Here is a 53146-nt window from a genome sequence, read left to right as displayed (position 1 = left end):
AAAAACAAACCAGTTTGGACTGCTTAAGTTCATCGAACTCTCAAAGCTCTCGTATAAAGGAAGGTTTCCACCTGCTGGTAATACGGTAATATAAGCAGGGACGTTTGAAGTATTACTGTTAGTTCCGTCAGTTGCCTGAAGCTGAACAGCATATGTTCCCGGTGTGTTGTAAGTGACTGTTGGGTTTTGCTGACTTGATGAAGCGGGAGACCCACCGGTAAATGTCCAGGTCCAGCCTGTTGCCGCATTGTAAGATTCGTCTGTAAATGTAATGGATTCACCGGCACAGATTACCGTTCTGGAAGTACTGAATTTTGCAGTACATAAAGTCGGTGTGGTATTGATTCCCGTAGCAGCGTGATTTGAAACTGTAATTAATTGATTTCGGCCGGCTGTTGAACTGGGTCATTACAGGTATTCGAGCTAAGTGAACAAGATGTAACTCCAATGCACATAGGAGTGTCCTGAACACCATCGTCATCTGAACAGCTGGCAGCATTTCCAGGGTTATTATTCGGTCCCCAAACATGTTCTAAGTTCAACCAGTGACCAACCTCATGAGTTAATGAACGGCTTGAATTTACAGAGGACGTTCCTATAGAACCGGTATAAGTACTTAAGATAAAAATGCCGTTATAATACATGTTCGAAGCAGAGGCTGTTGCGTTAGTCATAGGGTTATACGTATAACCGGCAGCTCCGCCGATATCAGCAGCAACATAAATATTTAAGTACTTTGTATGAGGCCATACTCCCTGGTAAATATCATTTCCGTTAATCACCGCGTTTACCTGTTGAAGTCCTCCGGGATTGCTCCATCCCTGATCCGGGGGAGCTACGGTGAGTGCAGTGCTTGTTCTCGTAATACCAGCAAAACATGCCCCATTGGGAGCTTTTTTAGCCAATTCGAATTCGATTTCAACATCAGTAGGCATTCCCTGGAAAGGAGTTTGAACATTGTTAGCATCTGTATTTAACTTTCTGTAATCCCTGTTAAGGATTGCAACAGCATCTGCTACCTGTTCCTTGGAAATGTTTTCGGTACCATTGTTATGGATAATATGGAATACCACCGGGATCTTATAAACAGTAGCCTTGGTTGTATTATTGTCTCCCTTGGATTTTGCATGATTTTGCATCTCCGCTTGAGCTCCATCAATCATTGCAGCCATCTTAGGGTCTTTTCTAAGTTCTGCCAGTTTCTTGTGGGTAGTACAGTATTCAACGTGCTCGCCTTCTCGCATGTTGCTTTTATCCAAAATGCGTTCGGGCATTTGAGCAAAACTCCCCATGGAAATAAGTGAGATTGCTAAGAGAGAGTAAAATTGTTTTTTCATTTTATTAATTCTAGCTTGTTTTATAACAATGATTTAAATGATGAGGGAAAGTTGGAAAGAGAATATAGTTCAATCCACGAAATTTACTGACTTTTTGAATGGGGTGTATCAGAAATTGCTTTAAGTGTCAGAATTGTTGATTAAACAGAAACTAATGGAAAAAATTAAAGGTTGAGAAATCACTTCCTCAACCCTCAATTTTTCTAAATCAGATTATTTCTTTACGAAATGGAAAGTTCTTTCTTGTCCGGAACGCGACATTTTAATCAAGTAAGTTCCCGCAGACAGATCCGAAGTTTCGATCAGCACCAGGTTTGATCCTTCGTGTGCATTGACCGGAAGCGTTTTGATCAGCTTTCCTGACAGATCTGTTATGGCAAATTCCAACTGCATATTCCCTGTTTGAGAACTAAAGCTGATTTGCAGCTCATTTTCAGCAGGATTAGGAAATAAATTAATGTTTTGGAATGATTCTAAATCAGTGATACCTAAAACAATATCGTCTGAAGGTGCTCCGGCGTATATATTAATGTCGTCAATATAAATGTTGTTTCCACCCCCTGCGGTAAACTGGAACTTAAATCTGAAGTTCTCATTCCAATATGCACTGGTAACGTTAGTCATATGGACGGTTACCCAATCAGCTGGGGTCGGTGTCCATTGCGATGTAGCAAGGTTGGCGCCTGACATGGTTGCAGCAGTCAGTGTTTTGCGCACATCCCACACTTCTCCGCAATCTTTTGATAAAAAGACTTTAAACAAATCTGTATTGGTAGACGTTCTTTTTCTGTAAGCATATCTGAAGGATAATGTTGCATTCGTTGAAGATGTGATTCCCGAAAGATCGATTGATCGCGATTCCAATTCATCAATTTGATTCACTGCTTGCCCGTAGTTCTCCAGTTTGGCAGAGTTCGTGCCTGTTCGACCTACAGTTGTAGTAACAGCCCACTGATTTCCACCTCCGTTGCGAACAAACCAAAGCGGATTTGTGAAACTGGTAAACGTCTCAAAGCTTTCATAGTAAGGCAGTCCGGTTGGTGCCGGCAATACGGTGATGTAATCAACAATGTTTGCTGTATTTGAATTAGCTCCGTCTGTAGCCTCAAGTTGTACGGCGTAAGTTCCGGGTGTGTTGTACGTTACTGTTGGATTTTGAGCTATTGAAGTTGCAGGAGAACCTCCGGCAAATGTCCAGTTCCATCCGGATACGGCATTGAAGGATTCATCTGTAAATTGAATGCTTTCTCCCTGGCAGATAACTCTTCTTGGAGCACTGAATTTTGCAGTACAAAGTATAGGAGCAGTATTTGCACCTACGGCAGTTAAATTGGATGCTGAAACCATGTTCGCTCTTCCGGTTGAAGCAATTGTAAGTGCAGTTCTCATTCGGTCTACCTGACCTGCAGTAAACATTTTTGAGCAGTAAGAATAATCCATGTAATTCTCCACATTATCAACCTGGTCAAATCCCCAGTAAGCATTATCACTGCTGCAGGTATTTGAATTCAGCATGCATGAAGTTGAACCAATACATGCCGGTGTGTCGGATACACCATCCGAGCCGCAGCTTACACCGGGATTATTTGTTCCGCCCCAAACATGGGATAAGTTTAACCAGTGTCCGACTTCATGTGTCAATGTCCGGCTTGTGTAAGTAGAGGATGTACCGATATCGCCTACGTAAGTGCTGAGTACCCAGATTCCATTGTACATGGAAGTAGCTGTCCCGCTCCATGGATTCGTAGTATAGCCGGCTGCACCGCCGATGTCCTGGCAGATAAAGATGTTCAGGTACTTATTACCCGGCCACTGATTGTTGTAAACGTCATTCCCGGCGATAATAGCATTTACCTGAGCTTGTCCGTCTTCTCCGTTGCTGGTTGCTGTGCTTTGTGTTCTGGTAATTCCAGAAAAACACGCTCCGTTTGGTGCCTTTGTTGCAAGTACGAATTTAATGTCCGCTTTGCTGCGAATACTTTGAAAGGGTGGCTGAACTGAAATGGTATCCGGATTTAACATGGCATAATCCCTGTTTAGGATTGCTAAAGCCGACATGATTTGATCTTTGGAGATATTCTCGGCTCCGCCGTTATGTAATACATGGAATACTACCGGGATAGTATATTCAAGTGCCTTTGTTGAATTGTTACCTTTTTTCGCATGAAGTGCATTGTCAAATTCCTGTTGTTCCTTGGCAAATTGCTTTGCATGTTCCGGATTTGAAAGCAGTGCATTCATTTTTTTATGGGTGATACAGTATTCGACATGTTCACCGTCACGCATGTTTTCTTTGTCCGGTTTACGCTCCTGATGTTGCGAAAAGACAGAATTAGAAGCGCATAAGGTTAGGGTTAAAAGAGTAGAGAGTCGCTTTTTCATTATCTAAAGTTCTAGCTAGTTTTATTATAAGTATCGTAATTTGAGTGCAACAAGTTACAATATTTGTTTAAGAAATGAATCCTTCTTTAAAAACTTTACAACGATATGAATAACAATTATTTAAAATTAACTTCACAATTGAATATCGCGAAGAGAATAAATGACCTGCTCTAAGGGAGTTTCGTGAATTAGTTTGTATAACTTCTTTGCAACCAGTTCCGGAGAATAAAGTTGATTCGAATGTTTGTATTCTCTAAAACGTTCCACTTCTGAAAATGAATCCGCGCTGGTTTCCCGGATCATTACCTGCATATCTGTGTCCACAACTCCCGGTGCTACCGAAAGACAGTGAAATTTTTCTCTTCCTAGTTGCTGTTCCTCAAGTTGAATGGTCTGACAAAAAAGATCCACAGCTGCTTTAGAGGCACAATATGCTGCCCAGGATGCTATTGGGTTTTTCCCCGCCCCTGAACTGATGAAAATTGATTTGAAAATCCGGGTTTTTGGAATGTAATTGAGTAATCTTTGCAGGATAGCAGCTCCTGCGAACAAGTTGACCTGCATCACGCGGGCAAGTTCTACGGATTCTAATTTTTCAAAATAATCAACTCTTCCTAAAATTCCGGCATTATGGATAAAAATGACCGGTTCTTCGTTGAGCTGTGGGAAAGAGATCCGATCGACCGATTCGGGATTATTTAAATCACAAATAATTGGTGAATAATTTGGGTGGGAGATTGTGTGATTTCTCCCGATGCCGATTACTAGTTCGCCAAGAGATAAATAATTCTCTGCGATCGCCTTTCCGATTCCCCTCGATGTTCCTGTTATAATGACCATATTTATATGATTCGAAATGATGAATGCAAAATGCAAAACTCAATTGAAAATTGAAAAGAGGAATAGTATAAAACTTTTCAATTATTTGGGTCTTTAAATAAAAAAAGCGCTTCATCTAAAATCAGAAGAAACGCTCTTAAAATTATACTATTTTGAATTTAAGCCAAAGCTTGTTCTAAATCTGCGATCAGATCATCTACGTGCTCCACACCAACGCTCAGGCGAAGTAAATTGTCTACAACACCTGCTTTTTCGCGCTCTTCTTTCGGAATTGAAGCATGGGTCATCGTTGCAGGATGATTGATCAGTGATTCAACACCTCCCAAAGATTCCGCCAATGAGAATACTTTGAATGATGAAGCCACTTTATAAGTGTTTTCCACACTCTTGTCTTTCAGAACGATTGAAATCATTCCGCCAAAATCCCGCATTTGTTTTTTTGCAATTTCATGATTCGGATGTTCCGGGAAACCTGGCCAATATACTTTTTCTATCGCCGGATGGTTTTTAAGGAAGTGTGCAATTTGCTTTCCGTTTTCACAATGACGCTGCATACGTAAATGCAATGTTTTAATTCCTCTCAATACCAAAAAAGAATCCATTGGCCCCGGATTTGCTCCCGAGCTGTTTAAAATAAAATAGATTTGCTCGTGAAGGGAATCGTCATTTGTAATCAAGGCTCCCATTACTACATCGGAATGACCACCTAAGTATTTGGTAACGGAATGCATCACGATATCTGCTCCCAGGTCTAGGGGATTTTGCAAATAGGGTGAAGCAAATGTATTGTCAGCTACCATGAGGATATTGTTGGCTTTTGCTATGGCAGAAACCGCGGCAATATCAATGATTTGCATTGTTGGATTTGTTGGTGTTTCAGCCCAGATCAGTTTGGTGTTTGCGTTGATGTATTGTTTTACATTCTCTGCATTTGTCAAATTGATGAAATGAAACTTGATTCCGAATTTCTCATAGATCTTTGTGAATAAACGGTAGCTTCCGCCGTACAGGTCATCTCCGGTAATGACTTCGTCTCCCGGTTTTAACAATTTAAGTACCGCATCAGTAGCAGCAACACCACTGCTGAAACAAACACAGTGTTTCCCGTTTTCCAAAGCAGCAATGTTTGCCTGAAGTGCTTCACGTGTGGGGTTTTTTCCTCTGGCATATCCGTATCCTTTATTTACTCCGGGAGCTTCCTGAACGTAAGTAGAGGTTTGAAAAATAGGAGTCATGATTGCCCCTGTTGTAGGATCGGGTTGTACGCCGGCATGAATAGCTTTGGTACCGAATTTCATATCTTTTTCTTTCATAGAAATTGGATTCACTTTTAAAGAATTACAAAGTTAATAGTTCAGCTAAGAAATCAGCTGAATTGAAGGAAATGATTTTTTGGATTCGAAGAGTTTTTGGAAGGAGTCCGGAATGATGTCGCCCTTAGTACAAAGAAACCGGAGCAGAATTTTAGGATATGAGTCTTGTACATTGAAAATGTCAAGTTCCTTCCTTTTCACTATTTTCGCTAAGCAATTCAATGAGTTACTCACAGACAAATATCAGCGATTTTATTCATGCCCTATCGGACATGCCCAAAACGGATATGCTGGTAAACCTAATGGAAGCTGAGGATTCATTGATTCGCCTGGATGAACTTCCAAAGGATAAATTCAAGGTGAAGCCTGAAGGGAACTGGAAACCTGTTTGGCAGAATGCTGCGAAGTTCCGCCTCGAGTCTGATGTAAATTCCTTGTGCCTGGTCTTCGGAACAGTTACTTCAACACTTCAAAACGGGACATTAAAATCTCCTTTATTGATCGTGCCGCTGAACTGGGAGTATTCCCGGGTCAGCAATACGCTTCAAATGGAATTGGATGAAGAAGCCATTGAAATTAATCCGTATATCAAATTCCTTTATTCTGAACTGAATAATGAATCACTCGATACAATTCCTGCCGATATGGATTTGCAGGAAAAGTTGGATTGGGTCATCGGACAATTCGAAAAGTTAAATTTAGAGACGATATTCTCCTGTGAAATCTTTATCGGGAACTTCCATTATCACCGTTTTCATATGCTGAGAGAATTGGAGGGTATTGAAAAGTCCGAAAGAAAAAATATTCTTGTTCAGCAACTGCTGGGAAATGATTTTGAAGAACCGGAAAAAATGGAGTTGTCACCCGATCTGATTTATCCTGCCGATGCAGATCAAAAGCGGGTTTTCACGGTTTTGAGTAAGAAGAATGTACTGCTACAAGGTCCTCCCGGAACTGGTAAATCGCAAGTTTTAATCAATATTTTGGGTAAATCGTTAAAAGGCGAGTTAAAAACATTGGTGGTTTCTGAAAAACGGGTGGCTTTGGATGTTTTGGTTAAAAAGCTTTCCGAATTGAATTTGGATCCTTTCGCATTTGTGGTGCATAGTCAAACGAAATCAAAGGATTTATTGGCCCGGTTAAAAAATACTTGGCAGGTATTGGAAGGCACCGATGTTCCTCCGGGGAAAAACCTCAGACTTTCGGAACAACTGAATGCCAACCTGCAATTACTCCTTGACCGCTTAAATACACCCGATTATTTTGCGGGGGTTTCATATAAACAATTACAGGACTTGCTTCAGGAAACTCCGCTTACCAGTGAACGTTTCTCGAGCTTGGCTCCAGGCCTTGATGAATGGCTGAAAAATAAAGCGCTTATCCGAAAATTGGATCTTCGGCTCAATGGTTTTTCAAAACTGAAAGGATTAAAACCTGCTTTTTTTGAGCAATGGAACGGAGATCAGCTGATCAAAACCTGCCTGAAAAGTTTATATTCCTTGCAGGCTAAATTGGACGGCTTGGTTTCATTTGGGGATTTGGAAAAATTGATTGCTGTTTTGGGACGATGCCAATTGGTTGAAAATGAAAATTACAAAGCATACAGCCAACTGATTTTGAAACCCAGGGAATGGAAGAAGTTTCAAAAACAGGTCCAGTTGCTAAAGGAATTACAGGATCGAATGGTGCTGATTGAAAAGGAGAACCAAATTTGGAAACAGCTTCCTTCCAAAAGTCAGTTGGAATCGTGGGAACAGGCCGCTAGTTGGATTCAGCTTCGAAAACGCAAAAAAGCTATTGGAAGGTTGTTGAATGATCCTTCGGTCTTGCCGGAAATTGCACTTGCAAACTGGAAAAATTATTTGGAGGAAGCGGATAAAGTCCGGCAGCTGGAATCTTATTTCAATGAGTTAGGTTTGGATACTGACAGATATGCTCTGGAAATGGGACTGCATTATGCTGCAGGTCTGGAAAGAGAAAGCGGTTCTCTGCTGAGTGAAATTGCGGCCTGGAGCAGTGAAGAACGCCTGACGATTATTGCGTGCGGTTCGGAATTAAATCACTTAAAGTCATCCCTGGTCCGTTATTTCGAACTAAAGAACGAGGTCGTTCTATCTGAATTTTTGACTCAAAAGCAATCCGAATTTATTGAATTAAGTGCCGTTTATGAAGATCTTAAACAAATCCCGCGTTTCTTTTTCGGATTATTGGATGAGGTCAATTCCTGGGAAGCTTTGCAATCGCTGATCTTGTTTAGTTCGTTAAAGAAAATTGAATCGCTTAATCCGGAGATCGTGAAGTTCTCGGGAGCTTCGCTTCATGAACGTTTGGATGAACTGATCCGGACAGAGGATCAGGAGTTTGCTGATTTTGCTGATTCACTTCGTTTTCAGATCCGGAAGCGGTTTACGGAGTTGGAAGAATTGCTGAGGACTCCAAGCCAAAAACTTTCGGCAGTTCAGAAGGAATTCAAAGCCCGTTTAAAAAAAGGAAAAGCTCTCTTGGTAAGAGAATTTGCGAAGTCCAGGAATCATATCACTATCCGGAATTTGATTGCCAGTGATGCAAAAGAATGGGTTCAGCTGCTTATACCAATTTGGTTGGCAACACCCAATCAGGTAGCAGATCATTTTCCCTTGGAAATGGAGTTGTTTGATTTGGTTCTATTTGATGAGGCCAGCCAGCTTCCGCTTCCAAATGCGCTGGGTTCTTTATTCCGTTCCAAAAGGGCACTGGTGGCAGGAGATGAGCAGCAAATGGCTCCATCCAATTACTTCGGGAAAAATTTTGGTTTTCACGATTTGCTGCACCAGGCTTCGTTTTATTTTGAGCGGGTTCCCTTACACCATCATTACCGGTCTGAACACATCGAACTGATCAGGTTTTCAAATAAGCATTTTTACAAGGACGAATTGATTGTTTATCCTTCCCCGCAGCAAAAGAAAGTCTTGTTTCACCACTACGTTGAAAGTGGGGTTTTTGATGAGCGAAGAAATCAACCGGAGGCGGAATCACTTGCTGGTTTTTTGGAAAGTTTCAGTAATTGGGATCAGAAAACGGTGGGAATTGTTGCTTTCTCCGAAGAACAGCTAAAGGCAATTTGGAAAGAATGTTCACCAAGAGTGCAAAATCTGATTACGCTCAAACAAGATGAGAACACACTTTTCTTTAAGGCCCTGGAAAATGTGCAGGGTGATGAAGCAGATGTTTTGATCATCGGTTTGGGTTATGCGCGAAATCCGGAGGGGTCGTTTCAAATGCGCTTCGGACCTTTGAACCAAAGTAACGGGCATAAGCGACTGAATGTATTATTGACAAGAGCAAAACAGGAAATGCACTTCTTTACTTCCGTTAAAGCCGCGGATTTTGAATTGTCGGATAACGAATCAGTGAATTTGCTAAGAAGATTTTTGCAGGAATTGGAAACTGTTCAGGAGTCGGGTAACGAATTCCTTTTTCCTTATGGCCTGGAAGTTGAATCCATGGAGAAGAACCATGTTCGTTTTAAAAACACGTATGCACAAATTCCAAACGGGCAGGATCTGGTGACCTTTCACCGGGTTATGAAGCAGCGCGGATGGGAACTGGGGTATTAGTTTCGATATACCAATCCCTTGAGGTCTCTTTTAACCAGGTATTGTCTCGGATAAATCAATGAGGCTGACAGTTAAATTATTAGGAGTTGTTTTTATTCGCTTTTCTTGTCTTTTTTTGTACATTGACAACTTAAAAAACTGAAAATGAAAAGGCTACTCTCCTCTTTTTTATTCCTTACGGTCTTAAACTGCGGTTTCGGACAAAGCGAATTAGTTTCCATTCAAAGGTATTTGCAGGAACATGCAAGTCAATGGAATTTAAAATCTGCTGATTTTTCAAATCTTGAATTTGTTTCGAAAGCTTCATCAAAATCTGCGAATACCAAACATTTGAAAATCCGTCAAACAAAGAACGGGATTCCCCTTATTGACGGGTTTGGAATCGTAACCATTAAAAACAATCAGGTAATTCACGTTACAACAAATTTTGTTTCGATAACAGAACCGGCAAATCAATCGGCATTGAGTGCTGAAGAAGCAGTAAATGCTGCTCTGAAGCATTTAAATATTCCGGCTGTTGATATGAAACAGCTGAGTAAGAGCGAGAACACCTTTCTTTTTGCCAAAGGGGGAATTTCAAAAGAAAACATTCCGGTAAAATTGGTTCTTGGTGAATACAAGGGACAATTAATGTATTTATGGGATTTAAGTATTTATCCGCTCGCATCGGAACATTGGTGGTCGATGAGATTAAATGCGGAGACCGGTGAAGTGGTTTTTCAGAATGACTGGATTTCACATTGTACTGTAGAGCATTGCGCGGATGAAAGTCATCAGTCTGCTCAAACGATGATGGCTCCGCCCCCGCCTCCGGGAGCAGATCAATATATGGTTTACGCATTGCCGAATATCAGTCCCGCACACGGAAACAGGGTGTTGGCAACGAATCCTTCGGATGCTGTTTATTCTCCTTTTGGGTGGCACGATACGGACGGAATTACCGGTGACGAATACACGATCACAAGAGGGAATAATGTCTACGCTTCCGATGATATTGATAATGACGATATACCAGGTTATTCACCTGATGGCGGAGCAAGCCTTGATTTTAATTTTGCATACGACTCATTGCTCGGTGTGCAGGGAAACCTGGATGCAGTAATTACCAACCTGTTCTATATGAACAATATGATGCACGACATTTGGGCACATTATGGTTTTGATGAGGAAAGCGGAAACTTCCAGGAAACAAATTATTCCGGATCGGCATTGGGCCAGGACCAGGTAATGGCTGATGCGCAGGACGGAAGTGGAACCAATAATGCAAATTTCGGAACACCACCCGATGGATTTAATCCGCGGATGCAGATGTACTTATGGACAGAAAGCAATGTTCCGGATTTATTGACGATTAATGCTCCCGCTGCAATTGATGGAGCTTATTCCTGTTCTACTGCTGGTTTCGGACCACCGGTTCCAATGACACCATTAACAGAAGATCTTGTTTTGGTGATCGACGATGGAGCAGATACAACCGATGGGTGTGGAATGATTACAAATGGAGCAGCACTTGCAGGTAAGATTGCATTGGTACGCAGAGGCAACTGTACCTTTGCTGAAAAAGTGGAAGCTTGTGAGCTTTTTGGAGCAGTTGCTGTAATTGTTATGAATAATTCGGGAACAAGCACTCAGGCCATGGGAGGAAACTCCTTTACCGCTATTCCTTCTATTATGGTTTCAAAACCAAACGGAGATTTATTCGTGAATCAAATGGTATTGGGAAATACTGTAAACGGAACAATTGTAAATCCGGGTGATCTGACAGCTACCGATTCGGATTTTGACAATATGATTATTGCACACGAATACGGTCATGGAATTTCCAATCGCCTGGTTGGCGGAGGTGATAACACGGATTGCTTATACAATGCCGAGCAAATGGGCGAGGGTTGGTCTGATTGGTTCGGGTTGATGATTACACAGGTTGCTTCAGACCAGGCTGCCGACGGAAGAGGTGTTGGAACATACGTAACGAATGAACCTAACAACGGTGGTGGAATTCGACCTGCACGCTATTCGGCGGATTTTGCTATCAATGATTATACTTACGGGAATACCAATAGTAATTCCTTAAGCCAGCCTCATGGGATTGGTTTCGTTTGGGCATCTATGCTGTGGGATTTGAATTGGGCATTGATCGATGAATATGGCTTTGATCCGAATATCAAAACCGGAACAGGGGGAAATAACATTGCAATGAGCCTGGTGATCGAAGGTTTGAAATTAACGGCTTGTGCACCCGGATTTGTAGATGGACGCGATGGGATTTTAGCAGCTGATGAGGTACTTTACGGTGGAGCAAACAAGTGTTTGATCTGGGAAGTGTTTGCACGCAGAGGTTTGGGATATTCTGCCAGCCAGGGAAGTTCGGACGACCGCTCAGATCAGATTGAAGCATTCGATATCAATCCAAATTGTTCTTCAGGACTCGGGTTGAATGAAAATAAAACAACACAAATTCAAGTGTATCCAAATCCAAGTAATGGGAAATTGACCGTAAAAAATTCAGATTCAGAGATTCAGCGAATTGAATTGGCAGATTTGAGCGGTAAAGCAGTTTATGTGAAAACGGTTAATAACCAATCCGAAGTGGTTTTGGATATCAGCAGTTTGAAAAAGGGATTGTACCTGATGAAAGTTCAAACGCAAAACGGTTTCAAAACTGTTCGGGTAGAGAGATTCTGACAGTTATTCCAAAAAATAGGGGCGTTTCATAGAAAAACAGAAACGCCCCATTTAGGTAGGGTAATGAATTATGCTATTGGTTAATCATCGAATGGATCCTTTTCATCTGCGGATAATGATTTCAAACGTTCGAATGCTTTTTTGATACGGTTAAAGTTTGCAGAATCTGTATTCGAAAAATAGATGGTGATTTCGTTGCTATAACTTGTCTCATTTTTGAGCGTACCGTATTTTTGAACATCAATGTATTGGTCTACATAAGTTCCGAAGACATTATAATATCCATGTCCCCATTCTTTGACTGAGTACTCTCCCTGAATGAATTCACTTGTTTTACAAACATTTGAGTTAAAGATAATTCTTAACCCTCCGACAATAAGCGAATCATTATTTAATGGAACAATACTACTGATTTGGTTCAAATTGAATTCACTGGTATACTGTTCGTCATTTCTAAAATAATCACGACGTAATGTATAGGTTACTTTGTTATTCTCATCAATGGTAATCTCATTTTTTTTGATTGTAATGTAACCTTTGTAATAGGTGGCATTCACACATTCATTCAGTTTTTTGCGGATATAGACTTCTGTTTCTTCTTTGCTCAACTGGCTTTTTTTATCTTCTCCGCTTGGCTTGGCAAACAGATCGTCATCTTGTTTGCACATCGTTTTTAAATGCCTGAACGCGCGGGCAACTTTCTGTGCATCCGCGTCTGTTGCAAAGGTGATTCCGTAACCCTCAGAAACATTCAGTCCGCTGAAGTGGACCAGGAATTTATATGCCCTGATCCCATCAGGATAGTCTACTTTTTCTACTAAATCGAAAATATTAAAAATGATATTGAAGCCACCGTCAAAAACCTTTTGATCGGTTATCAATTCGATCTTTCCATTCTGTTCGATCTTGATATCCTTCAGATAATACCCCTTCGATCTGCTGTAAGCATCAAGAGCTCCGGGATACATCATTCTTCCTTTGGTGTTTTGAATAATGTAACTGACAGTTTCTTCGTACGTTGGCGATTGCGCATAAATGGTGTGTGAAATCACCAAAATAAAGCAAAGTAAAATCTTATTCATCAAGTTAAAATTCCAGTCAAGAGTAAAAATCAAAATTACCCCAGTCTATAATCAAAAAAAATACTCCTTTAGGAGTATTTTAGATCAGACCGGCAAGCATTGCTTCTTTGATTACCTGACCGGTATTTTTGACGTTTAATTTCTTATAAATATTGCTTCTGTGTTTTTTGACTGTTTTAGGGCTTATGAACAGAAGTTCTGCTATCCGGGAGCTGTCCATCCCTGATCCGATTAATTTCACAATTTCGATTTCCCGCCTGCTAAGTCCGGTAGTAGGCTGTTTGATACTCCTGTTCATGAATGAAGGTTCATTTTCGAGACCGATCAGTGAATATGTGAAATTGTTAGTTGAATTGATATGATCAATGCGTGTGTGGATATTTAAAGACTTTCCGAATCCGCCGTTTTTGTCCAGGGTCAGCAAAATAGCTTGGTGGTTTAATAAGGCATAGGTCCCGTCAGCCATTCTGCTTCGAAAGGAATAGTTTATCTTATAACGGAGCAATTGATCGGGCTTCAGATTGGTGTAATAAAATTCTGCAACAGCGGCCTCCGTTTTTTGAACATATGAAATGTCATCAGGATGAATGGTGGCAAGGATATCCCCAAAAGTAACGGTATCGGGATTCAAGCCGTGAATATCCTGGATAGATTGACTGACTTGTGACAACGACATATCATAAAAATCGATGATATAATAATAAAACGGACCCAAGCTGATTATTTTGGATGTAATATCTTCAAACTTCAATAAGGGAAACTCTGTATTTTCAACAGCCCTTTTTTGAGTCTTATCCCATACATCCTGTAGATGCTTTAATTCGTTTTGTCCCATCTTAAAAGTCAATACCTAGTGTGCATCCAGCCAATTGTCAGCCAATTCCATTTCCACTTCCATCGGAACAGATAAGGAAACTGCATTTTCCATCGCTTCTTTCACCAGGGCTTTCATGATTTCCTGTTCGTCTTTATGTACATCGAATACCAATTCATCGTGCACCTGCAGGATCATCTTGGATTGAACCTTTGCTTCCTTCATTGCTTTACTCACTGCTACCATTGCCAGTTTTACAATATCGGCAGCCGAACCCTGGATAGGTGCATTGACCGCATTTCGTTCTGCAAATCCTCTTACGACAGCATTTGCCGAATTGATATCCGGCAAGTAGCGACGGCGTTGCATGATCGTCTCCACATACCCGTTCTCTCGTGCATCTTTTACTGCTTTATCCATGTAGGTTTTGATCGTAGAATACTGCGCAAAGTAAGCATCGATGATCTGTTTTGCTTCCGTTCTGCTAATTCCAAGGTTTTGGGATAAGCCAAATGCCGACTGTCCGTAAATGATTCCGAAGTTTACTGCTTTTGCAGCACTCCGCTGATCTTTCGTTACTTCTTCCAAGTCAACATGGAATACTTTTGCAGCTGTTGCCCGGTGAATATCCAATTTGTCTTTAAAAGCCTGGATCATGTTGGTGTCGTTTGCCAAAGCAGCAATGATCCGCAATTCAATTTGAGAATAATCGGCCGACATCAATTGGAAATCTTCCGAACGCGCAATAAATGCTCTCCTGATTTCTTTCCCGCGTTCACTGCGAATTGGAATGTTCTGAAGATTCGGATTATTGGAGCTCAATCGACCGGTTGCGGTGATCGTTTGCATATAACTTGTATGTACCCGTCCGTCAACAGGATCTTTCATAGTCGGAAGCGGATCTACGTAAGTGGACTTGAGCTTCTTCATTTGACGGTAATCCAAAATACATGGGATAATCTCGTGATCGTTCTTATGTTGCTGTAAAATGTCTTCGGATGTGGCGTACTGACCTGTTTTGGTTTTTTTCGCCTTGGAAGAAATCTTCATATGCTCAAATAGAACATCGCCCAGTTGCTTCGGGGAATCGACATTGAAATCCATTCCGGCCAATTCTTTGATCCGGATTTCCAAAGCCGCTGTTTCTTCTGCCAATTGCTTGGAATAAGCTTCCAAATGCGGAATGTCAATTGCCACACCTTCTTCTTCCATTTCTGCAAGAACGGATACCAGGGGCATTTCCATCTCGTAGAACAATTTTTTCAAATGATCCTTTTCGATCTGTGGGCCGAACAATTGTTTTAATTGGAAGGTAATGTCGGCGTCTTCACAGGCGTAATCGCTGATCGCTTCCGGCGGAAGATCTCCCATGTTTCCCTGTCCTTTTCCTTTTTTTCCAATCAATGTTTCTATGCTGATCGGCGTGTAATTCAGGTAATATTCTGCCAGGAAATCCATTCCCTGTTTGGATTCGGGCTGAATGAGATAATGAGCGATCATGGTATCGAACAAAGGTCCGTCAAACCGAACTCCGTAACGATGCAATACCTGGATGTCATATTTCATGTTGTGAGCGATCTTTTCGATCGTTGTACTCTCAAAAAAGGGTTTGAATTCGTCTACGATTGCCTGTGCTTCTTCACGGTCTTTCGGAACTGCAACATAATAGGCTTCACGTTCTTTGTATGAGAAGGACATTCCGACAAGGTCGGCATGAAGCGCGTTGATATCGGTTGTTTCCGTATCAAAACATACGGATTTTTCGTTCAATAATTTAGTCAGTAAAGCTTTACGTTCTTCTGGCAAAGTAACTAAATGATAAGAAGGCTTTTCTGTTGCAATGGTCTTTACGCCACTTGTTGGCTGGGCTTGCTGAACGTCGACAAGGCTTTGTGTTCCGAATAGATCCAGTTGACCGTTCTGATCAACTCCAGCCGATGTAACAACGATTTCTTCACCCGTTATCCGCTTGGCCAAATTCCGGAATTCGAGTTCCGTAAAAATTTCTAAGATCAGTTCCTTATTTGGTTCCTCATATACCAGTTCCTTCGGATTAAATTCAACCGGTGCATCCAAAATGATCGTTGCAAGGATTTTGGAAACAATTCCCTGTTCCTTGAAATTGATCATGTTCTCTTTCATTTTTCCTTTGAGATCTTCCACGTTTTCAAAAACGCCTTCCATTGACCCGTAATCGGCGATCAGTTTTTTGGCTGTTTTTTCTCCGACTCCCGGAATTCCCGGAATGTTATCGGCAGCATCTCCCCACAATCCAAGTATATCGATTACCTGTAGCGGGTTTTGTACTTCAAACTTCTCACAGACTTCTTTTACACCCATAATGCTTGCGGGATCTCCACCACGTCCGGGTTTGTAAATGAAGATATTCTCACTTACCAATTGACCGAAATCTTTATCAGGAGTCATCATGTAGGTGATGAAGCCTTCTTTTTCAGCCATTTTTGCCATAGTACCGATCAGGTCATCAGCCTCGTATCCGTCTACAACGTACATCGGAATGCGGAATGCTTCAATAATTCGTTTGATCGGTTCAATCATATTCCGGATGTCTTCCGGCATTTCCTCACGATGCGCTTTGTAGGCAGCAAAATCGACATTTCTGTTGGTTGCTCCTCCCGGAGGATCAAAAACGACTGCTATATGGGTTGGTTTTTCTTTGTTGAGAATATCAATCAGAACATTGGTAAAACCAAAGGCCGCAGAAGTATTTTGTCCTTTTGAATTCACTCTTGGATTTTTTGCAAAGGCAAAATAAGCCCTGTAAATCAAGGCGAAAGCATCTAAGAGGAATAATTTTTTATCTGACTCCGGAGTAAGCATAATTTGTAAGAATTGTGAATTGCAAGTTTAACTCAAATTCGGGAAATTTCGGGAATGTTTTGAAGTGAAATCTAGTTCCCCCTTCGAAGGGGGAGCTTTTAACCGCTCTTCCGAAGAAGAAAAATAATAATCAGACTAAATTTTCGAAGCAAGATTTTATTGTTTAACGGAGAATCCTAGTTTCCCCCTTTGGAGTGGGAAAAAGAGGAGGAGCTATAAGATTTCTCCGTTGTATATCCATCAACAATCGAAATTGTATAACTATTCGGGATCGCCTGGATTTGACAAGTTGTATGAACGAAATTTGTAAGGTGGTCAGAGCCTTTAAATTATTTGTTGCTTACGGAATTGTTTTTCTGGTCGGTTACCTGGGAACTGGTATTACGTTGCATTATGTAAAACCTGGAGTGCGGATATTGCCCCAATTTGTTGAGAACATCCTGGATGGAGGTGCAGTTTGGAAAGTTCAGTACCCGGAAGAATCGGATATTTCGATGTTTGATCAGAAGATCTATAATGCTGAATCACACGATCCTGAAGAGGAAATTTTATTTACGGATGATTATAATTCCCGCAATGGGATTTTTTGTTTCAGGGGAAATGCACAGCGCAATGCTCCAACCCGTGGACTGTTAAAAGGGCAGCCTCACGATATTCGCCTGGATTGGGAGTTCACAACAGGTTACGATGGACGTACAACAGCATACGGTTCTTGGGGTGGCGGTTCGGGCTGGACAGGTCAACCCCTGGTTGTGAAATGGCCCCGGGAAATTGCTGAAAGACTTTATGGGATCGAAGATGTTTACTTAAAGCGATCAAATTTCAGGGAAGTGATTGTTGGAAGTCTGTGCGGGGATATTTATTTTATCGACTGGAAAACCGGGAAAGCCACTAGGCCGCATGTGAGCATTGAAAATCCGATCAAAGGAACTGTTTCGGTTGATCCACGAATGAATGGCTTGCTTTATGTGGGACAGGGAATTCAAAATGGAGAACGTTTTGGTTCTTATATTTTCAACATGTTTACGGGTCAGGAGATTTTCTTTCGGAATGGATTGGATCCGAAGGCCCGCAGAAGCTGGGGAGCATTTGACAGTAATTCCCTGGTCGATGCTAAAACAGGCTATTGGATTCACCCGGCTGAAAACGGACAGATTTACAAAACAAAGATTTCAGACCCGGAAATCATTCCATCTCCTTTTATCTTTAATTATCATATTCAGAAACATCCGGATTTGGGGATCGAATCCAGTTTTGGAGCGTGGAACAACCTGGGCTGGTTTGGTGACAATGGCGGAAATGTGTTCTGTATGAATTTGATGACCATGCGCCCGGTTTGGTATCTTGATAATTATGATGACACGGATGCATCGATGGTCGTTGATTTGCAGGAGGACAATCATCCCTTTTTATATATTGGAAATGAAGTGGATAAACAGGGGGAAAACGGAACGGCACATATTCGCAAAATTGATGGACTTAGCGGAAAAGAAATGTGGGATGTAAGGCGCAAGTCCACCAACACGAAACTGAATGGAAGAGTTAATTCCGGAGGTGTTTTGGCCTCTGTTTTACCCGGTAAGAAGAAAGCTGCTCATTTGGTTTATGGTATTTTCTCACGGGTGAACGGAAGTTTGGCCGGAGAATTCGTCGCAATTGATAAGCGTACCGGAAAAGTGAAATTCTCGATTCCGATGGATTACTACAGCTGGGCTTCACCAATTGATTTATATGATAAAGAAGGGAATTGCACTGTCTTTTTCACGGATGTATATGGAACGATCTATTTGATTGACGGTTTAACCGGTAGAATCATTGTGAAACGAAAAACCGACTGTGTCTGGGAATCTTCACCTGTTGCCTGGGGAAACCGCATCGTGGTCGGAAGCAGGGGAAAGAAAATTGTGAGTTTTGTGATAGACTAAAAGACATAAGACGAAAGACGAAAGACGAAAGACAGAAATTTGCCTTAAGTCTAATGTCTTTGGTCTATAGTCTTACCGTTACTTTCTAAAACTTTAGCATTTCCATTGAAACTTGTGAGAAACTAAAAATGTATCTTTGTTTTCAATGGAAAATTCAAATCGCCCGCTCATTTTTGTTACCAACGATGACAGCCTTCACGCAAAAGGAATAGCCTCATTAGTCGCTGTTGCCCGGGAGTTCGGAGATGTTGTCGTAATAGCTCCCGACAAACCTCAATCCGGAATGGGACATGCAATTACGATTTCTCACCCGCTGAGATTGCTTCGTTCGGATATTTTTGAAGGAATAGAATCGTATTCGTGCAGCGGAACACCGGTAGACTGCGTGAAATTGGCAGTTTATGAAGTGTTGCACCGCAAACCGGACCTAATCTTGTCAGGAATCAACCACGGATTAAATTCTTCTACAAATGTGCTGTATTCAGGCACCATGTCTGCAGCAGTTGAGGGAGCGATGGAACACATTCCGAGTATTGGTTTTTCGTACGGTGATTTTGACCTGGATGCAGATTTTTCTGCCCCGATGGCTGTGGCAAAAGAAATTATTCCGAAGGTATTGAGTAACGGATTGAAACAAGGGGTTTGTTTAAATGTAAACATCCCGAAAGGCCCGGCTGAAGCATTAAAGGGAACGGAAGTTTGCAGACAGGCATATGCCTTTTGGGAAGACCGTTTTGATAAGCGCATAGATCAGTTCGGAAGACCTTATTACTGGCTTACCGGAACGTTCGATTCAAGGGAAGATGCAACAGATACGGACCTGTATTTCCTGGATCAGGGTTTTGCAACGATTGTACCGACCCAATTTGATTTAACAGCTCACGAAACGATTGCGGGCTTAAAAAAAGTATTCTAATGAAAAGAAAATTTACCTGGAACTCACGAGTTACCGTAGGAATGTTAATCGGTTTATTATCTCCGATGATCATTGTGCCGCTTACAATGGTAGTTATTGCATGGGCTCAGAACTTTTACTTTTCCGCTTTGTGGAGTAAGTTTTTTATTGATCTGACTGTCATGAGCAAATTTATTTCGCTTTCCATCATCCCGAATTTGATTTGGTTTTATATTTTCCTGAACAAGGAACGTTATGACCTGGCTCGCGGAATCATCATTGGTTCTGCTTTATTCCTGCCGTTCATTTTATATGTCAATTTGATTCGTTAATGGGCAAGAAACTATATATCATTTCAGGGGAAGCCTCCGGAGATTTGCACGGGTCCAACGTCATGAAGGAATTGTATGCCGAGCAACCCGACCTGGATATCCGGTTTTGGGGTGGTGATAAGATGCAGGCAGTTGGCGGAACGATGGCGAAACACATTCGTGAACTGGCTTTTATGGGCTTTGTAGAAGTATTAATGAATTTGCCCACGATCTTAAGAAACATCCGGTTTTGTAAGGAAGATATTTTGAAATTCCAGCCGGATGCGCTTTTGCTGATCGATTACCCGGGATTCAATATGCGAATTGCCGAATGGGCGAAGAAGAATAATATCAAGGTTTACTATTATATTTCTCCTACCGTGTGGGCCTGGAAGGAAAACCGGGTTCATAAGATTAAGAGGGATGTTTACAAATTGTATTGTATCCTTCCTTTCGAAGAAGCATTCTACCAAAAGTACCACTACGATGTGGAGTATGTAGGACATCCTTTGCTGGACGAAATAGAACAATACCGGGAACTTCCGAAACAGGAACTGAAGATCTCTGCCGGAAACAAACCGATCATTGCCATGCTTCCCGGTTCCCGGAAACAGGAACTGAGAACAAAATTACCAGTGATGCTTCCTCTGGTAGACTTATTCCCTCAGTATCACTTCGTGATCGCAGGTGCGCCCAATATGGACATTGCAATTTACAAGGAGCTGATCGGAGACAAGCAGGTTGATGTAGTTTACGGGCAAACCTATCCACTGTTGCAACAATCGGAGGCTGCGGTAGTGACATCCGGAACTGCTACCCTGGAAACCGGCTTGTTCGAAATACCGCAGGTAGTGTGTTATATTGGAAATGCGATCTCTTACCAGATTGCAAAAAGATTGGTCAATGTGAAATACATTTCACTGGTGAATCTTATTTTGGATAAGGAAGCAGTTACCGAACTGATCCAGAACGATTGCACTACGGAACGTTTAGCTAAAGAGTTATCCCTTGTTATTGAAGGCGGAAACAAACGAACCCAGGTTCTGGAAGATTATTCCAGATTGAAAGCAATGCTGGGAAAAGGGGGTGCATCCAGAAAAGTTGCACAATCGGTGTTGAAAACTATTTGAGTTCGAGCCGATTTCAGTCTGGTACGAAACTAATTTTGTAGGATGTTGCGCTTCTTCGTGCTCATAGGGTTTATTTTTCCGTTTTTTGTGTTTGCCCAGCAGATGCGAATAGGTGTTTTGCGCGATTATTCCGTTCAACGAATCGTCTTTGCCTATTCCGACGGAAGTTACAACGTTTTTGGAGATACCACTCATTTTGCAACGCTTTTACCAAGTGAATTTGTCGATATCTCAGTTGCAGGAAACAATCAGATCTCACTGAAAGTCGGTGTGAGCGAAGTAGCTCTTGTTTCAAAAGTCCTGCTGGTTGCAACGAAACTGAATCAATCTCTTGTTTATTCCACAAAAAACCCGGTTGTAAAAGAACGGAAATACAAGGATGATGTGGAGATTACCGTTCAAAATGGTGCTCTGACCATCGTTAACATGGTCGACGTCAATAATTACTTGAGCGGGGTTGTGGAATCAGAAGGCGGAGGCGGAAAAGAGATCGAATACTACAAAGTCCAGGCTTTGATGAGCAGAACTTATGCTTTGAAGTACAAAACGAGACATCAGAAAGAAGGATTTGATCTGTGTGATAGAACTCATTGCCAGGCTTATCATAATCAATTGCGCTTAAACCGAATGATCGATTCGGCAGTTTTAAAAACGGAAGGGATGGTTATGGTGGATCAGCACAATCACCTGGTGGATGCCTATTTTCATGCCAATTGTGGCGGACAGACCTCAGAACCGGATTATGTATGGAATAATAAAATCCCTTATTTAAGCACTTTCAAGGATACCTTTTGCATTTATACCAAGCAGGCAACCTGGGAAAGAAGAATTCCGCAAGTGGAGTGGATGGAGTACCTGGTAAGCAATTTTCATTATCCGGTAAACGATTCCGTTTTGGGACCAATGATCTGTACTTTCAATCAACCCGAGAGATGTGCGTTTTATCAATATCCCTGGCTGGGAATTCCGCTTCGGGATATACGGGAGCATTTTAAGCTCAAGTCGACTTTCTTTAATTGCTATCCGGAAGGAACGGATGTGGTTTTAAGAGGGCGCGGCTACGGCCACGGAGTTGGTTTATGCCAGGAAGGAGCAATGAAAATGGCTAAGTTCGGATTTAACTATGTCCAAATTGCCCTGTATTATTTTCCGGGAGTAAAAGTGGTGAATTACCAGGAACAGCAGTATTTCAATCAGAAACCCAAGATTGCGGAACTGGATTAGTGCCTTCGACTTCCACTGAAGCTTCGGTCAAGGTTTTCAACGCTCAGTCACCGGGGCTGGGAGTAAAAGGATTATTTGTAAGTGATCACAAAAATATCTTCGTTGTCTTTCTTGAAAAGTTTATCTTCCCGGGCCAGTTTTTCCAGGTAAGAAAGATCTTTGATCTGGGAGAGAATGTATTTCGTGTCCTTCAGCTTCAGGTTCATTTCGGACTGTGCTGAGCGCAATTCCGAGAGTTTCTTGTTTTGATTAATGATCGTAAAGATATCTACTTCATCCAGGAACAAATTGTACACCATGAAAATGCATAATGCAAGAATGTATTTGTTCTTAAAAGGGATGAGGTACTTTTTCATACCATAAAGTTATTGATTATTGAATTCCACTTTCAGGACAAGCAAATGAGATATCCCCCGGGCGATGTTAATAGCCATATATGCAGCAGATGCCTGGAAAAAACAGTTGAATGACATTTCTTGTTCTTTTGGGAAGCCTAAGAAGCATGTGACTTATGTACGTATGTGGTTCAATATCCTGCCAGTTTTCGAAATTCTATCTATTTTTAAGTAACATAAACACAACACCTACCTCAAAAAGGTTCCTTATTTTTGTACTATGTTGAAAAAACTGTGTAATGCTCTCCCCATAACCCTGCAAAGCCTTTTGCTTCGAATCGGGATTCTTTTGCTCTTGATGACCATTACACGGATTGTATTCTATTTCTTCAACCTGGATTCCTTTGCTCACGTGCATTTCACAGATTGGCTGGCCGGCATTTGGTTTGATTTATCAACCCTCGGCCTGTTGCTCATGCCTTTCATCGTGTTCAGTTTATTGCCGCTGAATTGGCAACATAATTGGGTTATCCGTTTTCTTAAAGGCCTCACATTCTTTATCCCGACCTTATTGATCGTTGCATTGAATTTGATGGATACGGCCTATTACAACTTTACTCTCAAGCGCTCCACTGCTGATTTATTTGTGATTGTTTCGGCAGGAAATGATGTGGGGCAGCTGCTCACAAGCTTTATTTCAGATTACTGGATGCTGATCCTGATCTTCATAGCCGGAACTGTTTTATTGGCCCGCTTGTATAAAAGAACCGGCTTGAGAAGACTGAAAAGTGAAACCAAAAGCAGTTTGCGTAAGGAGATCGTTGTCTTTTTCATTGTAGTGCCCTTGTTTATATTGATCGGAAGGGGTGGCTTTGGCTTAAGACCAATCTCTTCTATCGACGCAACACTTTATACGGAACCTGAAAATTCGGCCCTGGTTCTGAATTCGGCTTTCACCCTGCTTAAATCCATCGGGAAAGATGATTTGGTGGAACAGCATTATTATTCTGAAAAAGAACTGGATAAATTATTCAACCCGAAAAGGAGCAGTCACCCACAACACATCCTTCCGGATGGAACCAATGTGATGATCATCATGCTGGAAAGCTTCGGGAATGAGTGGGTTGGCCAGTTCAATAACGGTGTTTCTTATACTCCATACCTGGATTCCCTGCTGGATCAGAGCTGGTATTTCGAATATGGGATTTCAAACGGGAAGAAGTCCATTGAAGCGGTACCTACTATTTCTGCTTCCATCCCTACTTTAATGGATAATCCCTACATTTCATCGGCTTACTGCAACAACCAGGTGCAGAGTTTACCCAATATCCTGGCAAAGAACGGTTACAGCACTGCTTTCTATCACGGTGCCACAAACGGATCCATGCGTTTCAATAGTTTTGCTTCCCAGTTGGGCTATAAAGAATATGTGGGACGCTTTGAATACAACAACGACAAGCATTTTGACAAAACCTGGGGAATCCTGGATGAATACTTTAACCCGTGGACAGCAAAACAGCTTACAAAAATGAAGGCACCTTTCATGGCGAACTTGTTCACGCTTTCATCCCACCATCCTTATTTTGTTCCGGAAAAGTGGCGTTCGGTGGTAAAGAAAGGTCCGCACCCTATTTGTAAAAGCATTCATTACGGCGACATCAGTCTGCGTAAGTTCTTCGAACAGGCGGCAAAAGAACCCTGGTTTAAGAAAACCCTGTTCGTCATTGTTGCCGACCATACGCCTTCCAGTAATAGCGAGATCTACAATCAGCGAACAGAAATGTACCGCATCCCGATCGCATTTTATGATCCAAGCGGAAAACTGCCACGTAAAAGAGAGAAAGCCATTTTCCAGCAGATCGATATTATGCCTACCGTTTTGGACCTGGTCAATATTAAGACAAATTATTACAGTTTCGGGAACAGCTACTTTTCAAAAGAGCCCCGGGAAGCAGTGACTTATTTGGAAGGTGCATATTACTATTTCCGGGGAAATAAACTCCTGGTCTATTCCAATGACGAAATTAAAAGCCTGGTCAACTTCACCATTCGCACCAAGAATCCTAAAAACCTGTTACCTGCTCAAAAAGAGGAGGCGGAAAAGATGGCAAGGCGTTTGAAGGCCATTATTCAGAGATATAATCATGATTTAATTCATAATCAGACGATTGTACGATGAAAAAGAAAATTCGGTTCATAATCAATCCCATTTCGGGCGGGGTCAAGAAGGCCAGGGTTCCTCAAATGATCGAGGAGCACCTGAATCATGACCTCTTTGAGTATGATATCGCAATTACTCAGTACAAGCAGCACGCCAAATCCATTGCCGAAGAATCCGCGCGGGAAGGAATCGATATTGTGTGCGCGGTTGGCGGAGATGGTTCCGTTCACGAAGTGGGAACAGCTTTGGTGGGCACCAAATGCCACCTGGCGATCATCCCTACAGGATCGGGAAACGGGTTGGCGAGACATCTCAAAATTCCTTTAAAAACTCCTCTGGCAATTCAAAACATCAATGAACTCAACAGCATCCGGATGGATACCGGGCTGGCAAACGACAAGCCTTTTCTGGGTGTTGGCGGTTACGGATTTGATGCCTTTATTGCAAAGCGTTTTGATGAATACCACATTCGCGGTTTTTGGGGATATACTCAATTGGTTTACGAAGAATACTTCTCTTATAAACCTCCTAAAATGAAGATCATTTTACCCGATGAGCAGATCAAGGGTAATTTCCTGCTGTGTTCCCTGGCCAATTCCTCCGAATTTGGAAACGGCTTTTGTATTTCACCCAAATCGAATGTGATCGACGGGCAGATGGAGCTGGTGCTTTTGAGTAAATTTTCGTGGTGGAGGACAATGGGTGTAATCGGCAGGTTCTTCTTTAAAAAGATCGAAGGCTCCAGGTATATCCGCATCATTCCTTTCAGGAAAGCACGCATCATTTTGGAGGTTCCCCTGGCGCATTACGATGGTGAACCCTTTGAAGTAAGAAAAGAGATCAACATAGAAATCATTCCGGCAAGTCTTTCAGTGCTTTGCGGGAAAGGATATTTAGAATTCGCAAGTTTGAAACTTAAAACAGATGAACATGTTTATTGAAACCGATTTAGAAACCGTGCTTGCACATTTGAATAAGTTGACTCCAGAAGCAAAACCTGCATGGGGAAAAATGTCTGCGCAGCGAATGGTAGAGCATTTAACCGATACACTTCGGATTGCGACAGGAGAAAAACCGCAGCAATTGCTCATCCCGGAAGAAAAGGTGGAACGTATGGTGGCCTTCCTTTATACCGACAAACCAATGGCTCAGAACATGGAAGTTCCTTTTGCCAAAGAAGGTACTCCACTGCGTCATGAAGAACTGGAACTGGCTATTGATGAATTTGTAGATGTTTACCTAGAATTCCAGGAATTATTTGCCGGAAACCCGGAACTAAAAACAGTTCATGCCTATTATGGGCCACTGAATTACGAGCAGTGGGATTTGTTGAATAAGAAACACCTGACACATCACTTTACCCAATTCGGGATTATATAAAACAAAAAACCCGGTATTTCGACTCTGCTCAATGACCGGGTTTTTTGTTAGTTTTTCTTAACAGGAGGTGTTATTTTCTTGTTTTCGGATGTAACCTTCTTTTTAGTCTCGGTTTTTTTCTTCGGCTCTTGTTTCTTTGTTCCATCCTGTGCATAACTTGCAACAGAGGTCCCTACAACTGCGATTAGAATCAATGCTAAATTTTTCATATTTCCCTTTTTTATTAAAAGCGTTTTACAATTTATATGCCAATTCCAAATATAATGAATTCATAATGATAAGAGATATCCAACTCTTAATTCTTCATTCTACATTCTTTGTATATTTGAATTCGAAATAAAAAAACACATGGTTCAAGCTTTTAAAGATCATTGGACAGGAATAGAGCAGGTAGCAAAAGCATTACTGAAAGGGAAGTTTTTGTGGTTTTTCATTCCCGGATTAATTGTCGGATTGATTTATCTCTACTTTCAGTGGCAGGCTCAGCGTGTTTTAGCTGTTGTCCATGTGGCAGATGATGTACCTGTTGTCGGATCGGCAATATCCTGGCTGGCAGATGGTGTTTTCAGTATTTTCGACCTGATCGTTTCTGAGTTCTATAAGTTTGTTATCCTGGTCGTGCTTTCACCCGTGAACTGCATTCTTTCAGAGAAATTCGACAGCTACCTCACGGGGAAAGAATACAAGTTTGATTTGGTAAGGCTCCTGAATGATTTCCTGAGAATGATTCTCATTGTATTAAGTGCCTTGCTGCTGGAATACATCTTCCTGGGAATCTGGTGGGTGCTTTCATTATTATTTGTACCTGATTTTATCGGAGAAACCATATTCTTTTTAATTGCATCCTTTTTCGTTGGCTTTTCTTTCTACGATTACAGCATGGAACGTTATGGCCTCAACTTCTTTAAAAGCTGGGGGCTGGGCTTTTCCAAAATGAGTTACATGCTTATCACCGGCGGAATCTTTACATTGATGATAAAAATTCCTGCAATCGGGATTATTGTGGCTCCGGTTCTGACAGCAATGTTATCCACAGCCGTCTATATTTTATTTGCAAAGAAAAATCAACCTGAACCCGCACCTGCTGTTCAGGATCAGGATCTATTAGATACATAAAAGAATAAAACATGAATGACTTATTCTCATCTTTCCAGGCAAGCTCCAAAGAAGAGTGGATCGCCATCCTGAAAAAGGAACTGAAGGGTGAATCGATCGATACATTAAACAAGATCAATCGCGTTGAAGAGATTACTTTCCCAAGTTATTTTCATTCCGAAGATCATACGAGTGATTTTTCCGATCCCGGTTTGGCTCCGTATACAAGAGGAATTCAACCTAAAAACAACGATTGGACAATTGCAACTTCCTTCCGGATTTCGGATGTAAAAGAAACCAATAAGGAGATCATTGCTGCATTGATGGCGGGAACGGATCACCTGGTATTGGAAGCAAGTACTTCCGAACCGATCGATTTCGCTGTTCTGCTGAATGAAGTGGGCTTGTCATTTATTCACACCACTTTTAAAGCGAAAAGCCTGGAGCAGATTACCCAGTTCCTGGATTTTGTAAAAGAAGCCCCGGTCCTGATCGAATATGCTGACAACGACGAGCTGTTAAAGTCAGTCAATTCAAGCCGCAACCCGAAAGCAAAACTTTTACATGTGGACGCTTCATCGGTTCAGCAAGCCGGCGGAACAAGCTGGCAGGAACTGAGCATTGCATTGGCAGAAGGCCACGATTTACTGGTAAAACAATTGGACCTGGGATTGGATTGCGACACTGCAGCTGCCGGAATTCATTTTACCTTTGGTATCGGAAGTAAATATTTTTTCGAATTAGCAAAAATAAGAGCCTTCAGAACGTGCTGGGCACAGATTGTTTCAGCATATTCACCCAAGCACACCTGTTCCCTGGCAGCTACGATCACAGCCCGTTCCGGATTTTTAAATACGAGCCTGAAAGATCCGCACACGAATTTGTTGCGTCAGACCACTGAAGCGATGTCGGTTGTTTTGGGTGGTATTCAGCATTTGAATATTCAGCCTTACGATTGGTATTCAACGAATCCGAATACTTCTTTTACGCGACGGATGGCAACAAATATTTCCCTCCTGCTTAAAGAAGAATCTTACCTGCAGGTTGTATTGGATCCGGCAGGTGGTTCCTATGCTTTGGATTCCCTAACAGAAACCATTGCAGAGCGCGCATGGAGCTCTTTCCAATGGATCGAACGAAACGGGAGTATTTCAAACCCGGAAGTAAGGAAATCGCTTACTGCTGAAATTCAGGAAAAAGCCGCAATGCGTATTTCAGAGATCCGGGATAAAACGGAAAAGAGAATCGGCATCAACATCTTCTCCAACCCGGAACAGATCTCCAATAACTGGACGGAACTTCCTGTGTGCTGGAATGAATTGAAGCCCCTAATTTTAGAACAAGCCCTATGAGTATCCGTAAATCATTTGAAGAAGTATCCTTAAATGCAGATACACTTTCGGGATCAGCTGAGAAAGGTGTTTTTTCAACTCCTGAAAAAATACAACTGGCGGCATATTACACTAAAAGTGACCTGGAAGAAATCAGTCATTTAGGTTTCGTGAGTGGTAAAGCACCATTTCTAAGAGGTCCTTATGGTTCCATGTATGCGATTCGTCCATGGACGGTTCGTCAGTATGCCGGATTTTCCACCGCAGAAGAATCAAACGCATTCTATAGAAGAAACCTGGCGGCAGGACAAAAAGGACTTTCTGTTGCTTTTGACCTTGCAACCCATCGCGGATACGATTCGGATCACGAACGCGTTGTAGGTGATGTGGGAAAAGCCGGTGTGGCAATTGATTCCATTTTGGACATGAAGATTCTCTTCGATCAGATTCCGCTCAATGAAATGTCTGTTTCCATGACTATGAACGGAGCGGTAATTCCAATTATGGCATTCTACATTGTGGCTGCGGAAGAACAAGGCGTAAAACAAGAAGAACTTTCCGGAACCATTCAAAATGACATTCTGAAAGAATTCATGGTGCGGAATACCTATATCTATCCTCCTGCTCCTTCGATGAAAATCATTGCGGATATTTTTGCTTACACTGCTGAGAAAATGCCGCGTTTCAATTCCATTTCGATTTCCGGTTACCACATGCAGGAAGCAGGTGCAACGGCGAGTATCGAATTGGCATATACACTGGCCGACGGATTGGAATATCTAAGAGCCGGGATCAATGCCGGAATGGACGTAGACAGTTTTGCTCCGCGTTTAAGCTTCTTTTGGGCAATTGGGATGAACCATTTCATGGAAATCGCTAAAATGCGCGCCGGAAGATTGCTTTGGTCGAAACTGGTAGCACAATTCAATCCTAAAAGTGAAAAATCACTTGCACTCAGAACACATTGTCAGACTTCAGGCTGGAGTTTAACTGAACAGGATCCGTTCAACAACATTGCAAGAACTTGTATAGAAGCAATGGCAGCGGGATTCGGGGGAACCCAATCACTGCACACCAATGCACTGGATGAAGCAATTGCACTTCCAACCGACTTTTCTGCCAGAATTGCGAGGAATACCCAGATCTACCTTCAGCAGGAAACAGGAATGACAGATATCATTGACCCTTGGGGCGGAAGTTATTATGTCGAAAAACTGACACAGGAGCTGGTGGATGAGGCCTGGAAACTGATCCAGGAAGTGGAAGAATTGGGCGGAATGGCTAAAGCTATTGAAACCGGGATTCCAAAAATGCGCATTGAAGAGGCTGCGGCACGCAAACAAGCACGCATTGATGCCGGGAAAGATATTATTGTAGGTGTAAACCGTTATCAGCTGGAAAAAGAGGAGCCAATGGACATCCTTGAAGTTGACAACACCAAAGTGCGTGAATCACAATTGGAGCGCCTAAGAGTTTTACGTGAAAACCGTAATCCGGAGCGCGTAAAAGCTGCATTGGAAAAACTAGCGGAGGCAGCACGGACAGGGAATGGGAATTTGCTGGAGATCGCTGTTGAATGCGCTAGGGAACGTGCCTCTCTGGGTGAAATTTCTCAGGCAATGGAAACCACTTTTGGAAGACATCAGGCAACCATCCGCTCAATCAGCGGAGTTTATTCGGCTGAAAGTATGAGTGATAAAGATTTTGAAAAAGCAAAGACCCTGGTTGAATCCTTCGCAAAACTGGAAGGCAGAAGACCGCGGATCATGATTGCGAAAATGGGCCAGGATGGTCACGATCGCGGGGCAAAAGTAATTGCCACATCTTTTGCGGATATTGGTTTTGATGTAGACATAGGACCACTTTTCCAAACCCCGAAAGAAGCAGCCAAACAAGCGGTTGAGAACGATGTGCATGTATTGGGCGTTTCATCGCTGGCTGCAGGACATAAAACATTGGTTCCCCAGGTTATTGAAGAATTAAAGAATCTTGGGCGTCCGGATATCATGGTTGTAGCAGGAGGAGTAATCCCTGCACAGGACTATGATTTCTTGTATGATGCAGGGGTTTTCGGAGTTTTCGGACCCGGAACAAAGATTTCAAAGGCTGCACAGAAAATCCTGGAGCTATTGATTCAAAGTGCCGAATAAGCGGGAGTTCCTTTAACCCGCTTATTGAAACATCGGATATCGCTTTTATGGAAGCATGTTATTTAGGTTTGGAAGAGCAAGAGAGTCCGGCCAGGAGATAGACACTTAACAGCAAAGAAATTTTCACAAGTAAACTCATCATCCGATAATAATTAAACCGGGTTTGCCAGAAATAAGAAAGTAAGCGGTTGAAAAATTCATTTTCAAGCCATCAACGAAACTTTTATTTAAAGTTTTCGTACATTCGGCATAGTTATTGGTTTTACCCCTTCAACGAAATTAAATTTTATGAGAAAGCTTGTTCTGATTGGTGCTCTACTTACTACCAAATTACTGGTTGCACAAGCACCGGAATATGATGATTTACGTATCCTTTATGCTGATGGTGACTATGAAAAACTAGTTCGCGCATCTGAAAAATATACCATGAGCGACAAAACAAAGAGTGACGCCTTGCCGCACATGTGGATGGGAAGAGGTCTTTACAAAGTTTCCCTGAGTGGTTCTGATGATGAAAAATATAAAAATGCTTACAAAGAAGCGATCGGTGAAGTCGGTAAAAGCATCAAATACGATAAATCAGGTGATGTTCAGAGTGAATATGCTGAATTCTATGATGAATTCAAAAACAGCCTGGTTGAAACTATCCGAAATGAAATTGAGGCTCCTGACTATAAGAAAGCTGCAACGTGGGTACTTAAGTATTACAAGATCAACCTGACCAGTATCGGAGCAAAATACCTGGACGGAGTTTGTAAGTATCGCAATGCCGATAAAGGAGGCGCAAATACTGCATGGAAGGAAGCTGAAACAATGCTGAAGACCGTAACAGATATTTCCGAATGGTCCAAAGCAGAGAAAGACTTACTGATGATGGGAGTTATTCAAACAGCTGAGTGCTATCTTACAGGTAAACAACCGGACAAAGCAAAAGCGGTCATGGGTAAAGTTGCCCAATGGTATGAAGGAAACCCGGATTTCAAAGAAAAGTACGACCAGATCGTAAACTGATATAAGAAAGCCCTGACAGAAATGTTAGGGCTTTTGTTTTACTACCCTTTGGGAGTTAGTTTGGGGAAGGCCTTACTAAAAATGGTGTAGGGAGAGTTTTCCAAAGTTTCTATCTTTGGAGGATGAAATATCTTATACTGGCACTCATTCTTTCTTCCAGCGCATACGGGCAGGACCTGGAGGCATTCCGTATCTTTGATTCCAAAGGGAAAGCTGTTACTTTTCAAAAAATGATGAGCAAGGTTTCCGGAAACCAGGTGGTTCTTTTCGGCGAGTTCCACGACAACCCGATCTCTCATTGGTTTGAACTGAATGTACTGATGGAACTGAACAAGCCAGCCAAAGGTCCCAAACTGGCAGTAGGTTTCGAAATGTTTGAACTGCACCAGGTGAAGGCACTGAATGCTTATATCGGCACTAAATCATACAAAGCTTTAAAGGATTCTACCGAACTGTGGACCAATTTTAAAACCGATTACAAACCCATACTGGATTCTGCCATTGCCTACGGGAATGTTCCGTTTGCTGCAAATGTTACCCGCAAATACGCGAGCCTGGTCTTTAAGAAAGGACTTGGTGCATTGGATTCCCTTCCAGCAGACCAGAAGCGTTTAATGGCACCGCTTCCGTTTCCCTTTGATTCGACGCTGACACAGTACGTGGAACTGATTGAAATGGGGAAAGAAATGCATGCTTCAGGGATCAATTTTGCCTATGCACAAGCGATTAAAGACGCAACGATGGGATATTCGATTGCGGAGCACGTGAAAAAGGGGGAGATGGTCTATTTTCTGAACGGTGCTTTCCATTCCGATTTTCACCAGGGAATTATGTGGTACGTGGAGCAATATGCCCCGGGAACGAAGGTTGGAACGATCACGACGGTATCACAGAAGGATGTAAAAAAACTTCAGAAAGAGCATCAGGGCCGGGCGGACTTTATTATTGTGGTGAATGAGACGATGATGTCGACACATTGATACGAATTACGAATTTGTTATTTTAGGTAATTTTTGATTGGGAATCAGGTCTGTATCCCTTTTGCACACTGGGCTGTTCGCGATATCGCGAACATGCAACCAGAAAGATTGAAAAACGAGTGAATTGGGTATTGGTTGACTACAATAGGATGGATTGCTAATCGTTTGTTAGTAAATTGATTTTTAGATGAGTTTTTGCGCCGGAATCCCTTTTGTGCACTGGGCTGTTCGCAATATCGCGAACTTGCAACCAGAAGCTAAAAAAACAGGGGAATTGGAAAGCCCTCTTGTTAATGCTTTAAATATAAATAGTATAGAAGTAAATTAAGTATCGTCGAAAGCTTATTTCTCGCTTGTCTTTTTCAACAGTTCGTTGTAGTCTTCCAATAGCTTCAGGTACTTGTTTTTCCAGTATTCCTTCGTTTGATTGTTGTAGGTGTTTTCCGGATCGGAGAAGGAGCTGGTGTTGATGGAGTTCAACTCTTTGATCTCGTCTGAGAAATCGTGGTGAATAATGTTACCGATGGCTATAACTGTTTCAATATCCACCTGCGTATTGTCAAACATCAGGTACATCCATCTTCTGCTCTTTCCCAATTTCTTGGCAATGGAGCTGATTGGATACCCGCTTTGACGGATTGCGCGTTCTACTATTTCGCCACGATGCTGCATAGTGACAAAAATCTTCACTTCAACGGGTAATATGTTTACCAGAAAATGCACAATTAAGTGCAAAATCATTCAGATGTGAGTAGTATAGCCTTGTTCTTTAATTGCGCACTTATGAGAGATATATGAGAACCTCGACTCCGCTCGGTTACCGTTCAGTTCGAATCTTTATTTTCTATTCTTTCGGGATTGGTCTGTTTCAGTAATTCGTTGTAATTCTCCAGGAGTTTGAGGTATTTGTTCTTCCAATATTCTTTTGTCTGCTTATTGTATTTGGCATCCGGTTCCTGGAAGGAGTTTGGGTTTATTGCGTTCAATTCCCTGATTTCATCGGAGAAATCGTGATGTATAATTTTCCCGATCGAAATAATTGATTCGATGTCTACCTGGGAATTATCAAACATGAGATACATCCACCTCCTGCTTTTTCCCAATTTTTTTGCGATCCCGGTAATAGGGTACCCGCTTTTCCGGATCGCTCTTTCTACAATTTCGCCACGATGCTGCATAGTGACAAAGTTGTTTACTTTTATGAGTAATAAAATTACCACAAAATATACAATATTGAGAAGTTATTTTAAATTTGCTATAATTAATCGTTTTCCACGGATTCTTACTTCTTAAAGTATATCAATTTCTTATGAAACACCATTTCCTTTTGATCTTAATATTCAGCTGGCTTTTTCAGATTACAAACGTATTCTCGCAAGAGATGATCGAAGTTAAAAGACTTGATTCCATTTCCGTGTTTTTTGAATCGGGAAGTGATAAAGTTGAAAATACAGAGAAGTTGATCACCAGGCTTAATTTAGTGAAGGCCCCAATCGGGAAGATCCGGATAATTTCTTATACAGATACTATCGGCAGCTTATCTTCAAACCAAAAATTGGCAGCCAAAAGATTAAGTGCTGTTTCGAAACTTGTAAGATCGACAAGCCTGAAGACTTTTGTATTTGACAGTATCAATAAGAATGAATTGCGAAGCGGAAGAAAATTAAGGGACAGCAGTTTCAGAAGAGTGGATATCATTATCTACACTTTTGAAAATAAGTTTACGTTCAATGAGCCAATTAATCTGAATATTAATTTTGAATCCGGGACTGACATTATTATTCCAAACTCAATAGAAAATTTAAATACACTGGTGTCGATTCTTCAAAAAGACAGCACAATAAGGGTTCAATTAAATGGTCATGTGTGTTGCCATCCGCGCTATGAATTGTCTGTGCAACGTGCAGAAAGGGTTAAAAAGTATTTGGTTTCAAAGGGTGTCAAATCGACCCGTATTCAGTGCAAAGGGTTTAGCAATACCGTTCCTTTGGTTTCTTCCACAGGGACAGTAAATCTTCAAAAGAATATGCGAGTAGAGGTGGTTTTTCTGAAATAAACCAGAGAGTTGTTTCCGTCAAACTTTAAGAATTCTTCCGGGTGACCAGAAACGAACTAAAATCAGTTGTTAAATATTCCACAAAAGTCGCTCTATAGTCGCTCTATAGTCGCTCTACCTACGTTCTATCTACGAGGTATCCCTTCAGTAAGTTTTTAGTTCCAAAAGCTATCGGGAGAACTTACGTGCTTTTTAGGCTTTTTCGCAGGTTTTAATCTCCGAAGGGCCCCGTATTATCTGGATTTAAAAAAAAATATTCAAAAAAAATCACCCGACTCCGGTCCGTCTGGGGAAAAAAGAATTTTTCAAGCTTTCAACTTTGCATTAATCGATTACCGATTCGCGGTAGGTGATCGCGGATCGAAGGAGGGACCTTCGACCAATGTTAATTAATATTTAGAAATCATGGCCAGACAAACAGGTCTAATTAAGTTGAGAGGGACGTTGGATAACGTCAATTTCTACAAAACGCAAGATGGTGTTCTTGCACGTATGAGTACATCTATTGATGCAAAGCGCATCGCTACGGATCCAGCCTTTATTCGTACCCGAGAAAACGGTGCCGAATTCGGGTCTTCGGCAAAGGCAGGAAAAGTTGTACGCGCCGCACTTCGTCCATTATTATTGCTAGCTTCTGATGGCAGTGTAGTTTCCCGGATGATGAAGGTGATGACCAGCATCAAGAATTACGATGTTACGAGCAGTCGCGGAAAACGCAATGTTGCTGCGGGGATCAATCACCCTGCCGCGAAAGAGTTGTTAAAGGGATTCAACTTTAACGAGCGCTCGAACCTCGGAAGTGTTTTAGCAAAATCTTTTTCTTTTGTACAAGCTACCGGAGAGGTAAGTATTTCGGATATCATTCCGTTGAATGACATTGCCTTTCCATCAGGAGCTACACATGCCACTTTCCAAAGCGGCTGGGCAAAAGTAGATTTTGTTTCCGGAGCAAGTGATCTTCAACTATCACCTGCAATCAGTTTGCTAATTGATGAAACCGAGCAAAACATCTCGTTGATTCCTGCCTCTGCACCGACGGGTTCGGGGATTGACGTTTATGTGTTTTGCATTGCGTTTTACCAAGAGATGAACGGAGTTCAGTACCCGTTAAAAAACGGAGCCTTCAATGCGCTGAGCATTGTTGAAATTCAGTAAATGTTCAATATAGATGTCCGGTCGGAACCGGACATCTCATTACAAGTTACGGGGATGGGAGTCAAATGGTGTGTAAATAGTTCCCACGGAGGAACACGGAAGTACACGGAGGACTTTCCTAAGTAAACAGTAAGGACTAATATTTAATTATCATGAAAATCAAAGAAAGATTTCAATCAACTACTCCGAAGTTTTTCAGGGTAGTTCGGACGGTAGGTTTGTGCCTGATAGCTATCGGCGGGGTGCTTGTAGCTGCACCGGTAACAATCCCGACAGGACTGGTTTCATTTGGGGGTTATCTCCTTGTAGCAGGGACAGTTGCTACGGCGGTTGCACAGGCAACTTCAGTGGATGAAGGAAAATGAACAGATCATTTAAAAACAAGTATTATGACACCTTTAAGTAAAAAGCCGGAAGGCTTACAGATTTCGGTTAAGGTCAAAAGACCAAAGCGATTTAAGGCAGGTGCGGAATTGGGCAGCGCCGTAAATTTTGTAGCTATTGACGTTGAAGAGAATGTGAGTGAAGAATCTGAAAGTCTACAGATTCGACTAAACATTGAACATTCCTTTGAAACGGATAGCCACTGTAAGAATTAAAGCGGATGACTTCCTACTTTTTTCCGAAGCAAAAAAAGTAGCAAAAATGCTTAGCCCAATTACGGCGTTTGGCTAAACTGCCGGTGCGGGCCAATCTACGGAAAGAGGGGATCAGGATCCGAAATGCAACCCCGCAGTAGTTTTACAAACACTGCGGGATTTGCACTTTCCGGGATTTGCAACCACACCGGCAGCTTATCGCTTCTTTAGATCACTTAGTAGGACGGGTGATGATTTCAAGTTTTCTTTAAGATCTTCAGGTCGGGTAATTGGGCGTTTGTTCGCTGTGGTAATTTATTAAACAGGTGTCGATTTTTGGTCCGAAAGTGAATAAGGAACTAAATCGGTGTTTGAAGCTTGAATTAAGCTTTCTAACTTTTGCTTTTGTGTTTCCCTGCCTCCATTATTTTACGGCAGACACGCGTGGTTGTTGAGATGGTTGACACGGAAAAGAAGAAAATAAGGGAACGGCCTCCGAGAGGGGGCCGTATTTAGTTTATGGTACGAGTGAGACACTCGCACCAACTTAGGGGATTTTTCGCAAATAGATACCGTATTTATACCCTAGAATTTAATGAAAAGATCAATTATGTTTGAGCCAATAACATTCATATAGGAACTAAACAAAAGAAAAAATGGAAAATTTAAATGAATTTACTTTTAAAGAATTATCACAGGTTGAAATGGTCGATGTGAATTCGATTGAAAATCTAAAGCTTTTTTCTCATGCTCAGACAATCGTGTGTGGTGTATTAAGATATGATAGAGATGAACCTCGTGAAGATGGTGGTTTTATATTTTATTATACTGCTATCGGGAATGGAACACTTGAATGTGTATTGTCAATTAATGGACAAGTTACATCAACCGCCACTAAAACTATATATAAGGGTGAAAAATGGATCGTTGGTGTTCGTCCTAATCAAGTTCATGGTTGGGTCTGCCATTAATTATTTAGTCTGTGTGGGACCACCAAACAACATCGCGAAAGCCGCAGTATCATTGATGCTGCGGCTTTTTGATTTTTGCTTAGATAAGAATTTAGATAAGAATTTAGATAAGAATTTTTTTTTGATCTTTCATTAAGCTTCATTTTATTGCATTTGATTTCATTAAGTTTTGAGCTAAAAGGGTAAGCTGAGCCTACCAGTTAAAGAGAATGTTTTTTCTAAAACACAATTCCAACTAATTTTTATGGGTTCGAATCCTGCTACCTTTCAGGTAAATTTAGTTCCAGGAATTTTTCAACATCTCGCTGATTTTCAGAATTATTGTGTAGTATTGAAATGACGTACTAAAGACTATTCACGAAGATTCTTGAAATTCAATGTGAAATCCGATTTAATAATTCCTAAATGGTTAGTGTTATACATACGCGCAAGCTACTACTATAAGGTGAATTTGGGAATCAAACAATTTAAATCCTATTTTGCCAAATAAGAAATATCAATGATGAAAATTGAAAATAAAGAAAAAGACAACTTTTATTTAATGGTTGATTCTTTAAAAAAATGTAGACGAGCTGACCTCTCAGATATTAATTCTGATGAAAGCATTATTGAAGAGCTTTATGTTGATCCTTTAGATAATGATTTTGTTTTAAAATCTTCACTTAGACCCAATACAACTATTTTAATAGGAAGAAAAGGTACTGGTAAATCAACTATTATAGCTCGACTTCAACACGAAATAAGAAAAGATAATGATAAGCTATCTTTGTATATTGATGTGAAAACAATTTTTGAACAAGCTAAAAATTTCACATACGATTCTAGTCAATATAAAAATCTAATTTCTCCTCAAGATCTTGAAAAATATTTATTACACAAAGCTTTCTTAAAACAAATAATTGATCAAATAAAAGAGGAAGTAAAGACAAACACCTTAAAATTCTTCTTAGCAAAAATTTCAACAATTTTTGGTCCGGACAAAAAAACGTTTATTGTTGAGCTTGAAAATATTTTTAACGAGATCGAGAAAAATGAATATATAGACATCCAAATACTAAAAGAAAAGAGTATCAATCGAGCAAATAGTAAAAGTGAAGAATCAGGTATAACTCAAAACTCAACAGCTAATTTAGCTCTGACAGATCTTACTGCCAGCGTTGGAGGAGCAAAAAGCAGTTCAATTCAAAACGCTTTTTCAAATAACACAGAGGAACAGTTTTCTGAAATTCTATTAAAATGCTTTAATCCCTCAGTTATTCTATCAAGTATAAAAGGACTTCTTTCGCAAATTGGAATCAAGTATATATTTATTTGTCTTGATGATTTTTCTGAAATTGAAGAACGAGCGATGAAGGTTTTTGTAGATACAATAGTTGGTCCATTGAATAATTGGTCTGATGAATACTTTAAATTTAAAATTGCAGCTTATCCTGGGAGGCTCTATTTAGGTGATATTGATCCGCAAAAAATAGAACAAATAAAACTTGACTATTATGATCTTTTTCAAGCAAGAAAAGTTACCGATATTCAGGCTGAAGCTCAACGAAGTATTAAAAAATTAATTACTACAAGAATTAATTATTTCTGTAAAAAAGAGCCCGAGTATTTCTTTGATACCTCGAGAAATACAATGGACGAGTATTATAGAATGTTATTTGACATTACATCAAGTGTACCTAGGAATGTTGGTTGGATTCTTTGGTATGCATATCAAAATAGCATATCAAAGGACCAAAAAGTTACACTCAGAGACTTAGATCTCGCTGCAGAAAGGTATTTTAATGATTCTATTAATCCATATTTTTCTCAAAACAAATTCATGAGAGAGCCATTTAATATTAAACTGGAAAAATACCATTTAATGGAACTGTTGAATACTTTAATTGGCCTTTCTAAGTCCAATAAAAGAGAAATTGGACTTTCGGATTCAAAAATATTTCAAGAGGATAAACATAAACCACCCACAAGCCATTTTTATATAGACAAAAATTTGGAAGAACTAATTTCATCGTTAGAACTTCACTTTTTCATTACCAAATACAATGAACAAAAAGATCAAGATGGGCAAAATATAATGAGTTTCTTTTCCCTCAATTATGGACTCTGTATTAAAGATGACATTTTTTATGGTAGAGGAAGTGATAGAAAATACGTAATACAAAGAAGATTTAATTATTCTGATGCAATTCGTAAATATCTGTCTACTGCAAAACAATTGAAATGTGATAATACGGATTGTGAAAAAACTTATCAGTATGAATTGCTTGATAAGCTTCAACTTTTTGATATGATGTGCCCAACTTGTAGAAAAGGCATCTGTTCGATTGAACATGTGGCAGTTATAATCCCAGTTGTTAATGAAAATATTCAAATCGCTGAATTTGATTTAAATTTTCTTAATTCACTTAAAATAGATCAGCCTCAATATGCTTCTGGAATGGCACAAGAACTTGATTGTACATATCAAAAGGTTTCAAGACGGTCAATAAAACTTAGAGAATTAGGGCTCATAAATAATGAAAGAAAGACATTAAATCCCGAAACTGGAGAAAGAACTTATTATAATTTAACTGAAAAAGCAAATAATCTATACTTTGACAATGAATAATGGAATAACCCCACAGAAACTATACAAAAGCCCAGCAAATAAAGTTTTTAATAAACATTATAGACAAGATTAAAAGACACTAGCAGTATCATGAATCTAAATTTAAGATTTGCAACAAGTATTATCCGTCCATGGGAGAAATTAAATTCTGAATTGATAAATCAGGTTTCAGTTGATTCGAATATCTCTGATATTATAACGATGGCCGAAGATTTAGCAGTTAGATTAAGTCATTTTCCAGAGATTGCAGGAAAAAAATCTGTTAGAACTAATAAAAAATCTGTTGACTACAATATCATTGTTGATATAGCTGATGCAACAAAACATGAATCTTTGGATAATCAAGAAAGAAGTAATAAATTATATGTCACTTCAATGTTTGAAGGACGAGATGATGAAACTTTTCGTTTTATTAGAAATAAGGTTACTGTTGAACATTCAAAATATGGAAAAATTGACTTTTTGGAAATTTCAAAAAAAGCGGCTGAATTTTTATTTTCCCAGTTAGGTTTAAATATCTTTTGGAAAGCAAATATTCTGGAAGCTCAATATTTGTTTTCGAATAAAATCGAGTTGGATATTCACTACCAGTATCAATTTATATGGAGTAGCTGGAAAGTTGAATTTGTGAGAAAGAATGAGTTGGGTGAACTATTACATTATGATCCTCCAAAGTTTCTATTTGAACTTCGCTCATGTGATAAAATATCTGCAACGGATTTTTTTGATTACATACATCAATTACTAAAAGTTTCCTTAAATCAAGAGTCAACAATTTTAATTAATCCAATCAAAAAATCCAATAATATAAATAAAGTGGATTTTATAATTAAAAACAATTATAATGGAGAACTAACTTTAGTTAAATTAATATCAGAGGATTTTGCCGGAGATATTGGAAAATTCAAAAAATCTTTAAAAGATATAGAATTTGAAAACCTCATAATTGTCTCGCAAATCGATTTTCCACAAGAAGTAAAAGAATATGTTTGTAGCCTAGAAAATGTTTCTTTAGTAAGTATCAGTAATCACGATGCTGTAAATATCCCTATCGGTTTCTTTAAAATAAAAACGGTACACTCTAATTTGAAATTAACATCGATAAGTAAAACAGCATTAGGTGTCCTTCAGGAAGATGCTAAATTATTTTCCAGTTTTCTGAATAAACCAATTCTTGAATTAGGGAAGATTTTTTCTATAGATAAAACAAACCTTATAGATTTTAAAGAATTATGTTTAAGCCAAGTGGTAATTAAGAATGGTAAAACTAAAGGAAAGATGAGTCTTAACTATAAACCTCGTGGTAAGAAAGATTTCTTTATAAAAATACAAGACAAATTTGTGAAAATTGGAATCGAAATAGATTTTGAATGGGAAACCGAGAATACAGAAGTAAACTCACCAATCTTAACTTTTAATAGGACCCAAATGGGCATTTCATTATGGAGTTTGGAAAATTATATAGCTACTGATAATGGAAAAATTCATGTTAAGATTCCTGTAATAAAATATGGAAATACATCAGCATTTGGATTTTTATAACAACCTACAGTCAAGAAATATTATTTAATTTCTTCAATCAGATCATTGTTTATCATTTACTCATCATCCGCTTCCATTCGTTTGTTTAAGGTTTCGACGAGGTTATTCAGGAATTTTGTACGGGCGATTTTGCGAGATTTTAGATCGTGGTAGACTTTGTAGTGATCACCTAGTTCAATTTGAAAGGTTGCTTGGAGTACTTCGGTTATTGTTTTGAGGTCGGTTTGACCATTGTTGAGCGCACCAACTGAGTGAAGGGCATAGATGAGTTCAACAAGATCTGTTTTTGAATCTGTCCATTGCAATACTTTTTTGTGATTTGCCTGGGGAATAATCGGATTGAAGCTTGTTTCTTCCATGTGACTGATCCGGAACAGTTCCTGCCTAATCTGATGTTCCAGTTTTTCAAAGGCGAGGCATTTTGCCAAGATCAAATCATACCCGGTATTCCAACGAAAATCTACTTCTGAGAAGTCTACTTCGTATTCTTTAGTTAATTGAGCTTTTTCACGAATAAAGAACTGATCGTCCAGGTGATTGGCTTCGGAGCGATAGTAACGAATGAATTCTTTGTTTTCTTCAAAGAAGATGAAGTAACGAGCCAAATGATCATTTAGATACGATTTCTTTATTTCATCTGAGCCTAGGGGTATGTTTTGCTGTGCAACCAAGATTCCCCTGAAGTAAATAAGCTCTGCGTGTAATTTGGGTTTTGTGATCTTAAAACAATCTATTTCATCCTGGGGTTTTCTGAATCCCCGGTTAATGATTTCGCTTTTTAAGTCGACGAGGTATTTTCGGCTTAATTCTACGGCAGAACGGATATTGGTTTTCTCTGGTTTTTCGAGTAGGGTTTGAAGCTCGCTATAAAAGTTGAATTCGAGCTTTTCAAGAAAAGCTTTCATGTGAATGCGGTTTTAATATTCGAAGCGGTATGCTACTGATATTAACTTACTTTTCTGGCGATTGTTACCTTATTATCAAAAGTTAACAATTGGCATATTGGGAAGAGATAGCCGTTGATACACCTTGCTTACAGCGATTTTTTGAATTCAAGGGTAAAGTCCTGTTAATCCATCCCGGTATTCCGGGATGGATTGAGTGTTCCAGGTATTACCGTTTCACTAAATCTATTGATCTAATACCGGCCTGAGTAATTACATCCAGGATGTAGTAGCCGGCAGCATAGCCGGAAATAGTTACAGATGTGCTTTTGTCACGGATTTCCTTTGACAGGACTTCTTTTCCGAAAACATCCCGAAGGCTTATTCGCGTTATTTCTTCCGATGATTCGATAAAGACGACATCGTCGGCTGGGTTTGGGTAAGTGTTAAGCTTCCAGGCTGAACTGTTGTTTTCCAGTGCTACTGCCGTTTGATTGCCATATTGGTCCGTTATTATTTTATATTCTGAATTCCGGACCTCCTGTGGAGTGTTGTTTTGTGCAAGACCGGATGGATCTGCAAAAACCATTACAGTAGTCGTAAGTTCATTGGAATAACCGCATTGGTTACCAAAAACGATCGTGTAGAAATACTCTCCGTCAGTAGTGTTCGTTGCCGGATGCCATAAACAGATCGGGATTTCATTTACACAGCCCTGTTCTTCATGCATTGGATTTCCCCACCTGTTTTCTACATATATTTCGTACCAGTCTGCTCCAGTGGGATAGAAACACAGATCATCGTTTATTCCATCGTCGTCGGCAGTAATGATATTCGGGTAATTAACCGGCATTGCAAATACTGTAGTGGACTTGTTCCAGGCAATTTCCTTGTGAGAAACCAAGGGATTGCAATATTGCCTTGTTTCCAGTACGACTTTGTAGTTCTTGCATTGTGCAAAGCACCCGTCACCCAAACAATTCCTAATATCAAAGTGGAAGGGACTATTGGTATTGACCGGATTTGAACAGCGATTATAGATCCACTCACAAAGCTTTTCCGTTTTGGCCTCATTCCATACCTGAATTTTTACATATTCGTAGGTAGCAGGAATGGCCCAATCAAAATTAAATTCAAAATCAGTTGATACCAGGTTACTTATCTGTAAATCGTAGTCAGGAACGTTCGGTGCCTGCCATTGTAAGGATTCCGAGACACTACCGAAACAAGGATTGGAAGCAGTAATTTTTATTTCCAGATTCTGACAAAGATTTCCGGTACAGTGATTCACCATAAATGGTATGTGTTGCGATCCGTTCTGACAATCCCATTCATATTCCTCTTCAAAAACGATAGCTCCTGTCACCGTGTTAATTCCTTGGATCGTGTATTCAGAAGCATTTTGTAAGTTTATGTATCCTGAAATGCCTGTTTGACTCATTGTTACATTCCCTATGTCAATTGTTGGTGCTGCATCAATAAATTGGAGTTTGAAATTGTGAACCTGTGAGGCTCCGCAAATAGTCCAGATAGTCAGTTTGGCATCTACACATCCATCATCGTTAGGTGGCCTTATTACATCAGTAACCCGACTCCATGGTGCTGAAAAATAGTTTTCCGGTTCCCACACGTAAAAGACACCCGGTGTTTCGGGGAAATCATTTCCCAAGGTGAATGATCCGGTACATTGTGCAACAGGAGGAGGAGTGAAGCCAGGAATACCCGGACACGGGTTCTCCACACAGGTTCCAACCTGCGTTTCAAAATAACTGCCGTCTTCCTCAATAAAGAAGCCCGGTTCCAAGTAGACAGTTGGCGCTCTGTATATTACCATTGAAGTGGGTTTTAACACCACAGGAAACTGTGACTGCCAGGAATAAGGACTTACATGCGCCCCAGCTTTGATTTCAACGTTTGCTTGTTCTATCTTATGCTCCTCTTGCGCATATACCCTGTCTTGTATATAACGGTTATCAATGCATTTAGGTTCGATGGTAAGTACGACATCGTCAAAATTAAAGACAGCCCCATAATCGTTCGGTTTATTGCTTCCCTCCCGATAGTAATTGACATTCAACACCAACCATCCCATGTCTTCATACTTTTTATCGTTATTATCGGGAACGGTAAAGGTGTGTTCAAAATAATGCCACTCACAGGAGTTCTCAACATAGAATTCAGTCACGTACCATTTTTTATTGTTAAGGCAATCCAAGCCCTCATCATCTGCTGTAAAGGTTAACCGGAATTGATGAGATGGGAAAGCAGTTCCTTTTCCTCCTCTCGCTTTAACTTTGAATGTATACGTTTGACCTTTGATTAATTTGTGTCCTCCAGCCAACTCTACCATAATGGATTCATTCGGATAAGCACACCTCACATATCTTGTTTGTGTACAATTTCCTTCATTTTCGGTGTTGTACCATTGGTTCGGATCAATCCAATCCGGGGAATCTCTGCGTCTTCCTCCAAAAAGCTTGTCGGATTTGGCACAATACCAATCATATATATCATCATCAAATCTCAAAGGAGTGCTAGAATTGTTGAAGAATCCTTGATTCTCATCAGAATAATAATCAATTGGTGCGGTACCACCATTATAGGTGCCACCTTCAAAGTTCCCATTCGGAACTAAATTTTGAGCATGAGATAGCAATACCACCAAAAAGGTGATTGTTAAAATATATTTTTTCATGATTTTTAAAATTTATATCCAATAAAGACAGAACCCATACCGCCCCAATCATTATCGGTCCTTTTTTTCGATAGTATTCCATCAACAATATCCGTCTTGGATTGATACCATCCCAATCCTATATGTGAGCCTAAATAGAATCCTTTTATAATTGTGAATTTGACTCCATATCCGAGGTATGATTCCATACTGATTTTTGTTTCTGTGGCAGATGATTCAAATACAGTTGAGTAGCTTAGACGACGATAAAAATACCCCGCATGAAATAATGCGAATGAGCTAAACCAACTCGCGTCTCCATTTGGATAAAACTTATAATTGAGTTCTCCACCGATGACTTTTTGATATGAACCCACTGCGAAGGAACCGAGCCCAAAGCGGGGGCCTAATTCAATTTGGTGTTTTTTATAGTTAAGTGTAAACAAAACCGAAGTAGGTAATCCATCGGAGGTTGCTGATAGATTAAAGGCGAAACCATATCTAATAAGTTTTTTCGGGATCTCTTTTTCTTCATCCCCACTGATTGAATCAATCAACCTATCGGAATTGACAGAGTACGACAAATTATTATCCAACTTTTCGGTAGACATTCTATTTTGCGCAAGTCCTAAAACAGATAACGAGCAACAAAGAAGTATCATTAATTTTTTCATAGCTGTATTGTTAGAATCTAGTTTGTACATACTAGTTTTTTAAACACTCTATTCTCGTTTTCAACTCTTCGAGTTCTTTATCCTGCTTCTCCAACTTTTTGTTTTGTTGAATCAGATACAAGGTCAATTCTTCGATCTTCTCCATCATTTTCACGTTCATTTCTCCCAGATCGATACCTTCTTCTTTCATTTGTTCCTCAGAAGGAATGGAAGGGAGATGCTTGTTTTGCTGCAAAAAGATTTCCAGCTCGTCTAAAGGTAATAGTTTGTAATCCTTTTCAAAGACATAGTCAGGCCATGTTTCACTATCGACTTTTACTTTTCTTGCTCTTACCATTCCATTTGATTCAATCCGGAAGGTTTCCATGCTGTTGTTGCGGATCGCCAGTCTTCCATCCGTTCCCAAATGGAAAATAGGAGTTGTTCCGTTATGAATATCCATTTCACCGTTTGATTTGAGAGAGAATGCGGTGTAGCCGGCAGCTGTATTTTGTACTTCAAATATTTTGGTATCGGTATTGTCGTATTCAAAGTACATCAAGCGTTGGTAAGGTTTGATATTGCCCACTGTACTAACCTGGATTGCTGCCGTTTTATTGGTGTTTACCAAATTGAATTTTGAAAAGGGATTTTCGTTTGCCCCAACAGATAAAGAAGCTTGTGTCCACAAATGTCCTAAGATCTTCGAGCTTCCGTTCACGTCAAGAGAGAATGCTGGGTTTGCAGTTCCGATTCCTACGCGTACTTCCGGGCATTCACTGAAGAGTTTGTTAGGTCCGTTTGTCCAGGTAGGATTTTGAACAATACCACCAACTGCGGAGCAATTCTTAGAATACAGGATATTATTCAATTCAGATAAACTGGATTTTTCAGTTAGTCCTTCCGAATTGGTCAGTAAGATGTATTCATTGTGGATACTTGATAATAGGGGAATATTCGGAAGGTATAAGTTCCCGTTTACTTTCAGGTCTTCACCAATGCTTGCACTGGATGTCATGGTTACCGAATCGCTAACGATGAGTGTTGAATCGATCCGGACACGACCGGATACTTGTAATTTTTCAGTAGGTGTAGTAGTCCCGATCCCAACATTTCCCTGTTCCGAAATGGCATTGGTTTCCTGAGCGATGGTATTGAAACTAATGATCAAGCATGTTACACTTGTGAGTAGATAAATGGGTTTTTTCATAAATAGTGTATTTAATGGTATGTAAAAAAATTAGGATAACAAGGTGCTGAATACCAGTATTCTAAGTCTTTTTTGTCTGGTTCGGATATAGTGGAATATCATTTCAGTGTGTAGTTATCGGTAACAAATGTATGAATAAATTTACATAAGTGTGAAGTGTTTTTAAAAGAAATGTGCAAATTTGTATTTGATGGCTGTAATAGCTGACTACGAACTACTAAAACTGGAATCAGAAATTTTGAAACTGTATGAATAAGACCCATTCACTGAATATTGCTTTCGAGGATCTGTTTAAACTGATCATCGGGCTGATCGTTGACGACCTGAAGGTGCACAGGCATTTGCATCATTTAAGCCTGAGCGGACTGGATACCACGCCGCTGCATTTGAAGCTGCACACCAGGATCTTTGTCCTTGCGGGATTTAAGGAGCGGGATATCAGCGAGGAACTGGAGGACTGGTATTTTGAGCAGACCAAACGGGTGCAGTCGATTGACCTGGTGCAGGATGAAGAAGTGCTTTATGATCTGTCTTCGGAGATCCTGGCGGGTTTACTGAAGCTGCGGAATGAGGTGTATGCGAGGAGGGTTGGTACCAGCGGATGAGTGTTTTGTGAGCAAACCAAAACCATTGGCAATATAATGAGTCATAAATCTCCATCTGTTTCAATTACGCATAATCTATTTCAGAGCATAAAAAAAGTCCAGACATAATGCCTGGACTCCCGAAATATTATTCCTGATTACTTAGATCAATACCATATTGCGAACGTGGCTTTTTTCTCGTGCCCTTAATTCCGAATTGTTTATAATCTGGTATTCTTTTTCCTTCTCTATCAGCCTGTGCCATATAATCGCGGGGATGATCTTATTGGAATGTATCTCCAAACGAATGATCACCTTCTCACTTGGAGATCGATGATTATTAAGGATTTGACTTAACTCAGTTTGGTTAATGTCAATATCGTCAGCAAACTCTTTGTTCTTCTTATTCAGCATTTCGACATAACCTTTCAGGAAGAAGCTAAACGAGCGTGTGTTATCATAATTAGGATTCTCCAAATAATCCTCCATCTGGTATTTTAATTGGAGCAAACGAGACAGAAGCACTTCTTTCGGCGTAACAGATTGTCTAAGCTGTTTTCGCTTTGCACTTAACTCCTCATTCGATTCTGCTTTTTGAGCTGGTGTTAATTTGCTTCTGAACACAAAAGATTCTGCCAACTCTTTGTCAGTATATTTATCATTTAACTTAGTCTTTTTCATAGCTCATATTCTCTTAAAATGTTCAACAATGATCCTCCTTCTAAAAATATCTGTCTACCTGCATCTTCCATACCGTAAAAATCCATATAGTGCTGCCTCAAAGAGGTTTTAGGCACAAGAGAAACACAACCATTGATACCGTAATACTTCATGGCCTCCTTACAAGCAAATCCAATTAAGTTTCCCGTTATACGGTCATATTTTTTATTCCTCCCTCTGTTGTCTTTAGACACCGCAAGCAATACTATCTCAATTCGCTCATCCTCATGATGCCTGCATGACATCACACCCAGTATTTCATCGCCCAGAACGAGTTTATAAACATCGTGTGCTCTTTCAGTCTTCCAGTTAAAATAGAAACGGCTCTTGGTTATTTCCTTGTAATCTTCGTCATCCAAGGGCTTGACCTTTACCTGATGCCTCAAGTTACTTTCTCGTTCTATCACGTACATACTCAAAGGTAAAATATTTCTTTACAAAAAACGTAAACTTTTTACAAATTTTGTAAACTTTTTCAAGAAACTCGTAAGATTGTGTGTTTTGAACTTTCAGAAACATCCAACAAAAAATCCCGTCGCGGCTGGGCCGGACGGGATTCCTTATTCTTATTATCTTGTATTATCCCGAAAAGCAAAGCTCATGGGGATAAGTTCGATCACTATCTCATCTACTTCACAGCATCTGCTTTTTCGCGTGCTTTGTTCATAATGACATCTGCCTTGTTGTTTCCTTCCTGTTCGATCTTCACAGCGCTGCTTTCGGCTTTTTTCTTCGCCTCCTTACAAGCCAGTTCTGCTGCTTTTTTCTTGATCGGGTTGCTTCCTGCTGCAGCCATTCCGTCGTTGCACTGCTTATCGGCTTCGGAACGCACCTGGTCGGCTGCTTTTTTCGCTTCGGCTTTCACTTTGTCGGCTTCTTTCTGTGCGTCGGCCATGATCTTGTTTTTCTCTGCAATCAGGTCTTTCTTCACGTCTTCCACCTTATCCTTCACAAGGGTCTTCACGGAATCTTTTGCCTTATTAAGCATTTCTTTTCCTTGTTCCTTCAGATTGTCTTTCAGGTTCCCGGTTGCTTTCAGTAGAGCGTCTTTGAAGTCGGTTTTGATGACCGGTTTTGTAACCGTTCCGCCAACCAGGGCACTTACCGGGATAACATCCGGGATGGAAGCCACATTCAATTTAGGAACAACCCCGTTTACTTTAGCCAAGCCCTGTTCAGCTGCTTTCAGAACACCTGAAGGGATCATTTCTTTCGGAACCTGCATGGCCATTTTGTAGTCGATCTCCTGTGTGAATGATGTGGACCCGGTAATTTCCGTGTCGATGCCACTCATTTTGATCTTCAAAGGTTTTTTCAAACTCATCTTACCATCCTTAAAGGCAAAGAACACCTTCACGTCTTTGAAAGTCTGGGTTGACAACTTACTCATGTTCAGCGCATCGCCCAGTTTCTTTAAAGGTTCGAATCCGCTGATGGTAACCGTATTGGTAAAGAACTCCCCGTCGCCGGTTAATGAATTGTATACGGGTTCCATGGCTTTTGTCAAAGCACCTTTCATGTTTAGGGTTGAGCTGAACTTCCCTTTTGCGAATTTCGCAACCGGAGCCAGTTTCTGCACCGTTAGGAAATGCGTTGTAATTTCCTGGATATCGATGTCTTTCAGGTTGTATCCCAAATCAATTGCCGGTTTGTTGTGATCCTTGGAGCTGTAGCTTCCGCGCAATCCAACCGTTCCGCCCATGGTATTCATGGTTAAGTTGTTCAGGGAAGCCACTTCCTCCTTCATGTTCACATTTCCTTTGATGCTGTTGACATCGATCCCGTTGTAATGCAATTTTTGAATGCTTGTATTCAGATCGAAATCCACGTTTTCAGGGATCAGCAAAGGTTCGGCGTTCGGATCCACCGGAGCAGGTTCAGCAGTCGGAGCCGCACTTGCAGTAGAAGAAGCAGAAACTCCCATGATCTGATCCAGATCCAGGTTGTTACTATTGAAGGCAAAAACCCCTTTCAGTAATTGATCTTCCTTGTTGTGTCCGAATAAATAACCCAGGTAATTGTCGATCGTCCCGTTCATGGAGAAATCGGATCTGCCCATGGTTGCATTCATTTTTTCCAGTGAGAGGTTTTGCGGACTGAAGCGGAAAGTCAAATCTTTCACGTTTACATCCTCATTCAGATCTTTGGATTTGTATAGGAAGTCGAATAATTCGATCAAACCTTTTGCGTTGAACTTTTCGTATTGTCCCGACTCAATGGAACTCATGCGCCCGTTCAGAGCCACATCCGCATTTAATTTCCCTTTATACGATTCCCCTTCAGCCAAAGGCATTACTTTTCCAAGCGTTGCCAGGTTTATGCGGGCTTTCAGTTTAGAGTCGATGAGCGGATCCGTGATCGGGTTTCTCAGTTTCAGATTTGCATCGATAAGGTTCCCAACGAACTCGGAGTGGAATTTGGTTACGTCCAGGGTCATTTTATCCAGGTTCGAACCACCTGCGAATTTAGATCCTGCATCTACCATAATATTGTTGATAGAACCGAGTCCGGCGTATTGGATCATTGCTTTTCGCACATTCAACCCGAAATCCCATGCCGGAAGGTTTTTCTCATCCAAGCGGCCTTTTACTTCCCCGTTCATTTTTAAATCGCCTTTGGCAATCATGCTCTCGTAACCACTTTGGTAGAAACTAGGCACCAGTGACAACAGATCTTTGAAACTGATCTCCTTCGTATTCATTTTCAGGTCGATCTGATCGTGATCTTTCAGCATCTGGTAAAAACCATCCAATGACAGGTGGAAGTTATTCAGTGCGAAGGTATTTTCTTTCAATGTGAATTTGGAATCGTTTTCCTTGAACTCCATCAACAAGTTTACATCTGCGTTTGTTTTCACTTTCGACAGGTAGCTTAGGCCCTCCATTTCGAAAGTCAATTCATCCATTTGCGTACTCGTAGCAAAATCGATCACATCTGCCGTTAAATCACCCTCACCGGTATGATTCAGGTTTTTGATATTTGCATACATATCCGAAGCCTGGTCGTCGTAAACGATCTCGATGTTCTTCAAGGAGTATTCTTTTAAAGACATTTTGAATGCGGAAGGTTCCTCAGCAGGTTGCTGATCTGTCGGGATCACGATATCGTAGTTCGCATTTCCTTCCGGATCCACGCGTACATCGAACTTTGCATCCGAGATATGCACTTCGTCAATTTCGATCTCATCTCCACCGATTACATCCCATAAACCTACATGTGCCTCAATAGTTTTGACACTTGCCAACTCTACGCCCTTAAATTCCGTTCTACCTGTTACCTTCGTGTCATATAGTTGAATGGTCACATTCGGGAACGTGGAAAGGAAGGTCAGATCAAAGTCTTTGATAGTCACATCGGCTTTCAGGGTTTTACTGACTTCTTTCAATACCATCTCCTTGATTTGGTCCTTGAAAATTATAGGAACCAGGATGATTGCGATTAATAAGAATAACAGGGTAAGTCCTGTCCACTTGAAAAGTCTGCGAATAAAACTTTTCTTCTTTTTAGGCAATTTTTCTCTTCTAGACATCGATAGGTATTTTAAGTATAACCAATTTTTTAACCAAAGATTGTATCTTTACATTCTTACGAAAATAAGCTTTTCATGAAACAATTAGCAGTCCTAACGTTATTAATTTTTAGTCCTTTTGTGAATCATGCACAAATTTCAACCGGAAAGGTTGAATCGACTAAAAAGAAACCAGCAAGCGAATCCGGTAAAGCGGCTAAGAATCCCGAAAATAAATACGATCCGGATAAAGGATTAATGGATTTCACTGCATTTATCGGCGCAGGTTACAGCATCGGATCCCACAAAATTGAACCGAACGGAGACTTGTTCGGGAGACCTTTGGGAATCAGGGAAGAGGAAAAGATGGTTAACCGCTGGACCTACCAGGCAGGAATCCGGAACAGGATTCACCGTTATTTGAGTATTGAAGGAGGATTGTCCATTGACCGTTACGGAGAATCGTACGAGTTCAAATCGCAGACATCAGACAGTGCTTATTCTTACGACCGGAAATACAATATGCTTACGCTTCCGATCCAATTGTACTTTACATACGGAAAACAAGTTCAATTTCTTGCAGGAGCCGGGATTCAGCCATACATACCATTAAGTCTGAAAACCAAAACAACGATTATGGATTCCCTCGGAAGGGATGTCAGCCCTGCAAACTCAAAAACCATTGAAGGCTTGAGCAGTGCGGGAATCAATTTGATATTCTCTGCCGGTGTTCAATACCGCTTTTCAAAATATGCTTCGGTATATGTGATTCCTTCTTACTCGCTGGGATTGACGAATATTTACGGAAAGCAGGAACCACACAAAGAGTGGCTGAATGCCCTGAATATCCGTTTCGGGATGGCATTCCATTTCCCGGAATCAACGAAAGAGAAGAAAGTAAAGGATCCCAAATCGGTGAAGGAGAAGAAGAAGTTTAAATGGTAACGCAGCAGATTCGTTCCTCAATCGCTACGTTATTGATATAATTTGAAGGGTGTTCGCACGCTTGCGCTGAAGCTTTAGCGCAGGTGCAGAGGATGCCTTTTTTTTATTTTAGCCTGCAGTCCCGATAGCTATCGGGACTGATGAGTGTCAGACTCCGTCAGAGGGGTAGGACAATGCCGGATTTCGTTGCTTCGTGGTTTAATAAAAACGGACTTATCACCTTACTTTTTCATTGCCAAA

43 protein-coding genes are annotated in these 53146 nt (G+C 40.6%); 24 read left to right on the top strand and 19 right to left on the bottom strand.

The features are described from left to right. The 5 genes from K0S23_RS18305 to K0S23_RS18285 all read right to left on the bottom strand — a co-directional run. On the bottom strand, positions 1-273 hold a 273-nt coding region (locus K0S23_RS18305), incomplete at its 3' end, for a PKD domain-containing protein (protein WP_300360317.1). 101 nt (positions 274-374) lie between these two features. Next, entirely contained in the window at positions 375-1337 is a 963-nt protein-coding gene (locus K0S23_RS18300) for a M43 family zinc metalloprotease (protein WP_300360316.1), read from the bottom strand. A 213-nt stretch (positions 1338-1550) separates the two neighbouring features. Then, entirely contained in the window at positions 1551-3719 is a 2169-nt protein-coding gene (locus K0S23_RS18295; protein WP_300360314.1) for a M43 family zinc metalloprotease, read from the bottom strand. Positions 3720-3851: 132 nt separating this feature from the next. Beyond that, positions 3852-4559: an SDR family NAD(P)-dependent oxidoreductase gene (locus K0S23_RS18290; protein WP_300360313.1), complete on the bottom strand. Its 708-nt coding sequence runs from the start codon at positions 4557-4559 to the stop codon at positions 3852-3854. A gap of 158 nt (positions 4560-4717) precedes the next feature. Continuing rightward, positions 4718-5872 (bottom strand): cystathionine gamma-synthase, encoded by a 1155-nt coding sequence (locus K0S23_RS18285; protein WP_300360312.1) that lies wholly within the window; start codon positions 5870-5872, stop codon positions 4718-4720. Between the two features lie 221 nt (positions 5873-6093). Between K0S23_RS18285 and K0S23_RS18280 the strand changes: the two genes are divergently transcribed. Together K0S23_RS18280 and K0S23_RS18275 are read left to right on the top strand one after the other, a co-directional pair. After that, positions 6094-9468, top strand: coding sequence for an ATP-binding protein (locus K0S23_RS18280; protein WP_300360311.1), 3375 nt, complete (start codon positions 6094-6096; stop codon positions 9466-9468). Positions 9469-9612: 144 nt separating this feature from the next. Then, positions 9613-12153, top strand: coding sequence for a T9SS-dependent M36 family metallopeptidase (locus K0S23_RS18275; protein WP_300360310.1), 2541 nt, complete (start codon positions 9613-9615; stop codon positions 12151-12153). An 80-nt stretch (positions 12154-12233) separates the two neighbouring features. On the opposite strand, the gene K0S23_RS18270 is transcribed toward K0S23_RS18275, so the two are convergent. The 3 genes from K0S23_RS18270 to polA all read right to left on the bottom strand — a co-directional run bounded on the left by K0S23_RS18270 (position 12234) and on the right by polA (position 16890). Then, positions 12234-13235: a hypothetical protein gene (locus K0S23_RS18270; protein ID WP_300360309.1), complete on the bottom strand. Its 1002-nt coding sequence runs from the start codon at positions 13233-13235 to the stop codon at positions 12234-12236. A 79-nt stretch (positions 13236-13314) separates the two neighbouring features. Continuing rightward, complete coding sequence (locus tag K0S23_RS18265) at positions 13315-14070, bottom strand: LuxR C-terminal-related transcriptional regulator (RefSeq protein WP_300360307.1); 756 nt, start codon at positions 14068-14070, stop codon at positions 13315-13317. Between the two features lie 15 nt (positions 14071-14085). Further along, the gene (polA, locus tag K0S23_RS18260) at positions 14086-16890 is read right to left on the bottom strand and encodes a DNA polymerase I (RefSeq protein WP_300360306.1); all 2805 of its coding nucleotides are present in this window, start codon (positions 16888-16890) and stop codon (positions 14086-14088) included. 311 nt (positions 16891-17201) lie between these two features. Here polA and K0S23_RS18255 point away from each other — a divergent pair, with 311 nt between their 5' ends. From K0S23_RS18255 to K0S23_RS18235, 5 genes are all read left to right on the top strand, one after another. Continuing rightward, on the top strand, positions 17202-18815 hold the full coding sequence (locus tag K0S23_RS18255) for a hypothetical protein (RefSeq protein ID WP_300360305.1): 1614 nt from the start codon (positions 17202-17204) through the stop codon (positions 18813-18815). Between the two features lie 145 nt (positions 18816-18960). Continuing rightward, positions 18961-19731 (top strand): 5'/3'-nucleotidase SurE, encoded by a 771-nt coding sequence (gene surE, locus K0S23_RS18250; RefSeq protein WP_300360304.1) that lies wholly within the window; start codon positions 18961-18963, stop codon positions 19729-19731. Further along, positions 19731-20042: a hypothetical protein gene (locus K0S23_RS18245; RefSeq protein WP_300360303.1), complete on the top strand. Its 312-nt coding sequence runs from the start codon at positions 19731-19733 to the stop codon at positions 20040-20042. Before surE ends, K0S23_RS18245 begins: the two co-directional genes overlap by 1 nt. Further along, positions 20042-21151: a lipid-A-disaccharide synthase gene (gene lpxB, locus K0S23_RS18240; protein WP_300360302.1), complete on the top strand. Its 1110-nt coding sequence runs from the start codon at positions 20042-20044 to the stop codon at positions 21149-21151. Before K0S23_RS18245 ends, lpxB begins: the two co-directional genes overlap by 1 nt. A 42-nt stretch (positions 21152-21193) precedes the next feature. Continuing rightward, positions 21194-22375, top strand: coding sequence for a SpoIID/LytB domain-containing protein (locus K0S23_RS18235; RefSeq protein ID WP_300360301.1), 1182 nt, complete (start codon positions 21194-21196; stop codon positions 22373-22375). 71 nt (positions 22376-22446) lie between these two features. Here K0S23_RS18235 and K0S23_RS18230 read toward each other — a convergent pair whose 3' ends face one another. Continuing rightward, positions 22447-22731: a hypothetical protein gene (locus tag K0S23_RS18230; protein ID WP_300360300.1), complete on the bottom strand. Its 285-nt coding sequence runs from the start codon at positions 22729-22731 to the stop codon at positions 22447-22449. A gap of 259 nt (positions 22732-22990) precedes the next feature. Between K0S23_RS18230 and K0S23_RS18225 the strand changes: the two genes are divergently transcribed. From K0S23_RS18225 to K0S23_RS18215, 3 genes are read left to right on the top strand one after another with little or no spacing between them, the layout of a single operon-like run. Beyond that, positions 22991-24889 (top strand): sulfatase-like hydrolase/transferase, encoded by a 1899-nt coding sequence (locus tag K0S23_RS18225; protein WP_300360299.1) that lies wholly within the window; start codon positions 22991-22993, stop codon positions 24887-24889. Further along, complete coding sequence (locus tag K0S23_RS18220) at positions 24886-25812, top strand: diacylglycerol kinase family protein (RefSeq protein ID WP_300360298.1); 927 nt, start codon at positions 24886-24888, stop codon at positions 25810-25812. The genes K0S23_RS18225 and K0S23_RS18220 overlap by 4 nt, the downstream gene beginning before the upstream one ends. Continuing rightward, complete coding sequence (locus K0S23_RS18215; protein WP_300360296.1) at positions 25802-26251, top strand: DUF1569 domain-containing protein; 450 nt, start codon at positions 25802-25804, stop codon at positions 26249-26251. The genes K0S23_RS18220 and K0S23_RS18215 overlap by 11 nt, the downstream gene beginning before the upstream one ends. A gap of 47 nt (positions 26252-26298) precedes the next feature. Here K0S23_RS18215 and K0S23_RS18210 read toward each other — a convergent pair whose 3' ends face one another. Then, positions 26299-26460, bottom strand: coding sequence for a hypothetical protein (locus tag K0S23_RS18210; protein ID WP_300360294.1), 162 nt, complete (start codon positions 26458-26460; stop codon positions 26299-26301). Between the two features lie 139 nt (positions 26461-26599). On the opposite strand from K0S23_RS18210, the gene K0S23_RS18205 reads away from it, so the two are divergent. The 5 genes from K0S23_RS18205 (at position 26600) to K0S23_RS18185 (ending at position 32818) form a co-directional block, all read left to right on the top strand. Further along, positions 26600-27367: a hypothetical protein gene (locus K0S23_RS18205; protein ID WP_300360292.1), complete on the top strand. Its 768-nt coding sequence runs from the start codon at positions 26600-26602 to the stop codon at positions 27365-27367. A gap of 11 nt (positions 27368-27378) precedes the next feature. Beyond that, positions 27379-28698: a methylmalonyl-CoA mutase family protein gene (locus tag K0S23_RS18200; protein WP_300360290.1), complete on the top strand. Its 1320-nt coding sequence runs from the start codon at positions 27379-27381 to the stop codon at positions 28696-28698. Then, the gene (gene scpA / locus K0S23_RS18195; protein ID WP_300360288.1) at positions 28695-30827 is read left to right on the top strand and encodes a methylmalonyl-CoA mutase; all 2133 of its coding nucleotides are present in this window, start codon (positions 28695-28697) and stop codon (positions 30825-30827) included. Before K0S23_RS18200 ends, scpA begins: the two co-directional genes overlap by 4 nt. Before the next feature lie 288 nt (positions 30828-31115). Beyond that, positions 31116-31838, top strand: a complete 723-nt coding sequence (locus K0S23_RS18190; protein ID WP_300360287.1) for a hypothetical protein — start codon at positions 31116-31118, stop codon at positions 31836-31838. A 122-nt stretch (positions 31839-31960) separates the two neighbouring features. Next, entirely contained in the window at positions 31961-32818 is an 858-nt protein-coding gene (locus K0S23_RS18185) for a ChaN family lipoprotein (RefSeq protein ID WP_300360285.1), read from the top strand. 342 nt (positions 32819-33160) lie between these two features. Here the strand turns inward: K0S23_RS18185 and K0S23_RS18180 are convergent, their stop codons facing one another. Continuing rightward, positions 33161-33490, bottom strand: a complete 330-nt coding sequence (locus K0S23_RS18180) for a CRISPR-associated protein Cas4 (protein WP_300360283.1) — start codon at positions 33488-33490, stop codon at positions 33161-33163. 152 nt (positions 33491-33642) lie between these two features. Next, a complete protein-coding gene (locus K0S23_RS18175; RefSeq protein ID WP_300360281.1) occupies positions 33643-33996 on the bottom strand; it encodes a hypothetical protein in 354 nt (117 codons plus the stop codon). A gap of 131 nt (positions 33997-34127) precedes the next feature. Here K0S23_RS18175 and K0S23_RS18170 point away from each other — a divergent pair, with 131 nt between their 5' ends. From K0S23_RS18170 to K0S23_RS18140, 7 genes are all read left to right on the top strand, one after another. After that, a complete protein-coding gene (locus tag K0S23_RS18170) occupies positions 34128-34874 on the top strand; it encodes an OmpA family protein (protein WP_300360279.1) in 747 nt (248 codons plus the stop codon). Between the two features lie 405 nt (positions 34875-35279). Continuing rightward, complete coding sequence (locus tag K0S23_RS18165; RefSeq protein ID WP_300360277.1) at positions 35280-36029, top strand: hypothetical protein; 750 nt, start codon at positions 35280-35282, stop codon at positions 36027-36029. Between the two features lie 152 nt (positions 36030-36181). Beyond that, on the top strand, positions 36182-36394 hold the full coding sequence (locus tag K0S23_RS18160) for a hypothetical protein (RefSeq protein ID WP_300360275.1): 213 nt from the start codon (positions 36182-36184) through the stop codon (positions 36392-36394). 24 nt (positions 36395-36418) lie between these two features. Continuing rightward, entirely contained in the window at positions 36419-36628 is a 210-nt protein-coding gene (locus K0S23_RS18155) for a hypothetical protein (RefSeq protein ID WP_300360274.1), read from the top strand. A 635-nt stretch (positions 36629-37263) separates the two neighbouring features. Next, complete coding sequence (locus tag K0S23_RS18150; protein WP_300360272.1) at positions 37264-37578, top strand: hypothetical protein; 315 nt, start codon at positions 37264-37266, stop codon at positions 37576-37578. Positions 37579-38077: 499 nt separating this feature from the next. Beyond that, positions 38078-40186 (top strand): hypothetical protein, encoded by a 2109-nt coding sequence (locus K0S23_RS18145; protein WP_300360270.1) that lies wholly within the window; start codon positions 38078-38080, stop codon positions 40184-40186. A gap of 90 nt (positions 40187-40276) precedes the next feature. Continuing rightward, on the top strand, positions 40277-41728 hold the full coding sequence (locus tag K0S23_RS18140) for a hypothetical protein (protein ID WP_300360269.1): 1452 nt from the start codon (positions 40277-40279) through the stop codon (positions 41726-41728). 56 nt (positions 41729-41784) lie between these two features. Here K0S23_RS18140 and K0S23_RS18135 read toward each other — a convergent pair whose 3' ends face one another. The 4 genes from K0S23_RS18135 to K0S23_RS18120 form a co-directional block, all read right to left on the bottom strand. Next, entirely contained in the window at positions 41785-42633 is an 849-nt protein-coding gene (locus K0S23_RS18135) for an RteC domain-containing protein (protein WP_300360268.1), read from the bottom strand. Positions 42634-42841: 208 nt separating this feature from the next. Further along, complete coding sequence (locus tag K0S23_RS18130) at positions 42842-45307, bottom strand: T9SS type A sorting domain-containing protein (protein ID WP_300360266.1); 2466 nt, start codon at positions 45305-45307, stop codon at positions 42842-42844. Positions 45308-45312: 5 nt separating this feature from the next. After that, positions 45313-45960 carry a hypothetical protein gene (locus tag K0S23_RS18125; protein ID WP_300360265.1) on the bottom strand — a complete coding sequence of 216 codons (648 nt, stop codon included), beginning with the start codon at positions 45958-45960 and terminating at the stop codon, positions 45313-45315. 31 nt (positions 45961-45991) lie between these two features. Beyond that, positions 45992-47149 (bottom strand): hypothetical protein, encoded by a 1158-nt coding sequence (locus K0S23_RS18120; protein WP_300360264.1) that lies wholly within the window; start codon positions 47147-47149, stop codon positions 45992-45994. Positions 47150-47397: 248 nt separating this feature from the next. Here K0S23_RS18120 and K0S23_RS18115 point away from each other — a divergent pair, with 248 nt between their 5' ends. Next, on the top strand, positions 47398-47754 hold the full coding sequence (locus K0S23_RS18115; protein WP_300360263.1) for a hypothetical protein: 357 nt from the start codon (positions 47398-47400) through the stop codon (positions 47752-47754). A gap of 141 nt (positions 47755-47895) precedes the next feature. On the opposite strand, the gene K0S23_RS18110 is transcribed toward K0S23_RS18115, so the two are convergent. The 3 genes from K0S23_RS18110 to K0S23_RS18100 form a co-directional block, all read right to left on the bottom strand. Further along, the gene (locus K0S23_RS18110; protein ID WP_300360262.1) at positions 47896-48414 is read right to left on the bottom strand and encodes a helix-turn-helix transcriptional regulator; all 519 of its coding nucleotides are present in this window, start codon (positions 48412-48414) and stop codon (positions 47896-47898) included. Next, a complete protein-coding gene (locus tag K0S23_RS18105) occupies positions 48411-48866 on the bottom strand; it encodes a hypothetical protein (RefSeq protein WP_300360260.1) in 456 nt (151 codons plus the stop codon). The genes K0S23_RS18110 and K0S23_RS18105 overlap by 4 nt, the downstream gene beginning before the upstream one ends. 215 nt (positions 48867-49081) lie before the next feature. Then, complete coding sequence (locus K0S23_RS18100; protein ID WP_300360258.1) at positions 49082-51982, bottom strand: AsmA-like C-terminal region-containing protein; 2901 nt, start codon at positions 51980-51982, stop codon at positions 49082-49084. 75 nt (positions 51983-52057) lie between these two features. Here K0S23_RS18100 and K0S23_RS18095 point away from each other — a divergent pair, with 75 nt between their 5' ends. Then, the gene (locus K0S23_RS18095) at positions 52058-52906 is read left to right on the top strand and encodes a hypothetical protein (protein WP_300360257.1); all 849 of its coding nucleotides are present in this window, start codon (positions 52058-52060) and stop codon (positions 52904-52906) included. Positions 52907-53146: the final 240 nt, after the last annotated feature.

This window comes from Fluviicola sp., from assembly GCF_029266855.1.
Lineage (GTDB): Bacteria > Bacteroidota > Bacteroidia > Flavobacteriales_D > Crocinitomicaceae > Fluviicola.
Note: the sequence above shows the minus strand (reverse complement) of the source record. Positions and strands in the feature narration are given on the sequence as shown.

Excerpts from the sequence above, each read along its gene's own strand:
- K0S23_RS18270 (WP_300360309.1), bottom strand. The coding sequence starts at position 13,235 with ATGAATAAGATTTTACTTTGCTTTATTTTGGTGATTTCACACACCATT.
- K0S23_RS18225 (WP_300360299.1), top strand. The coding sequence starts at position 22,991 with ATGTTGAAAAAACTGTGTAATGCTCTCCCCATAACCCTGCAAAGCCTT.
- surE (WP_300360304.1), top strand. The coding sequence starts at position 18,961 with ATGGAAAATTCAAATCGCCCGCTCATTTTTGTTACCAACGATGACAGC.
- K0S23_RS18150 (WP_300360272.1), top strand. The coding sequence starts at position 37,264 with ATGGAAAATTTAAATGAATTTACTTTTAAAGAATTATCACAGGTTGAA.
- K0S23_RS18235 (WP_300360301.1), top strand. The coding sequence starts at position 21,194 with ATGTTGCGCTTCTTCGTGCTCATAGGGTTTATTTTTCCGTTTTTTGTG.
- K0S23_RS18130 (WP_300360266.1), bottom strand. The coding sequence starts at position 45,307 with ATGAAAAAATATATTTTAACAATCACCTTTTTGGTGGTATTGCTATCT.
- K0S23_RS18175 (WP_300360281.1), bottom strand. The coding sequence starts at position 33,996 with ATGCAGCATCGTGGCGAAATTGTAGAAAGAGCGATCCGGAAAAGCGGG.
- K0S23_RS18140 (WP_300360269.1), top strand. The coding sequence starts at position 40,277 with ATGAATCTAAATTTAAGATTTGCAACAAGTATTATCCGTCCATGGGAG.
- K0S23_RS18200 (WP_300360290.1), top strand. The coding sequence starts at position 27,379 with ATGAATGACTTATTCTCATCTTTCCAGGCAAGCTCCAAAGAAGAGTGG.
- K0S23_RS18125 (WP_300360265.1), bottom strand. The coding sequence starts at position 45,960 with ATGAAAAAATTAATGATACTTCTTTGTTGCTCGTTATCTGTTTTAGGA.
- K0S23_RS18180 (WP_300360283.1), bottom strand. The coding sequence starts at position 33,490 with ATGCAGCATCGTGGCGAAATAGTAGAACGCGCAATCCGTCAAAGCGGG.
- K0S23_RS18105 (WP_300360260.1), bottom strand. The coding sequence starts at position 48,866 with ATGTACGTGATAGAACGAGAAAGTAACTTGAGGCATCAGGTAAAGGTC.
- K0S23_RS18210 (WP_300360294.1), bottom strand. The coding sequence starts at position 26,460 with ATGAAAAATTTAGCATTGATTCTAATCGCAGTTGTAGGGACCTCTGTT.
- K0S23_RS18135 (WP_300360268.1), bottom strand. The coding sequence starts at position 42,633 with ATGAAAGCTTTTCTTGAAAAGCTCGAATTCAACTTTTATAGCGAGCTT.
- polA (WP_300360306.1), bottom strand. The coding sequence starts at position 16,890 with ATGCTTACTCCGGAGTCAGATAAAAAATTATTCCTCTTAGATGCTTTC.
- K0S23_RS18220 (WP_300360298.1), top strand. The coding sequence starts at position 24,886 with ATGAAAAAGAAAATTCGGTTCATAATCAATCCCATTTCGGGCGGGGTC.
- K0S23_RS18185 (WP_300360285.1), top strand. The coding sequence starts at position 31,961 with ATGAAATATCTTATACTGGCACTCATTCTTTCTTCCAGCGCATACGGG.
- K0S23_RS18280 (WP_300360311.1), top strand. The coding sequence starts at position 6,094 with ATGAGTTACTCACAGACAAATATCAGCGATTTTATTCATGCCCTATCG.
- K0S23_RS18155 (WP_300360274.1), top strand. The coding sequence starts at position 36,419 with ATGACACCTTTAAGTAAAAAGCCGGAAGGCTTACAGATTTCGGTTAAG.
- K0S23_RS18145 (WP_300360270.1), top strand. The coding sequence starts at position 38,078 with ATGATGAAAATTGAAAATAAAGAAAAAGACAACTTTTATTTAATGGTT.
- K0S23_RS18110 (WP_300360262.1), bottom strand. The coding sequence starts at position 48,414 with ATGAAAAAGACTAAGTTAAATGATAAATATACTGACAAAGAGTTGGCA.
- K0S23_RS18230 (WP_300360300.1), bottom strand. The coding sequence starts at position 22,731 with ATGAAAAAGTACCTCATCCCTTTTAAGAACAAATACATTCTTGCATTA.
- scpA (WP_300360288.1), top strand. The coding sequence starts at position 28,695 with ATGAGTATCCGTAAATCATTTGAAGAAGTATCCTTAAATGCAGATACA.
- K0S23_RS18285 (WP_300360312.1), bottom strand. The coding sequence starts at position 5,872 with ATGAAAGAAAAAGATATGAAATTCGGTACCAAAGCTATTCATGCCGGC.
- K0S23_RS18215 (WP_300360296.1), top strand. The coding sequence starts at position 25,802 with ATGTTTATTGAAACCGATTTAGAAACCGTGCTTGCACATTTGAATAAG.
- K0S23_RS18100 (WP_300360258.1), bottom strand. The coding sequence starts at position 51,982 with ATGTCTAGAAGAGAAAAATTGCCTAAAAAGAAGAAAAGTTTTATTCGC.
- K0S23_RS18265 (WP_300360307.1), bottom strand. The coding sequence starts at position 14,070 with ATGGGACAAAACGAATTAAAGCATCTACAGGATGTATGGGATAAGACT.
- K0S23_RS18275 (WP_300360310.1), top strand. The coding sequence starts at position 9,613 with ATGAAAAGGCTACTCTCCTCTTTTTTATTCCTTACGGTCTTAAACTGC.
- lpxB (WP_300360302.1), top strand. The coding sequence starts at position 20,042 with ATGGGCAAGAAACTATATATCATTTCAGGGGAAGCCTCCGGAGATTTG.
- K0S23_RS18190 (WP_300360287.1), top strand. The coding sequence starts at position 31,116 with ATGAGAAAGCTTGTTCTGATTGGTGCTCTACTTACTACCAAATTACTG.
- K0S23_RS18160 (WP_300360275.1), top strand. The coding sequence starts at position 36,182 with ATGAAAATCAAAGAAAGATTTCAATCAACTACTCCGAAGTTTTTCAGG.
- K0S23_RS18205 (WP_300360292.1), top strand. The coding sequence starts at position 26,600 with ATGGTTCAAGCTTTTAAAGATCATTGGACAGGAATAGAGCAGGTAGCA.
- K0S23_RS18165 (WP_300360277.1), top strand. The coding sequence starts at position 35,280 with ATGGCCAGACAAACAGGTCTAATTAAGTTGAGAGGGACGTTGGATAAC.
- K0S23_RS18300 (WP_300360316.1), bottom strand. The coding sequence starts at position 1,337 with ATGAAAAAACAATTTTACTCTCTCTTAGCAATCTCACTTATTTCCATG.
- K0S23_RS18170 (WP_300360279.1), top strand. The coding sequence starts at position 34,128 with ATGAAACACCATTTCCTTTTGATCTTAATATTCAGCTGGCTTTTTCAG.
- K0S23_RS18245 (WP_300360303.1), top strand. The coding sequence starts at position 19,731 with ATGAAAAGAAAATTTACCTGGAACTCACGAGTTACCGTAGGAATGTTA.
- K0S23_RS18115 (WP_300360263.1), top strand. The coding sequence starts at position 47,398 with ATGAATAAGACCCATTCACTGAATATTGCTTTCGAGGATCTGTTTAAA.
- K0S23_RS18095 (WP_300360257.1), top strand. The coding sequence starts at position 52,058 with ATGAAACAATTAGCAGTCCTAACGTTATTAATTTTTAGTCCTTTTGTG.
- K0S23_RS18295 (WP_300360314.1), bottom strand. The coding sequence starts at position 3,719 with ATGAAAAAGCGACTCTCTACTCTTTTAACCCTAACCTTATGCGCTTCT.
- K0S23_RS18120 (WP_300360264.1), bottom strand. The coding sequence starts at position 47,149 with ATGAAAAAACCCATTTATCTACTCACAAGTGTAACATGCTTGATCATT.
- K0S23_RS18290 (WP_300360313.1), bottom strand. The coding sequence starts at position 4,559 with ATGGTCATTATAACAGGAACATCGAGGGGAATCGGAAAGGCGATCGCA.